The organism is Kitasatospora sp. NPDC096077, assembly GCF_040303245.1.
GTDB lineage: Bacteria > Actinomycetota > Actinomycetes > Streptomycetales > Streptomycetaceae > Kitasatospora.
This window is the reverse complement of sequence record NZ_JBEOSV010000002.1, coordinates 5,397-62,280: the sequence shown is the minus strand read 5'-3', so window position 1 is coordinate 62,280 and position 56,884 is coordinate 5,397. Positions and strand designations below refer to the sequence as shown.

At 72.0% G+C, this 56,884-nt stretch carries 48 protein-coding genes and 2 tRNA genes; 20 read left to right on the top strand and 30 right to left on the bottom strand.

Annotation, left to right across the window (positions count from 1 at the left end; genetic code table 11):
- Positions 1-274: 274 nt before the first annotated feature.
- Positions 275-2,914: a valine--tRNA ligase gene (locus ABTZ03_RS02100; protein ID WP_350510924.1), complete on the bottom strand. Its 2,640-nt coding sequence runs from the start codon at positions 2,912-2,914 to the stop codon at positions 275-277.
- Positions 2,915-3,103: 189 nt separating this feature from the next.
- On the opposite strand from ABTZ03_RS02100, the gene ABTZ03_RS02095 reads away from it, so the two are divergent.
- Positions 3,104-3,958 (top strand): hypothetical protein, encoded by an 855-nt coding sequence (locus ABTZ03_RS02095; protein ID WP_350510923.1) that lies wholly within the window; start codon positions 3,104-3,106, stop codon positions 3,956-3,958.
- 95 nt (positions 3,959-4,053) lie between these two features.
- Entirely contained in the window at positions 4,054-4,860 is an 807-nt protein-coding gene (locus ABTZ03_RS02090; protein WP_350510922.1) for a hypothetical protein, read from the top strand.
- Positions 4,861-4,944: 84 nt separating this feature from the next.
- On the opposite strand, the gene clpX is transcribed toward ABTZ03_RS02090, so the two are convergent.
- The 5 genes from clpX to ABTZ03_RS02065 form a co-directional block, all read right to left on the bottom strand.
- Positions 4,945-6,234, bottom strand: a complete 1,290-nt coding sequence (gene clpX, locus ABTZ03_RS02085) for an ATP-dependent Clp protease ATP-binding subunit ClpX (protein ID WP_030283761.1) — start codon at positions 6,232-6,234, stop codon at positions 4,945-4,947.
- 247 nt (positions 6,235-6,481) lie between these two features.
- On the bottom strand, positions 6,482-7,144 hold the full coding sequence (locus ABTZ03_RS02080) for an ATP-dependent Clp protease proteolytic subunit (protein WP_350510921.1): 663 nt from the start codon (positions 7,142-7,144) through the stop codon (positions 6,482-6,484).
- 56 nt (positions 7,145-7,200) lie between these two features.
- Positions 7,201-7,818 carry an ATP-dependent Clp protease proteolytic subunit gene (locus ABTZ03_RS02075; RefSeq protein WP_350511200.1) on the bottom strand — a complete coding sequence of 206 codons (618 nt, stop codon included), beginning with the start codon at positions 7,816-7,818 and terminating at the stop codon, positions 7,201-7,203.
- A 268-nt stretch (positions 7,819-8,086) separates the two neighbouring features.
- Positions 8,087-9,487 (bottom strand): trigger factor, encoded by a 1,401-nt coding sequence (tig, locus tag ABTZ03_RS02070; RefSeq protein ID WP_350510920.1) that lies wholly within the window; start codon positions 9,485-9,487, stop codon positions 8,087-8,089.
- A gap of 332 nt (positions 9,488-9,819) precedes the next feature.
- Positions 9,820-9,893 (bottom strand) — tRNA-Pro (locus ABTZ03_RS02065).
- Between the two features lie 170 nt (positions 9,894-10,063).
- Here ABTZ03_RS02065 and ABTZ03_RS02060 point away from each other — a divergent pair.
- A tRNA-Gly gene (locus ABTZ03_RS02060) sits at positions 10,064-10,134 on the top strand.
- 83 nt (positions 10,135-10,217) lie between these two features.
- On the opposite strand, the gene ABTZ03_RS02055 is transcribed toward ABTZ03_RS02060, so the two are convergent.
- The gene (locus tag ABTZ03_RS02055; protein WP_350510919.1) at positions 10,218-10,757 is read right to left on the bottom strand and encodes a DUF6197 family protein; all 540 of its coding nucleotides are present in this window, start codon (positions 10,755-10,757) and stop codon (positions 10,218-10,220) included.
- A 189-nt stretch (positions 10,758-10,946) separates the two neighbouring features.
- On the opposite strand from ABTZ03_RS02055, the gene ABTZ03_RS02050 reads away from it, so the two are divergent.
- Positions 10,947-11,741: a DUF6348 family protein gene (locus ABTZ03_RS02050; RefSeq protein ID WP_350510918.1), complete on the top strand. Its 795-nt coding sequence runs from the start codon at positions 10,947-10,949 to the stop codon at positions 11,739-11,741.
- A 163-nt stretch (positions 11,742-11,904) separates the two neighbouring features.
- Here ABTZ03_RS02050 and ABTZ03_RS02045 read toward each other — a convergent pair whose 3' ends face one another.
- The 4 genes from ABTZ03_RS02045 to ABTZ03_RS02030 form a co-directional block, all read right to left on the bottom strand.
- Positions 11,905-12,102, bottom strand: coding sequence for a hypothetical protein (locus ABTZ03_RS02045; RefSeq protein ID WP_350510917.1), 198 nt, complete (start codon positions 12,100-12,102; stop codon positions 11,905-11,907).
- Between the two features lie 506 nt (positions 12,103-12,608).
- Positions 12,609-13,835 (bottom strand): SpoIIE family protein phosphatase, encoded by a 1,227-nt coding sequence (locus ABTZ03_RS02040; protein WP_350510916.1) that lies wholly within the window; start codon positions 13,833-13,835, stop codon positions 12,609-12,611.
- 297 nt (positions 13,836-14,132) lie between these two features.
- Positions 14,133-14,618 carry a ribose-5-phosphate isomerase gene (locus ABTZ03_RS02035; protein WP_350510915.1) on the bottom strand — a complete coding sequence of 162 codons (486 nt, stop codon included), beginning with the start codon at positions 14,616-14,618 and terminating at the stop codon, positions 14,133-14,135.
- A 55-nt stretch (positions 14,619-14,673) separates the two neighbouring features.
- Positions 14,674-15,273 carry a biotin transporter BioY gene (locus ABTZ03_RS02030; protein WP_350510914.1) on the bottom strand — a complete coding sequence of 200 codons (600 nt, stop codon included), beginning with the start codon at positions 15,271-15,273 and terminating at the stop codon, positions 14,674-14,676.
- Between the two features lie 267 nt (positions 15,274-15,540).
- Here ABTZ03_RS02030 and ABTZ03_RS02025 point away from each other — a divergent pair, with 267 nt between their 5' ends.
- A complete protein-coding gene (locus ABTZ03_RS02025; protein WP_502894368.1) occupies positions 15,541-16,956 on the top strand; it encodes an amino acid permease in 1,416 nt (471 codons plus the stop codon).
- Between the two features lie 58 nt (positions 16,957-17,014).
- Here ABTZ03_RS02025 and ABTZ03_RS02020 read toward each other — a convergent pair whose 3' ends face one another.
- Positions 17,015-17,647, bottom strand: a complete 633-nt coding sequence (locus ABTZ03_RS02020; RefSeq protein ID WP_502894367.1) for a mycothiol-dependent nitroreductase Rv2466c family protein — start codon at positions 17,645-17,647, stop codon at positions 17,015-17,017.
- Between the two features lie 219 nt (positions 17,648-17,866).
- On the opposite strand from ABTZ03_RS02020, the gene pepN reads away from it, so the two are divergent.
- Positions 17,867-20,431, top strand: coding sequence for an aminopeptidase N (gene pepN / locus ABTZ03_RS02015; RefSeq protein ID WP_350510913.1), 2,565 nt, complete (start codon positions 17,867-17,869; stop codon positions 20,429-20,431).
- 95 nt (positions 20,432-20,526) lie between these two features.
- On the opposite strand, the gene ABTZ03_RS02010 is transcribed toward pepN, so the two are convergent.
- The gene (locus ABTZ03_RS02010) at positions 20,527-21,840 is read right to left on the bottom strand and encodes a glycoside hydrolase family 18 protein (RefSeq protein ID WP_350510912.1); all 1,314 of its coding nucleotides are present in this window, start codon (positions 21,838-21,840) and stop codon (positions 20,527-20,529) included.
- 166 nt (positions 21,841-22,006) lie between these two features.
- Positions 22,007-24,652, bottom strand: coding sequence for an aconitate hydratase AcnA (gene acnA, locus ABTZ03_RS02005; protein WP_350510911.1), 2,646 nt, complete (start codon positions 24,650-24,652; stop codon positions 22,007-22,009).
- Between the two features lie 285 nt (positions 24,653-24,937).
- Here acnA and ABTZ03_RS02000 point away from each other — a divergent pair, with 285 nt between their 5' ends.
- A complete protein-coding gene (locus tag ABTZ03_RS02000; RefSeq protein ID WP_350510910.1) occupies positions 24,938-25,471 on the top strand; it encodes a superoxide dismutase family protein in 534 nt (177 codons plus the stop codon).
- A 90-nt stretch (positions 25,472-25,561) separates the two neighbouring features.
- Here ABTZ03_RS02000 and argF read toward each other — a convergent pair whose 3' ends face one another.
- From argF to ABTZ03_RS01985, 3 genes are all read right to left on the bottom strand, one after another.
- Positions 25,562-26,563 (bottom strand): ornithine carbamoyltransferase, encoded by a 1,002-nt coding sequence (argF, locus tag ABTZ03_RS01995; RefSeq protein WP_350510909.1) that lies wholly within the window; start codon positions 26,561-26,563, stop codon positions 25,562-25,564.
- A 176-nt stretch (positions 26,564-26,739) separates the two neighbouring features.
- Complete coding sequence (locus ABTZ03_RS01990) at positions 26,740-29,331, bottom strand: polynucleotide kinase-phosphatase (RefSeq protein ID WP_350510908.1); 2,592 nt, start codon at positions 29,329-29,331, stop codon at positions 26,740-26,742.
- Positions 29,328-30,959, bottom strand: coding sequence for a 3' terminal RNA ribose 2'-O-methyltransferase Hen1 (locus ABTZ03_RS01985; protein WP_350510907.1), 1,632 nt, complete (start codon positions 30,957-30,959; stop codon positions 29,328-29,330). The genes ABTZ03_RS01990 and ABTZ03_RS01985 overlap by 4 nt, the downstream gene beginning before the upstream one ends.
- A 141-nt stretch (positions 30,960-31,100) precedes the next feature.
- Here ABTZ03_RS01985 and dapD point away from each other — a divergent pair, with 141 nt between their 5' ends.
- Positions 31,101-32,090, top strand: a complete 990-nt coding sequence (dapD, locus tag ABTZ03_RS01980) for a 2,3,4,5-tetrahydropyridine-2,6-dicarboxylate N-succinyltransferase (protein WP_350510906.1) — start codon at positions 31,101-31,103, stop codon at positions 32,088-32,090.
- Positions 32,091-32,234: 144 nt separating this feature from the next.
- Here the strand turns inward: dapD and helR are convergent, their stop codons facing one another.
- Together helR and ABTZ03_RS01970 are read right to left on the bottom strand one after the other, a co-directional pair.
- Complete coding sequence (gene helR / locus ABTZ03_RS01975) at positions 32,235-34,409, bottom strand: RNA polymerase recycling motor ATPase HelR (RefSeq protein WP_350510905.1); 2,175 nt, start codon at positions 34,407-34,409, stop codon at positions 32,235-32,237.
- A gap of 155 nt (positions 34,410-34,564) precedes the next feature.
- Complete coding sequence (locus ABTZ03_RS01970) at positions 34,565-35,494, bottom strand: NAD-dependent epimerase/dehydratase family protein (protein ID WP_350510904.1); 930 nt, start codon at positions 35,492-35,494, stop codon at positions 34,565-34,567.
- Positions 35,495-35,614: 120 nt separating this feature from the next.
- On the opposite strand from ABTZ03_RS01970, the gene ABTZ03_RS01965 reads away from it, so the two are divergent.
- Positions 35,615-36,586, top strand: coding sequence for a GlxA family transcriptional regulator (locus tag ABTZ03_RS01965; protein WP_350510903.1), 972 nt, complete (start codon positions 35,615-35,617; stop codon positions 36,584-36,586).
- A gap of 370 nt (positions 36,587-36,956) precedes the next feature.
- On the opposite strand, the gene ABTZ03_RS01960 is transcribed toward ABTZ03_RS01965, so the two are convergent.
- Positions 36,957-38,333 carry a hypothetical protein gene (locus ABTZ03_RS01960; RefSeq protein ID WP_350510902.1) on the bottom strand — a complete coding sequence of 459 codons (1,377 nt, stop codon included), beginning with the start codon at positions 38,331-38,333 and terminating at the stop codon, positions 36,957-36,959.
- A 322-nt stretch (positions 38,334-38,655) separates the two neighbouring features.
- Between ABTZ03_RS01960 and ABTZ03_RS01955 the strand changes: the two genes are divergently transcribed.
- The 7 genes from ABTZ03_RS01955 to ABTZ03_RS01925 all read left to right on the top strand — a co-directional run bounded on the left by ABTZ03_RS01955 (position 38,656) and on the right by ABTZ03_RS01925 (position 43,416).
- A complete protein-coding gene (locus tag ABTZ03_RS01955) occupies positions 38,656-39,297 on the top strand; it encodes a Crp/Fnr family transcriptional regulator (protein ID WP_350510901.1) in 642 nt (213 codons plus the stop codon).
- A gap of 113 nt (positions 39,298-39,410) precedes the next feature.
- A complete protein-coding gene (locus ABTZ03_RS01950; RefSeq protein ID WP_350510900.1) occupies positions 39,411-40,202 on the top strand; it encodes a hypothetical protein in 792 nt (263 codons plus the stop codon).
- Positions 40,199-40,495, top strand: a complete 297-nt coding sequence (locus ABTZ03_RS01945; RefSeq protein WP_350510899.1) for a hypothetical protein — start codon at positions 40,199-40,201, stop codon at positions 40,493-40,495. Before ABTZ03_RS01950 ends, ABTZ03_RS01945 begins: the two co-directional genes overlap by 4 nt.
- Positions 40,486-41,220 carry a hypothetical protein gene (locus ABTZ03_RS01940; RefSeq protein WP_350510898.1) on the top strand — a complete coding sequence of 245 codons (735 nt, stop codon included), beginning with the start codon at positions 40,486-40,488 and terminating at the stop codon, positions 41,218-41,220. The genes ABTZ03_RS01945 and ABTZ03_RS01940 overlap by 10 nt, the downstream gene beginning before the upstream one ends.
- Complete coding sequence (locus ABTZ03_RS01935) at positions 41,217-41,525, top strand: helix-turn-helix domain-containing protein (protein WP_350510897.1); 309 nt, start codon at positions 41,217-41,219, stop codon at positions 41,523-41,525. Before ABTZ03_RS01940 ends, ABTZ03_RS01935 begins: the two co-directional genes overlap by 4 nt.
- Complete coding sequence (locus ABTZ03_RS01930) at positions 41,522-42,637, top strand: hypothetical protein (RefSeq protein ID WP_350510896.1); 1,116 nt, start codon at positions 41,522-41,524, stop codon at positions 42,635-42,637. The genes ABTZ03_RS01935 and ABTZ03_RS01930 overlap by 4 nt, the downstream gene beginning before the upstream one ends.
- A 557-nt stretch (positions 42,638-43,194) precedes the next feature.
- Complete coding sequence (locus ABTZ03_RS01925; protein WP_350510895.1) at positions 43,195-43,416, top strand: hypothetical protein; 222 nt, start codon at positions 43,195-43,197, stop codon at positions 43,414-43,416.
- Here the strand turns inward: ABTZ03_RS01925 and ABTZ03_RS01920 are convergent.
- The 6 genes from ABTZ03_RS01920 to ABTZ03_RS01895 form a co-directional block, all read right to left on the bottom strand.
- On the bottom strand, positions 43,353-43,976 hold the full coding sequence (locus ABTZ03_RS01920) for a DUF6099 family protein (protein WP_350510894.1): 624 nt from the start codon (positions 43,974-43,976) through the stop codon (positions 43,353-43,355). The genes ABTZ03_RS01925 and ABTZ03_RS01920 overlap by 64 nt on opposite strands.
- A gap of 166 nt (positions 43,977-44,142) precedes the next feature.
- Positions 44,143-44,505 carry a nucleotide pyrophosphohydrolase gene (locus ABTZ03_RS01915; protein ID WP_350510893.1) on the bottom strand — a complete coding sequence of 121 codons (363 nt, stop codon included), beginning with the start codon at positions 44,503-44,505 and terminating at the stop codon, positions 44,143-44,145.
- Positions 44,506-44,585: 80 nt separating this feature from the next.
- Entirely contained in the window at positions 44,586-45,959 is a 1,374-nt protein-coding gene (locus tag ABTZ03_RS01910) for an AAA family ATPase (protein WP_350510892.1), read from the bottom strand.
- A gap of 178 nt (positions 45,960-46,137) precedes the next feature.
- Positions 46,138-46,980, bottom strand: a complete 843-nt coding sequence (locus ABTZ03_RS01905; protein ID WP_350510891.1) for a putative RNA methyltransferase — start codon at positions 46,978-46,980, stop codon at positions 46,138-46,140.
- Positions 46,981-47,150: 170 nt separating this feature from the next.
- Complete coding sequence (locus ABTZ03_RS01900) at positions 47,151-47,945, bottom strand: ATP-grasp domain-containing protein (RefSeq protein ID WP_350510890.1); 795 nt, start codon at positions 47,943-47,945, stop codon at positions 47,151-47,153.
- Positions 47,942-48,913, bottom strand: a complete 972-nt coding sequence (locus ABTZ03_RS01895; protein WP_350510889.1) for an ATP-grasp domain-containing protein — start codon at positions 48,911-48,913, stop codon at positions 47,942-47,944. Before ABTZ03_RS01895 ends, ABTZ03_RS01900 begins: the two co-directional genes overlap by 4 nt.
- Positions 48,914-49,154: 241 nt before the next feature.
- Between ABTZ03_RS01895 and ABTZ03_RS01890 the strand changes: the two genes are divergently transcribed.
- Positions 49,155-50,000 (top strand): GNAT family N-acetyltransferase, encoded by an 846-nt coding sequence (locus tag ABTZ03_RS01890; RefSeq protein WP_350510888.1) that lies wholly within the window; start codon positions 49,155-49,157, stop codon positions 49,998-50,000.
- Between the two features lie 77 nt (positions 50,001-50,077).
- Here the strand turns inward: ABTZ03_RS01890 and ABTZ03_RS01885 are convergent, their stop codons facing one another.
- Together ABTZ03_RS01885 and ABTZ03_RS01880 are read right to left on the bottom strand one after the other, a co-directional pair.
- A complete protein-coding gene (locus ABTZ03_RS01885; RefSeq protein ID WP_400917790.1) occupies positions 50,078-50,473 on the bottom strand; it encodes a fic family toxin-antitoxin system, toxin component in 396 nt (131 codons plus the stop codon).
- Positions 50,474-50,502: 29 nt separating this feature from the next.
- Entirely contained in the window at positions 50,503-50,739 is a 237-nt protein-coding gene (locus tag ABTZ03_RS01880; protein ID WP_350510886.1) for a toxin-antitoxin system HicB family antitoxin, read from the bottom strand.
- Between the two features lie 341 nt (positions 50,740-51,080).
- Between ABTZ03_RS01880 and ABTZ03_RS01875 the strand changes: the two genes are divergently transcribed.
- Positions 51,081-51,275 (top strand): hypothetical protein, encoded by a 195-nt coding sequence (locus ABTZ03_RS01875; RefSeq protein ID WP_350510885.1) that lies wholly within the window; start codon positions 51,081-51,083, stop codon positions 51,273-51,275.
- A 119-nt stretch (positions 51,276-51,394) separates the two neighbouring features.
- Here ABTZ03_RS01875 and ABTZ03_RS01870 read toward each other — a convergent pair whose 3' ends face one another.
- Positions 51,395-52,690, bottom strand: a complete 1,296-nt coding sequence (locus tag ABTZ03_RS01870) for a class I SAM-dependent RNA methyltransferase (RefSeq protein WP_350511197.1) — start codon at positions 52,688-52,690, stop codon at positions 51,395-51,397.
- 410 nt (positions 52,691-53,100) lie between these two features.
- The gene (locus ABTZ03_RS01865) at positions 53,101-55,176 is read right to left on the bottom strand and encodes an APC family permease (RefSeq protein ID WP_502894375.1); all 2,076 of its coding nucleotides are present in this window, start codon (positions 55,174-55,176) and stop codon (positions 53,101-53,103) included.
- 247 nt (positions 55,177-55,423) lie between these two features.
- Here ABTZ03_RS01865 and ABTZ03_RS01860 point away from each other — a divergent pair, with 247 nt between their 5' ends.
- Positions 55,424-56,092, top strand: a complete 669-nt coding sequence (locus tag ABTZ03_RS01860) for a potassium channel family protein (protein WP_350510883.1) — start codon at positions 55,424-55,426, stop codon at positions 56,090-56,092.
- Positions 56,092-56,763, top strand: a complete 672-nt coding sequence (locus tag ABTZ03_RS01855) for a potassium channel family protein (protein WP_350510882.1) — start codon at positions 56,092-56,094, stop codon at positions 56,761-56,763. Before ABTZ03_RS01860 ends, ABTZ03_RS01855 begins: the two co-directional genes overlap by 1 nt.
- The last annotated feature ends 121 nt before the right edge of the window (positions 56,764-56,884 follow it).

The window sequence follows — 56,884 nt, the reverse complement described above, 5'->3', positions numbered from 1 at the left end:
TCGGAAACTCCGTGCACACCGTACACATCCGACCTGGAAACTTCCGCGAACGCGCGCGGGCAAGACCGGAATCAATTCGCTCGGAATAGGACCTCACCCGGTCCAGGATGAATATTCGCCGGAAGGGAGCAATGTTGCTGCGCTATTAGGCGTAGCGGCTGGCGTATTAGCCGCCGAGAGCGAGCGCCGGGACCGGCGCGCAACGGACCGGAGAACGCCGAGGGGCCGCACCCCGCGCGTCGCGGAGTGCGGCCCCTCACGGGCTGGTGCGGGCTCAGCCCTGCGGCAGCGCCGCGAGCTGGGCGGTGATCCGGGCGATGTCGGCCTCGGCGGCCTCCTGACGACCCCGGATCTTGGCGACCACCTCGTCCGGCGCCTTGGCCAGGAAGGCCTCGTTGCCGAGCTTGGCGGTGGTCTGGGCCTTCTCCTTCTCGGCGGCCGCGAGGTCCTTGGCGAGGCGCTTGCGCTCCGCCGCGACGTCGATGGTGCCGGAGAGGTCCAGCGAGACGGTGGCGCCGGCCACCGGCAGCGAGGCGGTGGCCGCGAAGCCCTCCGCGGGAGCGGTCAGCCACAGCAGCGAGCGGATCGCGTCCTCGTGCGCGACCAGCGCGGTGCCGGCCAGCTCCAGGACGGCCGGGACGCGCTGGCGGTCCTGCAGCCCCTGGTCGATGCGGAACCGGCGGACCTCGGTGACCACCTGCTGGACCGTGGCGACCTCGGCCTCGGCCCCGGCGTCACGGAAGCCGCTGTCCTTCGGCCACTCGGTGACGACCAGCGACTCGGCCCCGGTGAGCCGGGTCCACAGGGTCTCGGTGACGAACGGGACGACCGGGTGCAGCAGCCGCAGGGTGACGTCGAGGACCTCGCCGAGCACCCGGCGGGAGGCGTCCGCCTGCGGGCCGCCCTTGGCCAGGGTGGTCTTGGAGAGCTCGACGTACCAGTCGAAGACCTCGTCCCAGGCGAAGTGGAACAGCGCGTCCGAGAGCTTGGCGAACTCGTAGCCGTCGTACAGCGCGTCCACCTCGGCGACGGTGGCGTTCAGCCGCGACAGGATCCAGCGGTCGGCCGCCGTCAGCTCCTCCGGCGCGGGCAGCGGGCCCTCGACGGTGGCGCCGTTCATCAGCGCGAAGCGGGTCGCGTTCCAGATCTTGTTGCAGAAGTTGCGCGAGCCCTTGACCCAGTCCTCGCCGATCGGCACGTCGGCGCCCGGGTTGGCGCCACGGGCCAGGGTGAAGCGGACGGCGTCGGCGCCGTAGGCGTCCATCCAGTCCAGCGGGTCCACGGCGGTGCCGGAGGACTTGGACATCTTCTTGCCGAACTCGTCGCGCACCAGACCGGTCAGCGCGACGGTCTTGAACGGCGCCTCGCCGTCCATCGCGTACAGGCCGAACATCATCATCCGGGCGACCCAGAAGAAGATGATGTCGTGGCCCGTGACCAGGACGTCGGTCGGGTAGAACTTCTCCAGGTCGGCGGTCTTCTCCGGCCAGCCCAGCGTGGAGAACGGCCACAGGCCGGAGGAGAACCAGGTGTCCAGGACGTCCGGGTCCTGCACCCAGCCCTCGCCGGTCGGCGGCTGCTCGTCCGGTCCGACGCAGACGACCTCGCCGTTCGGGCCGTACCAGACCGGGATCCGGTGGCCCCACCAGAGCTGGCGCGAGATGCACCAGTCGTACATGTTGTCGACCCAGTCGAAGTAGCGGCGCTCCAGCGACTTCGGGTGGATCTCCACCTTGCCGTCGCGGACGGCGTCGCCGGCCGCCTTGGCCAGCGGCTCGACCCTGACCCACCACTGCAGCGACAGCCGCGGCTCGACCACCGTGTGGCAGCGCGAGCAGTGGCCGACGGCGTGCATGTACGGGCGCTTCTCGGCGACGATCCGGCCCTGCTCGCGCAGCGCGCCGACGACGGCCGAGCGGGCCTCCATCCGGTCCAGGCCGAGGAAGGGGCCGTGCACGGTGATCGCGCCGCGCTCGTCCATCACGGTCAGGTTCGGCAGGTCGTGGCGCTGGCCGATGGCGAAGTCGTTCGGGTCGTGCGCGGGCGTCACCTTGACGGCGCCGGTGCCGAACTCCGGGTCGACGTGCTCGTCCGCGACGACCGGGATCTCACGGTCGGTCAGCGGCAGCTTGATGGTCCGGCCGATCAGGTGCCGGTACCGCTCGTCGTCCGGGTGGACGGCCACCGCGGTGTCGCCCAGCATCGTCTCGGCCCGGGTGGTGGCGACGACGATGGAGTCCTCGCCGTCCCCGTAGCGGATCGAGACCAGCTCGCCCGGCGTGTCCTCGTGCTCCACCTCGATGTCGGACAGCGCGGTGAGGCAGCGCGGGCACCAGTTGATGATGCGCTCGGCGCGGTAGATCAGGCCGTCGTCGAACAGCCGCTTGAAGATGGTCTGGACGGCCTGCGACAGGCCCTCGTCCATGGTGAAGCGCTCGCGCGACCAGTCCACGCCGTCGCCGAGCCGGCGCATCTGGCCGAGGATCCGGCCGCCGTAGCTCTTCTTCCAGTCCCAGACCTTCTCGACGAAGGCCTCCCGGCCCAGGTCGTGCCGGGACAGGCCGACCTCGGCGAGCTGCTGCTCGACCTTGTTCTGGGTGGCGATGCCGGCGTGGTCCATGCCGGGCAGCCAGAGCGTCTCGAAGCCCTGCATGCGCTTGCGGCGGGTCAGCGCGTCCATCAGCGTGTGCTGGAAGGCGTGGCCCAGGTGCAGGACGCCGGTGACGTTCGGCGGGGGGATGACGATCGTGTACGCGGGCTTGTCGCTCTTCGCGTCCGCGGTGAAGTAACCACGCTCCACCCAGCGCTCGTACAGCTCGCCCTCTACGTCCGCCGGGGTGTAGGTCGTCGGGAGGGTTGCCGCATCGTCCCCGGCAAAGGTGCTCACGGGGCGCTGGTTCGTCGTGTCGGTCACGACGCACAGTTTACGTACCGCGGGCGCTGGTCACGAACCGCTTTCGGTCCGCGCGCTCGGCCCCTCCGGGCCCTCCCCCGGCGGGCGCCGTGCGGTAGCGTGCCCGGGCACTCGTCCGGGTGACCGGACGTACACGGACATACCCAACCGAAGATCGGCCGCAGGTGCGGCGGGGGAGCACGAGGACACATGTACGGCCAGGGACAGGGACAGCAGTATCCGCAACCGCAGGGCCAGCCCTACGGGGGACAGCCGTACGGCGGGCCCCCGCCGCAGCAGCCGCCCTATGGCGCCCCCCAGCCCCAGTACGGCTACCCGCCCCAGCAGCCCTACGGCCCGCCGCAGCCCCCCTACGGCCAGCCCGGCTACCCGCCGCAGGCGCCGTACGGCCAGCCCGGCTACCCCCCGGCGCCGCCGCGCAAGGGCAAGGGCGGCCTGGTCATCGGCCTGGTCGTCGGCGCCCTGGTGCTCGGCGGCGGCGGCTTCGCCGCCTGGAAGTTCCTCGGCGCGGGCAGCGACTCCGGCGGCCAGTACAAGCTCAGCGCACCGCAGACGCTGCTGGACGGCTACGTCCAGAAGTCGGCGAAGGAGGAGGCCGTCGACATGAGCAAGCCCGACGTCGCCAAGATCGGCTCGGACCTGCACGGCCTGGGTGCCAGCTACAGCAAGGGCGCCGACATCAAGAACATGGACTCGCTGTCGGTCCTCGGCATCTACGGGACCCTCAACGACCCGGCCCAGATCATCGCCGACTCCAAGAAGGAGAGCGGCGGCCTGACCTGGTCCACCCCGATGACCGACTTCCCCGCCAAGGACAGCCACGCCTCCGACGGCAAGCTCAGCTGCGGCGTCGCCAGCCTCATCGGCAAGCCCGGCCCGACGGTCTGCGTGTGGGCGGACAAGTCCACCTACGGCCGGGTCACCTTCAGCCACCTCAGCCTGGGCAGCGCGGGCGGCTCGGCCGGCAGCGACCCGGGCATCACCCCGGACCAGGCCGCCGAGAAGACCCGCGCCGTCCGGGACGCCATGAAGGTCGCCAAGTAGTCCGGGCCCCGCCCGGAACCATCCCCGACAGCAGCAGCACTCCACCGCCGGAGTCCCCGGCGGCGTTCACGCGTGACGTCCAGAAAGGGCCCCGCATGTCCGACCAGAACCCCTACGGGCCCCCGCAGCCGGGCTACCCGGCGACCCCGCCGCCGGCCGGCCCCGGCTACGGCGGCGTCCCGCCGCAGGCCCCGCCGCCCGGGTACCCCGCCCCCGGCGCCCCGGAGGCCGGCGGCTACCCGGGGTACGCGGACGGCATGCCCGGGGCCCACCCCGGCTACGGCTACGCCGGATACGCGCCGGTCCCGCCGCGCAAGTCCCGCAAGACGCTGTGGATCGTGCTCGGCACCATCGGCGCCGTCGTGGTACTGGTCGTCGGCGCCCTGGCGTACCTCGGCTGGAGCATGACCAACGGCGCGGGCACCCAGAAGATCGTCATGCCGACGGCCTTCAAGGACCTCAAGGCCAACAACGACCCGGCGGTGACCGGCAAGCTGCAGGACGAGCTCACGTCCAAGATCGGCCAGGGCGACGGCAACTGGAAGCCCACCGGCGTCGCCGGGGTGTACGAGGACTCGGACTCCAACGTCCAGCTGGTCGCGGTCGGCGTCTACGGCAAGGTGCTGCTGCCGAAGCAGGAGCTGGACCAGATGTTCAGCGGCTTCGCCGGCGCCGGCGGGACGCTCAGCGGCCGGCACTCGGTGGACCCCGGCCCCAAGGGCGGCCAGATGGACTGCGCCACCTCCCAGGACGGCGAGACCAAGCTGGCCCTCTGCGCCTGGGCCGACAAGAGCAGCGTCGTCATGGTGCTGAAGGGCGCCGAGGACGGCACCCAGCCCGACATGGACAAGCTCGCCGCCGACACCCGCGACCTGCGCGCGGCGGCCGAGGTGGCCAAGTAGCCCACGCCGTGGGCGATCCGCGGTGAACGCGAGGGGCCCCGCACCGGAGATCCGGTGCGGGGCCCCTCGCGTACGGCCGTCGGGTCAGGCGCTCTTGTCGCGCCGCTCGCGCTTGATCATGTCGCGCGGGACCAGGGTGGGGATGGCGTGCTTGGAGACCACGTCCCCGGTCACCACCACGCGGGCGACGTCCTGGCGCGAGGGGACCTCGTACATCACGGACATCAGCACCTCCTCCATGATGGCCCGCAGACCGCGCGCGCCGGTGCCGCGCAGGATCGCCTGGTCGGCGATCGCCTCCAGCGCGTCCCGGGAGAACTCCAGCTCCACGCCGTCCAGTTCGAACAGCTTGCGGTACTGCTTGACCAGCGCGTTCTTCGGCTCGGTGAGGATCTGCAGCAGCGCCTCGCGGTCGAGGTTGTGCACGCTGGTGATCACCGGCAGCCGGCCGATGAACTCGGGGATCATGCCGAACTTCACCAGGTCCTCGGGCATCACCTGGCGGAAGTGGTCACTGGCGTCCGACTCGCGCTTGGAACGGATGTTGGCGCCGAAGCCGATGCCCTTGGCACCCGCGCGGCCCTCGATGATCCGCTCCAGGCCGGCGAACGCGCCACCGACGATGAACAGCACGTTGGTGGTGTCGATCTGGATGAACTCCTGGTGCGGGTGCTTGCGGCCCCCCTGCGGCGGCACCGAGGCGGTGGTGCCCTCCAAGATCTTCAGCAGCGCCTGCTGCACGCCCTCGCCGGAGACGTCCCGGGTGATCGACGGGTTCTCGCTCTTGCGCGCGACCTTGTCGATCTCGTCGATGTAGATGATCCCGGTCTCGGCCTTCTTGACGTCGTAGTCGGCCGCCTGGATCAGCTTGAGCAGGATGTTCTCGACGTCCTCGCCGACGTACCCGGCCTCGGTCAGCGCGGTGGCGTCCGCGATCGCGAACGGCACGTTCAGCATCCGGGCCAGGGTCTGCGCCAGCAGCGTCTTGCCGGAACCGGTGGGGCCCAGCAGCAGGATGTTCGACTTGGCGAGCTCGATCGCGTCCTCGCGGCCGTTGCCGCCGCTGCGCCCCGCCTCGCCCGCCTGGACACGCTTGTAGTGGTTGTAGACCGCGACCGACAGCGCCTTCTTGGCGAGGTCCTGACCGACCACGTACTGGTCCAGGAACTCGTAGATCTCACGCGGCTTCGGGAGCTCCTCGAAGCGGACCTCGGAGGTCTCGGCGAGTTCCTCCTCGATGATCTCGTTGCACAGGTCGATGCACTCGTCGCAGATGTACACGCCTGGGCCGGCGATCAGCTTCTTCACCTGCTTCTGCGACTTGCCGCAGAACGAGCACTTGAGCAGGTCGCCACCGTCTCCGATGCGTGCCACGAGGTGCTTCCCCTTCGCCAGGGGCCCCGCAGGGGTTCCGGGGCCTGGTGCTGTGGACCGTCCGCGCCGACGGCGCTCGGTCTCGCTATCCGACGGTACTCTGCCGGGCCCTTGATTCCGTCCTCTTCGCCGGGTCTGCCCTACGCCCTGGGCGAATTGATACCGAACAGATGCCGTGGCAGACCCCGCCGACGGGCCGGGGCGGGGCGCGCAGTGGTTCGCGCGCCCCGCCCCGGGGGTGCCGGCCTCAGGAGGTCAGCGAGGTCTTGCGGGTCGAGATGATCTGGTCGATCAGGCCGTACTCCTTGGCCTCCTCGGCGGTCAGGATCTTGTCGCGCTCGATGTCGTCGCGCACCTGCTCCACCGACTTGTCGGAGTGCTTGGAGAGCATCTCCTCCAGCTGCTCGCGCATCCGGAAGATCTCCTTGGCCTGGATCTCCAGGTCGGACACCTGGCCGCGGCCGGTCTCGGTGTACGGCTGGTGGATCAGGATCCGGGCGTTCGGCAGCGCCATCCGCTTGCCGGGGGTGCCGGCGGCGAGCAGCACGGCCGCGGCGGAGGCCGCCTGGCCCATGCAGACCGTGGTGATGTCCGGCTTGACGTACTGCATGGTGTCGTAGATGGCCGTCAGGGCCGTGAACGAGCCACCGGGCGAGTTGATGTACATCTGGATCTCGCGGTCCGGGTCCATCGACTCCAGGCACAGCAGCTGCGCCATGATGTCGTTCGCCGAGACGTCGTCCACCTGGGAGCCGAGGAAGATGATGCGCTCCTCGAACAGCTTGGCGTACGGGTCGTACTCGCGGATGCCCTGGGTGGTGCGCTCGACGAAGCGCGGGACGATGTAGCGGCCCTCGGCACGCATGTCCTCGACGCGGGCCTGGGCGGCCGACAGGCTGGGGATGTTCATGGGGATTCTGGTCCTCCGGGGCGTTGTGGCTGTGGTCTCGTGGGCCGGGCCGAGGCTCAGGCGCCCGTGCCGCCGCCGCCGGGGACGTCCGCGGCGCTGTGCATGATCGCGTCGATGAGGCCGTACTCCAGGGCCTCCTCCGGGGTGAACCAGCGGTCACGGTCGGAGTCCGAGGTGATCTGCTCGAAGGACTGGCCGCTGTGGAAGGCGATCAGCTCGGACATCCGCTTCTTGGTGCGGAGCAGCTGCTCGGCCTGGATGCGGATGTCGGTGGCGGAACCGCCGAGGCCCGCGGAGGGCTGGTGCATCAGGATGTTGGCGTTCGGCAGCGAGAAGCGCTTGCCCTTGGCACCGGCGGTCAGCAGGAACTGGCCCATCGAGGCGGCCATGCCCATCGCGATGGTGACGACGTCGTTCTTGATGTACTGCATGGTGTCGTAGATCGCCATGCCGGCCGAGATCGAGCCGCCCGGGGAGTTGATGTAGAGGAAGATGTCCTTCTCGGGGTCCGCGGCCAGCAGCAGCAGCTGCGCGGTGATCTTGTTGGCGATGTCGTCGTCGACCTGCTGGCCGAGGAAGATGATCCGCTCGTTGAGCAGCCGGTTGTAGACCTGGTCGCCAAGGCCGCCGAGCACGTCACCAGCGGCGGCGTGCGGCGCCATCGGGCCAGGCATCTGCATCTGCGGGAACGTCACTTAGCCACCTGCTCAGTCGATTTGGACGGTCGCTCCACGGCCGTCACGATGTCGCACAGCTTCCGGGTATCACGTCGTGATTGGTGCTGTCCAAGGACCCTAACGCGCAGGCCCGGCCGCAGAATCCCTCACGCAGAACTGTTCGCTGTGAGCGCAGGGTCGCGGGGTGCGCGATGGGACGACAGCGGGCCCGGACACCGTACGGCGTCCGGGCCCGCTGCAGCACCTCAGGGGGCTACCGGGGCGCTCAGGCCTCGGTGCCCTCCTCGGCCTTGTCCTCGGCGGCCTCGGCGACGGCGGCCTCGACGGCCTCGCCCGTCTCGTCCTCGTCGTCGAAGTTGATCTCGTTGCCCTCGGTGTCGACGACCTTGGCGGCCTCGACCACGGTGGCCAGCGCCTTGCCGCGGGCGACCTCGCCGACCAGCAGCGGAACCTGGCCGCCCTGGACGACCTGCTGGGCGAACTGGTCCGGGGTGAGGCCGGAGCCGGCCGCACGGCGGATGAGGTGCTCGGTGAGCTCCTCCTGGTTAACACCCAGCTCCTCGTTGGCGACGATCTGGTCCAGGACGAACTGGGTCTTGATGCCCTTCTTCGCCTGCTCCTCGATCTCCGCGTCCCACTCCTCGCGGGTCTTGCCCTGGGTCTCCAGGTAGGTGTCGATGTCGAGACCCATCGGCTCCAGCTGGTGGTGCTCGACGTTGTGCTTGCGGGTCTCGATCTCGTCCTTCAGGAGCTTCTCGGGGTACTCGATCTCAACCAGCGTGAGCAGCGCGTCGAGGACCTTCTCCTGGGCCTGGGTGGCCTGGTCGTACTCCTTCATGCGCTCCAGGCGCTTGCGGGAGTCGGCGCGCAGCTCCTCCAGGGTGTCGAACTCGCTGGCCAGCTGGGCGAACTCGTCGTCCAGCTCCGGCAGCTCCTTCTCCTGGACGGCGGTGACGGTGACGGAGACCTCGGAGGTCTTGCCCGCCTGGGTGCCACCCTTGAGCTCGGTCTCGAAGGTCTTCTCCTCGCCGGCCGACAGGCCGACGACGGCGTCGTCGATGCCGTCGATGAGACGGCCGGAGCCGATCTCGTAGCTGACACCGGTGGCGGTGCCGTCCTCCGGCACCTCACCGTCGACCTTGGCGATCAGGTCGACGACCACGATGTCGCCGGCGGCCGCGGCGCGCTCGACGTCCTTGACGGAGGAGAAGCGCTCGCGCAGCTGCTCCAGCGACTTCTCGATGTCCTCGTCGGAGACGGCGATCGGGTCGACGGTCACCTCGATGGAGGAGAACTCCGGGAGGGTGATCTCGGGACGGATGTCCACCTCGGCGGTGAACTTCAGGTCGCCGCCATCGGCGATCTTCTCGACACCCTCGATGTTGGTGATGTCGGGCTGGCCGAGGACCTCGATCTTGCCCTCGTCGACGGCCTGCGTGTAGAAGCGCGGCAGGGCGTCGTTGACGGCCTCCTCCAGCACGGCACCACGGCCGAAGCGCTGGTCGATGACGCGAGCCGGGATCTTGCCCTTGCGGAAGCCCGGAACCGTGACCTGCTGGTTGATCTTCTTGTACGCCGCGTCGAGGCTGGGCTTGAGCTCCTCGAAGGGCACCTCGACGGTGAGTCGAACCCGGGTCGGGTTCAGAGTCTCGACGGCGCTCTTCACGGTTAGGTCTCCTAGGGGCTTGCGGTCAGGTTGTCTCCGCCCGTCCCTCACGTCCGGCCGGAGCCGGTACGGGTGGGGCGGACGAGACGGGCGATGGGCGGTTGGAGCTGCATCTCCCGTGTGGGTGGACGGTGAGCTTGACTCCTCGCCCTCGTGCGGTTGACCTGGGTGGACGCCACAGGGACTACCGCCAGCGCCCCATCCTACCGGTACCACGAAAGGCGGACGCCAGACGCCACCGTACCGCCGTCCCGGGGCCGTCACACAGACGGCACAGAAGGCCGTGACACAGAACAGGGCCCCGCCCCGGTGGGCGAGACCCTGCCGCACTGTCGGGGTGACCGGATTCGAACCGACGGCCTTCCGCTCCCAAAGCGGACGCGCTACCAAACTGCGCCACACCCCGTGGTGCCGAGAGGAAGCGTACACGCCGGGCCTGTACGGCTCGTCGACTTATTCGGGGTCCGACGGGAGCACGTCGGAAGGGGGTGCGCGGGGAATGCGGTGTGCACGGGAGGGACCGGACCAGGTACGCTGTGTCCCGAACTTCCGGCCGGCAACGGTCGGCGGCTTCGCGCGGGTGTAGCTCAATGGTAGAGCCCTAGTCTTCCAAACTAGTCACGCGAGTTCGATTCTCGTCACCCGCTCTTCCGGCCCGGCCCCGGTGCGCCCAGCGCACCGGGGCCGTCGGCGTTCCCGGGCTGCCTGCGTTCCCGGGGCCGGGCGGGCCTCAGAGGCCCAGCCGGGCGGCCCGGGCGGCGGCCCGGTCCAGCAACCGGTGCACGTCGCCCTCCCGGGTGGTGGGGCGGTCGTTGTACTCGTCCGGGGAGCGCGCCGGGCGGCCGGTGGCGTGCAGCACCTCCATCAGCTGGACCCGGCCGGTGCGCACGGTCGCCGGGGTGCCGTAGCCGTACGCCAGCACGGCCGCCTGGGCGCCGAGCAGGCAGACCCGGCCGGCCTGGTCCCACATCGCGCCCTGCAGCCAGCCGTGGGCGCCGATGTAGCGGGAGGCCAGCCGCAGGTGCTCGGCGGCGGTGACCGGGACCGGCCGGGCGGGCCGGCGCAGCGCCCGGTCGAGCAGGGTGGCCCGGGGCTCCGGGTGGCCGGCCTGCCAGGGGCGCAGGGTGCTCCCGTACCGGCAGACGTACGGCCCGGGGGCGGACGCGGGGGCGGGCAGCGAGGCGAGGTAGGCCTCGATCTCGGCGACCAGGCCGGAGCCGTCCCAGTGCGGCGGGTAGGGCGGAGCGGGCGTCAGGGCGGTGCGGGGCATGCGGGCTCTCCAGGCGGGCGGCCTTCAGGTTCCGCTCCCCAAAGTGGGGCATTCAGGACATTCCCGCGACCGGAGGGCAAGGCCGTGCGAACGGTTTCCCGCACGGCGGTCGGGCCGATAGCCTCGGCGGCGTTCGAGCGCAGTTCGAGCGCTGCCCAGGCGCCGCGCTCCCGAGGTGGAGGAGTCCCGGTGCGTCCGCAGGAGCGACTGGCCGTCATACAGCGCTGTGTGGTCCTGGAGATGGCACGGCTGGGCCAGGACTTCCACCCGGACGGCGAGGTGGTGCGCGGGCCGGGCACCACCGCGGTGGCGGTGCGCGAGCACCCCGGGGACGACGGCGGCGCCGGGCACGTGGACCTCGGCTTCGTGCTGCAGCTGGGCCGGGCGGACGGACCGGTGGTGTGGGACTGCGCGGCCGGCCTCGGCAAGACCGAGGAGGAGAAGCTCGCGAACGCGGTGAAGATGTGGGCGACCACCACCGCCTCGGTGCTGGTCGAGCTGGCGGACGGGCGGGGCATCCACGCCGACCGCCCGGACCTGCCCGAACTCCCGGGCTGGCGGGCGGTGCAGGGGCCGGCGGCGGTGTTCGGCTTCGGCAACGAGCACCTGGCGGCCTGGCTCGCCGAGCACCGGGTGCTGCCGGCGCTGGCTCCGGCGCTGCGTCAGGAGCTGGCCGGGCCGGGGCCGGTCGGGGTGAAGCTCTTCCTGGGCGGGAAGGCCGGGGACGACGTCGCCGAGGTCCGGGTGGGCGGCGAGGTGTCGGAGGCGGCCTCCGCGGCGCTGCGCGCGCTGGACTGGCCGCGCGGCGAACGACTGTGCTGGGCGCGGCTGTTCGTGCTGCTGACGGCGGAGCGGGCAGCACCGGTCACGGCCGCGCCGGCGGGTGCCGCGGCACCCGCGCCGGTACGTGCCCCGGCCCCGGCGGCGGCACGCCCCCGGGGTCTGTTCGCCCGCTGGCGGGAGGCCCGGCGAGCCGGCCGGTAGCTGTAGCTGTCATTCGCCCGCTCGCCTCCGGGGCGCTGTGACCCGGTGCCGACGGTCGGCGCTCCGTCACTCCTGCGTCGCTCCCTCGCTTCTCCCTTTCGGCACCGGCGCGCCCCTTCGGCTCGGGACGTGCTTCGGCTCGGGGCGTGCGGGAGCAGTCCGGTCAGCCGCCGGTGATGCTGGAGATGCTGTGCGCCAGGTTGGCCAGCATGGAGTTGATCGAGGTCGCCATCGTGGTCTCGTGCAGCATGAAGCCGAACAGGGCGGCGACGATCGCGTGCGGGATCTTCAGCTGCTTGTTCCGGATGAAGATGATGCACAGGATCGCGAACAGAACCAGCGCGGAGACGGAGAGTGCCACCCGGACTCACTTCCTCGTTTCATACCGTGGTGCCGCCGCCCGGCGGCACCTGCGAAGCCGGACCCCGGCCTGTCCGACGGTCCCGAGGCGGAATCGCGGACCGTCCGGCGCAGCGCCGGCGAGGGGGCCCGCACCGAACCGCTGTCTGCTGTGCCGCACGTGTCGCCCCCAATCCCCCGAATCCTGAACAGTCCCGCCCGGACTCAGTGTGGTCGACCGTGCCGATTGCGTAAAGGTCTGACAGTCAGCCCAATGCCGACATCCTGCGGTGCGGGACGAGTTTCCGCCGACCGGGACGATAGCGGAGCCGTTCTGACGAATCGTCGGCGGGGCGGTGCTGAGCGGCGGGGGAACGCCCGGGGGTGGGGAACGGAAGCCGCTGATCCGGTCCGCCGACGGGTCGTCCGATATGGCCGAAGATCAGCTGCCAGGCTTGACAGGGCCGCCCTCACCTGCCGGGGGCATGTGCCGACCGTCGGTGCCGGATCGGAGTCGGCGGACGACCCTCAGTCGCGCCAGAGCAGCAGGACGGCGCGGTCGTCGTTGATGTCCCGGGCCACCGTCTCGATCAGTGCGGACGCCGCGCCCGCGCCCGAGCCCGGGCCGCCGCCGGGGACCAGCCGGTCGGCCTCCCCCATCAGCCGGTCCATGCCCTCGGTGAGGTCCCGGCCGGGCGCCTCGACCATGCCGTCGGTGCACAGCATCAGCACGTCGCCCCGGTTCAGCCGGCCGCGCACGCCGTCGAACTTGGCGCCGTCGTAGATCCCGAGCAGCGGGCCGTCGGCCTCCTTGACCTCCCAGCGCCCCTCGCCGGCCAGCCGCTGCATCCCCGGCAGGTGCCCGGCCGAGAGCAGTTCGTACTCGCCGGTGTCCAGGTCCAGCACCAGGTGGACGGCGGTGGCGAAGCCCTCCTCCCAGGACTGGCGCAGCAGGTAGCCGTTGGCGGCGGGCAGGAAGTCGTGCGCGGGCAGCGAGCCGACCAGGCCGCCGAAGGCTCCGGAGAGCAGCAGCGCCCGGGAGCCCGCGTCCATGCCCTTGCCGGAGACGTCCGCGAGGACCACCTCCAGCAGCCGCTGGCCGGGGCCGGTGCGGGCGGCCACCACGAAGTCGCCGGAGAAGGACTGCCCGCCGGCCGGGCGCAGCGCCATGTCGGCGTGCCAGCCGGCCGGCAGGTCGGGCACCCGGCTCTGCACCCGCAGCCGCTCGCGCAGGTCGAACAGCATGGTGGAGCCGCCCCACCAGGGGACGCCGACCCGGGCCCGGAACTGGGCCAGCAGCAGGCCGCCCACCCCGGCGGCGCCGACCACCAGGGCCGCGCCGGGGGTCACGCCGTAGACGTAGGCCTCCGGGTTCTCGCTGGCGACCCGCTGGCCGGTGTGGATCACGGACTCGGCGGACAGCCCGAGGGCGGCCAGCGCGTACAGCACCACCAGGGAGCCGGGGCGCAGCAGCAGCGCGCCGGCCAGGATCGGCAGGACCAGGGCGGTGGGCGGGGCCCAGTCGGGGATCCAGATGTTCAGCAGGATCATCAGCGGGACGAGCAGGGCCAGCGCGCAGAGCACCGGCCAGTCGGCGGCGCCGCCGCGGAAGTAGTCGACCCCGGCCGTGCGCAGCCTTCGGCGGACCCGGCGGAGCCTCTTGCGCAGCCGGGCCGTCACGGGCTCGGCGGCCTGGGCGGCGCCGGGCCTCGTCGCAGTCGTCTGGGGCGGTGCGCCCGGCGGTCTGCCAGCCATGGGGCCCGACCCTATCCACGGGTGCGGCCCGGCGTCGACGGCCCGGGGGCGGGCGGCGGCGCGGGCGCGCGGGCCGCTCAGCGCGTTTCGGCCGAACGGCGCGGTGGCGGGCATGCCGTCAGGAGGCGTGCGCCGGTTGGACGTACGGAGCCTGCGGGCCGCGCGTGCGCCCCGCGTACGGGGTTGTGCGTACGCCGGGTCCTGTGGCCGATCCCACAGACGCGGACGGGGCGGGAACGACGACGGCCGGCCGCACGGGAGGATGCGGCCGGCCGTCGGGGCGGGTGGGTGGCGGGATCAGCCCTGGGGGTGGTGGGCCGGGATCGGCGGGAGCTCGCCGGTGGTCTCGTACTCGCTCAGCATCTCGATCCGGCGGGTGTGCCGGGCCTCGCCGCTGTAGGGGGTGGCGAGGAAGACCTCGACGAACTTGGTGGCCTCCTCGACGGTGTGCATCCGGCCGCCGATGGAGATCACGTTGGCGTCGTTGTGCTGACGGCCGAGCTCGGCGGTCTGCACGCTCCAGGCCAGCGCCGCGCGGACGCCCTTGACCTTGTTGGCGGCGATCGCCTCGCCGTTGCCCGAGCCGCCGATCACGATGCCCAGGGCGTCCTGGTCGGCGGCGGTGCGCTCGGCGGCGCGCAGGCAGAACGGCGGGTAGTCGTCCTCGGCGTCGTAGATGTGCGGCCCGCAGTCGACCGGCTCGTGGCCGGCCCCCTTGAGCCACTCCACCAGGTGGTTCTTCAGTTCGTAGCCGGCATGGTCGGAGCCCAGGTACACGCGCATGCCCATGAGTGTGGCATGCGGGTGCGCCCGGGCCCGACAACGGGGGCCGGGTGGGTCAGCGTCGGCCGAGCAGCTTCCAGGCGAGCGGCAGGGCGCCGGCCGCGAAGGCGGCCTTGAGCGCGTCGCCCACCAGGTACGGGTAGAGGCCCAGCTCGGCGGCGCGGGCCAGCGGGACGTGCAGGGTCAGGGCCAGGTACGGGACGCCGACGGCGTAGATGGCGAGGCTGCCGAGGACCATGGTGACGGCCGTGTTCACCGGGGTGCGGTCGGCGCCGCGGCGGGCCAGCGCGCCGGTCAGGGCGGCGGCGAGGACGAAGCCGAGCACGTAGCCGAAGGAGGGCATGGCCCAGCCGGAGGTGCCCTCGGCGAACCAGGGCAGGCCGGCCATGCCGGCCAGCAGGTAGAGCGCCATCGAGGCGACGCCGCGGCGGGCGCCGAGCGCGGTGCCGACCAGCAGGGCGGCGAAGGTCTGGCCGGTGACCGGCACCGGCGAGCCGGGGACGTTCACCGACAGCTGGGCGGCCACACCGGTCAGCGCGGCGCCGCCGACCACCAGGGCCAGGTCGCGGGCCTGGGCGCCGAGGCGGGTGGAGGCGGTGGGCAGCAGGTCGGCGAGGACGGCGCGGCGCGCTATCGGGGTGGTGGCAGTGGCCATCGGGGGCTCCTCCGTGAGGGTCCAGGTGAGTGAACACCTGTGAACCTACGCGGTGATCCACTCCCACACCGGCACGGTTTCGGACAAAGCCCCGCCCTCGGACGTTGTCGGAACCGTCCGCACGCGACGATGTGCTGTCATGGGGTCACGTACGGCGACCGGCCGGTCCGCATGGTGGGCCCGGACCGGACATTCTTGGCATGGACAGCGGCGTCGCCGGATATTGGACAGCTCATGCCGCATTCCGCAAAGTCTGGATCCACCCCTATGGCCCCCACCTCCGCGCCCCCGGCGCCCGGGAACGGCGACGCCGCTCCCCCGCCGCCCGGCGGCCAGCAGCTCAGCCACGGGCTCAAGCAGCGCCACCTGTCGATGATCGCCCTCGGCGGCGTGATCGGCGCGGGCCTCTTCGTGGGCTCCGGCGCCGGCATCGCGGCCGCCGGGCCGGCGATCATCCTCGCCTTCACCCTCTCCGGCCTGCTGGTCATGCTGATCATGCGGATGCTCGGGGAGATGTCCGCCGCCCGCCCGGCCTCCGGCTCCTTCTCGGTGCACGCCGAGAAGGAGGTCGGCCCCTGGGCCGGGATCACGGCCGGCTGGATGTACTGGGTGATGCTCTGCTGCGGCGTCGCCGCCGAGGCCACCGCCGCCGGGAAGATCGTCAACGGCTGGATCCCCGGAGTCTCCTCCTGGGTCTGGGTCGCCCTGTTCATGGTCTTCTTCTGCGTCAGCAACCTCACCGCGGTGAAGAACTTCGGCGAGTTCGAGTTCTGGTTCGCCACCATCAAGGTCGCCGCGATCATCACCTTCCTGGTCCTCGGCGGGCTCGGCATCGCCGGCGTGATCGGCCCCGGCTCCCCCGGCACGGACAACCTCACCGGCCAGGGCGGCTTCCTGCCCACCGGCGTCAGCGGGCTGATCGTCGGCCTGCTCGCCTCGGTCTTCGCCTACGGCGGCCTGGAGACGGTGACCATCGCAGCGGCCGAGTCCGACGACCCCAGGAAGAACGTCGCCAACGCGGTGCGCACCGCGGTGTGGCGGATCGCGATCTTCTACATCGGCTCGATGGCCCTGGTGGTCACCCTGGTCTCCTGGAAGGACCCGGCGGTCGTCGCCGACGGCCCGTACGTCACCGTGCTGCGCCACCTCGGGGTCCCCGGGGCCGGGACGATCATGGAGGTGGTGGTGCTGATCGCGCTGCTGTCCGCGATGAACGCCAACATCTACGGCGCCTCCCGGATGGCGTACTCGCTGGTCGGCCGCGGCCAGGGCCCCAAGGCGCTGGCCAAGGTCAGCGGCGGGGTGCCGCGGCGGGCCGTGCTGGCCTCCTGCCTGTTCGGCTTCGGCGCCGTGCTGGCCGCCAAGTTCTGGCCGGACACCGTGTTCACCTGGCTGATGAACACCACCGGCGTCGCGATCCTGGTGGTCTGGCTGTTCATCTGCATCGTCCAGCTGCGGATGCGCCGCCGGCTGGAGCGCGAGGCACCCGAGCTGCTCACCGTGAAGATGTGGGGCTACCCGTACCTGACCTGGATCGCGATGGCCGCCGTGGCGGGCATCCTCGCCCTGATGACCACCACCGAGGGCAACCGCCAGCAGCTGTACGCGGCCGGGGTGCTGGTCGCGCTGCTCAGCGTCGCCGGACTGGTCAAGCAGCGCCGGGACGCGGCCGCGCGCCCCTGACGCACGGCGAAGGGCCCGGTACCTCGGTACCGGGCCCTTCGCCGTGTCCGCGGGAGCCTCACTCGAAGGACGGACCCGCCGTCCGGGTGCGCTTGATCTCGTAGAAGCCCGGGGTGGAGGCCACCAGCAGGGTGCCGTCCCACAGCCGGGCCGCCGCCTCGCCCTTGGGGGCCGGGGTGACCACCGGGCCGAAGAAGGCGACCCGCTCGCCGTCCGCGCCCTCGACCGCGATCACCGGGGTGCCGACGTCCTCGCCGACCAGGGTGATGCCCTCCTTGTGGGAAGCGCGCAGGGCCTCGTCGTACACGTCGGTGTCCGCCGCGTCCGCCAGCTCGGCGGGCAGGCCCGCGGCCACCAGGGCTGCCTGGATCGTCTCCCGGTTCTGCGGCAGGCCCTGGTTGTGGAAGCGCAGGCCCAGCTCGGTGTAGAGGCGGCCCAGCACCCCGTCGCCGTGCTGCTGGGCGGCCGCGATGCACACCCGGACCGCGCCCCAGGCGTTGTCCAGCAGCTCGCGGTAGTTCTGCGGCAGGTCGCGGTGCTCGTTGAGCACCGACAGGCTCATCACGTGCCAGTTCACGTCGACCGGGCGCAGCTGCTGGACCTCGATCAGCCAGCGGGACGTCATCCACGCCCAGGGGCAGGCCGGGTCGAACCAGAAGTCGGCGGTCTTGCGCTCAGCGGCAGTCGTCACTGGGTCTCGTCCTTCGTGAGTGTTCCGAGGCGGCGCGCCCCACGAGGAATCCCAACACCCGCCGGGCGCCGCTGATTCCGGCCCCCGCCCACGGGCTGTGCAATGGTACCGATCGGGGCGGGCGTGAAAGGATGCCCCCGCGTGCGCGATGCACACCGCGCACGGACCCGCACCACCCACGCAAGCACCACCGTGCGAGCCGGACAAAGGAGTACCGCCGTGCCGGGCAAGAACCTCAGCCGCGAGGAAGCGCAGCAGCGAGCCGGCATCCTGGCCGTCGACGGCTACCGGATCCGGCTGGACCTCACCTCGGCCCCCGACCCGTCGGCCGCCACCTTCCGCTCCACCACCACCATCGCCTTCCGCTGCTCCGAGCCCGGCGCCGCCACCTTCCTCGACCTGCTGGCCCCGGCCGTCCGCTCGATCACCCTCAACGGCCGCGCCCTCGACCCGGCCACCGCCTACGACGGCGCCCGGGTGCACGTCGACGGCCTGGCCGCCGAGAACGTCCTCACCGTCGAGGCGGACTGCGCCTACAGCCGCACCGGCGAGGGCATGCACCGCTTCGTCGACCCGGCCGACGGCGAGACCTACCTCTACACCCACTACGAGCCGGCCGACGCCCGCCGGGTGTTCGCGAACTTCGAACAGCCCGACCTGAAGGCCCCGTTCACCTTCACGGTGACCGCCCCGGCCGTCTGGGACGTGCGCTCCAACGCCGCCCACGAGAGCACCACCGTCGAAGGCGACGCCCGCACCTGGGAGTTCGCGCCGACCAAGCCGATCTCCACCTACCTCACCGCGGTGGTGGCCGGCCCGTACCACGTGGTCACCGACCACTACAGCCGCGAGCTCGCCGACGGCAGCACCCTGGACATCCCGCTCGCCGCGCTGTGCCGCCGCTCGCTCGCCCCGCACTTCGACGCGGAGGAGATCCTCGGCGTCACCAAGCTCGGACTGGACTTCTTCCACGAGGAGTTCGACTTCCCGTACCCCTTCGGCAAGTACGACCAGTCCTTCGTCCCCGAGTACAACATCGGCGCGATGGAGAACCCCGGCTGCGTGACCTTCAAGGAGGAGTTCGTCTTCCGCTCGAAGGTCACCGACGCCGCCTACGAGTCCCGCGCGAACGTCGTGCTGCACGAGATGGCGCACATGTGGTTCGGCGACCTGGTCACCCCGCGCTGGTGGGACGACCTGTGGCTGAAGGAGTCCTTCGCCGACTTCATGGGCTCCTACGCCCTGATCGGCGCCCGCACCCGGTACTCCTCCGCCTGGGTCACCTTCGCCAACCAGCGCAAGGCCTGGGCCTACCGGCAGGACCAGTTCCCCACCACCCACCCGATCACCGCCGACATCCGCGACCTGGAGGACGCCAAGCTCAACTTCGACGGCATCACCTACGCCAAGGGCGCCTCCGTCCTCAAGCAGCTGGTCGCGTACGTCGGTTCGGAGGCCTTCTTCGAGGGCGCCCGCCGCTACTTCCAGCGGCACGCCTACGGCAACACCGAACTGGGCGACCTGCTCGGCGTGCTGGAGGAGACCAGCGGCCGCGACCTGAAGAGCTGGGCCGCCGCCTGGCTGCAGACCGCCGGCGTCGACGCGCTCACCCCGCAGGTCACCACCGACGCCGAGGGCCGGATCACCGAACTGGCCGTCCTCCAGGACGGCGACGTGCTGCGCCCGCACCGGATCGCGGTCGGCCTCTACGACCGGGACCCGGACGGCGCCCTGGTGCGCACCGAGCGGATCGAGCTGGACGTCACCGGCGCCCGCACCGTCGTCGCCGAGGCCGCCGGCCGCCCCCGCCCGGCCCTGGTGCTGCTCAACGACGAGGACCTCACCTACTGCAAGATCCGCTTCGACGACGGCTCGCTGGAGACCCTGCGCACCGGCCTCGGCGACATCCGCGACGAACTGGCCCGGGCGCTCGCCTGGTCCGCGGTCTGGAACCTCACCCGGGACGGCCTGATGCCGGCCCGCGACTACGTCGCCCTGGTGCTGCGCTTCGCCGGCCAGGAGGGCAACATCGGCGTGCTGCAGTCGCTGCACGCCCAGGCCAAGACCGCCGTCGACCTGTACGCCGCCCCCGAGTGGCGCGCCGAGGGCGCCCGGCAGCTCGCCGACGGCGCCCTGCGCGAACTGCGCGACGCCGTCCCCGGCAGCGACCACCAGCTCGCCTGGGCCCGCTTCCTGGCCCAGACCGCGGGCGGCGCCGAGCACCTCGGCCTGGTCCGCGGCCTGCTCGCGGGCAGCGCCCGGATCGACGGCCTGGAGGTCGACCAGGAACTGCGCTGGTCGCTGTGGCTGGCACTGGCCGCCGCCGGACAGGCCGGCGACGAGGAGCTGGCCGGGGAACTGGCCGCCGACAACACCGCGGGCGGCAAGCGCCAGTACACCCAGTGCCTGGCCGCCCGGCCCACCGCGGAGGCCAAGGCCGCCGCCTGGTCCGCCGTGGTCGACTCGGACGAGCTGCCGAGCGCCCTGGTCGAGGCCAACAGCGCGGGCTTCGCCGTCCCCGCCCAGCGCGACCTGACCGCCCTCTACGCGGCGCCGTACTTCAAGCTGCTGGAGAAGGTCTGGGCCGAGCGGACCATCGAGATCGCGATGCGGATCGTCGGCGGCTTCTTCCCGATCGCCCAGACCGACGCGCAGACCCTGGCCGAGGCGGACGCCTGGCTGGACGGCCACCCGCAGGCCGCGCCGGCGCTGCGCCGCCTGGTGCTGGAGCGCCGCGACGACCTGGCCCGCGCGCTGCGCGCGCAGGCCTGCGACCGGGCCTGAGGCCGTGGAGCCGTAAAGCCGTAAAGCCGTAAAGCCGTAGAGCCGGAGGGGCCCGCCGACCGCGTGTCGGCGGGCCCCTCCGTCGTTCCCGGGGGTCAGTCCCGGCGCAGACCGCGGTCCAGGGCGGCGATCGCGCTGCCCCGGGCGTCGTCGCCGTCCAGCGACCAGACCATCACCCCGGCCAGGTCGTTCCAGCGTGCGTAACGGGCCTTCTCGGTGAGCACCTCGGCGGTGTCGTAGCTGTAGAAGGTGGAGCCGTCGTACTTCCAGGACGCGCCGTGGTCGCGGTCCAGGTACACCTTGCCGGGCAGCGCGTTGAGCTCCTGGTAGGAGTGGTCGGGGGCGGCCGCCCCGGCCCCCTGGTACAGGCCGCCGCGCTGGCCGGGGGCGACGCCGGTCCAGCCGTGGCCGTACAGCGGGGCGCCGAGGACGAGCTGCTCGGCGGGCAGGCCGCGCTCCTGGTAGTGGGTGACGGCGCCGTCCGCGCTGCGGCCGCGGGCGTCCGGGTCGGCCGGGTCGGCGTAGAGGTTGGCCTGGTGGTTGGTGGGGCCCTTGCCCTCCCAGGGGCCGTGCAGGTCGTAGGTCATCAGGTTCAGCCAGTCCACCGAGCGGCTCAGTTCGGGCAGTTCGAGCCGGTCGGCGACGGTCTCGTTGGCGGCGACGGCGGCGGTGAGCAGGGGGTGCCCGCCCTTGCGGCCGCCGAGCGCGTCGAGCTGGGTGCGGAACTCCCGCATCAGCAGGGTGTAGTTGCGTCCGTCCTCGGGGCGGACCACGTTGCCGGCGTCACCGCCGCCGCCCGGGTACTCCCAGTCGATGTCGATGCCGTCGAAGACCCCGGCGGCCGCGCCCGGGCCGCCCTCCGGGGAGCCGGCCAGGACCGGCAGGTTCCCCTTGAGGTAGAGGTCGATGCAGGAGGAGACGAACTTCTTCCGGGAGGCGTCGGTGGCGGCGGCGTCCGAGAAGTACTTGGACCAGCTCCAGCCGCCCAGCGAGATGACCGTACGCAGCTGGGGGTTCTTCGCCTTGAGCTTGCGCAGCTGGTTGAAGTGGCCCTTGAGCCGCTGGTCCGGGGTGTCGGCGACGCCGTCGACGGACTCGGCGGCGGAGAAGGGTCGCTGGTAGTCGTCGCGGGCGTCGCCCTGCCCGGCGTCGTTGCCCTCGAAGCAGGTGCCGTCGGCGGAGACGTTGCCGAAGGCGTAGTTGACGACGGTGAGCTTGGCGGCCTGACCGGAGTCCTGGACCCGCTTGGCGGAGCTGTCGGCGCCCCACTGGGTGAAGTAGCCGACCCGCTGGCCCTTCAGCTTCGGGCCGTGCCCGTGGTGGCCGTCGGCGGCGGAGGCGGTGGCGGGGGCCGCTATCAGGGCGGCGGCAGTGGCGGCGGCGAGCAGGGCTGAGGCGCGAGTGGGCATACCGGAGCCGTTCTCTGAGGCATCGTCAAATGGTCTGGACCAGATTGCACAGAGGTTTAGTCCATCGACGGCCGCCCGCACAAGGGGGCGGGGCGGAACGGCGCAGCATGCAGAAGGGGCCGGACCGCGCGGTGCGGTCCGGCCCCCTCGGGCGCTAGCTCGGAGCTCAGCCGATCAGCGAGCGCAGCACGTACTGCAGGATGCCGCCGTTGCGGTAGTAGTCCGCCTCACCGGGGGTGTCGATGCGGACGACCGCGTCGAACTCCTTGTCACCTGCCTTGACCTTGACGGTCTTCGGGGTGCGGCCCTCGTTGAGCTCGGTCACGCCGGTGAAGGAGAAGGTCTCCTCGCCGGTCAGGCCGAGGGACTCGGCGTTCTCGCCCTCCGGGAACTGCAGCGGCAGGACGCCCATGCCGATCAGGTTCGAGCGGTGGATGCGCTCGTAGGACTCGGCGATGACGGCCTTGACGCCGAGCAGCGCGGTGCCCTTGGCGGCCCAGTCGCGGGACGAGCCGGAGCCGTACTCCTTGCCCGCCAGGACGACCAGCGGGACGCCGGCGGCCTGGTAGTTCTGCGAGGCGTCGTAGATGAACGACACCGGGGCGTCGGCCTGGGTGAAGTCGCGGGTGTAGCCGCCCTCGGTGCCCGGCGCGATCTGGTTGCGCAGACGGATGTTGGCGAAGGTGCCGCGGATCATGACCTCGTGGTTGCCACGGCGCGAGCCGTAGGAGTTGAAGTCACGCTTCTCGACGCCGTTGGCGGTCAGGTACTGCGCCGCCGGGGTGCCCGGCTTGATGTTGCCGGCCGGGGAGATGTGGTCGGTGGTGACCGAGTCGCCCAGCTTGGCCAGGACGCGGGCGCCGGCGATGTCGGTCACCGGGCTCGGGGTCTTGGCCATGCCCTCGAAGTACGGGGGCTTGCGGACGTAGGTGGACTCGGTGTCCCACTCGAAGGTGTTGCCGGTCGGGACCGGGAGCGACTGCCAGCGGTGGTCACCGGCGAAGACGTCCTGGTAGCCCTTGTCGAACATGGCCTCGTCGATGGAGCCGGCGACGGTGTCGGCGACCTCCTGCTCGGTCGGCCAGATGTCGGCGAGGAAGACGTCGTTGCCGTCGGCGTCCTGGCCCAGGGCGTCCCGGGTGATGTCGATGTTCATGTTGCCCGCGAGGGCGTAGGCGACCACCAGCGGCGGGGAGGCCAGGTAGTTCATCTTGACGTCGGGGTTGATCCGGCCCTCGAAGTTGCGGTTGCCGGAGAGCACCGAGACGACCGCGAGGTCGGCCTCGTTGACGGCGGCCGAGACCTCCTCGGGCAGCGGGCCCGAGTTGCCGATGCAGGTGACGCAGCCGTAGCCGACCAGGTTGAAGCCCAGCTTCTCCATGTACGGGAGCAGGCCGGCCTTCTCGTAGTAGTCCATGACGACCTTGGAGCCGGGCGCCAGGGTGGTCTTGACCCAGGGCTTGACGTGCAGGCCCTTCTCCACGGCCTTCTTCGCCAGCAGGGCGGCGCCCAGCATGACGGAGGGGTTGGAGGTGTTGGTGCAGGAGGTGATCGAGGCGATCACGACCGCGCCGTTGTCGATCTCGTAGGTCGAGCCGTCGGGGGCGGTGACGGCGGTCGGCTTCGAGGCCTCGGCGGAGTAGGTCGGCAGCGCCTCGGCGAACCGCTCGGCGGCCTCGGCCAGGATCACGCGGTCCTGCGGGCGCTTCGGGCCGGAGATCGACGGGACGACGGTGGAGACGTCCAGCTCCAGGTACTCCGAGTAGACCGGCTCGTGCGCCGGGTTGTGCCAGAGGCCCTGCTCCTTGGCGTAGGCCTCGACCAGGGCGAGCTGCTGCTCGTCACGGCCGGTCAGGCGCAGGTAATTGATGGTCTCGGCGTCGATCGGGAAGATCGCGCAGGTCGAACCGAACTCCGGCGACATGTTGCCGATGGTGGCGCGGTTGGCCAGCGGGATGGAGCCGATGCCGTCGCCGTAGAACTCGACGAACTTGCCGACCACACCGTGCTTGCGCAGCATCTCGGTGATGGTGAGCACCAGGTCGGTGGCGGTGGTGCCGGCCGGCAGCTCGCCGGTCAGCTTGAAGCCGACGACGCGCGGGATCAGCATGGAGACCGGCTGGCCGAGCATGGCGGCCTCGGCCTCGATGCCGCCGACGCCCCAGCCCAGCACGCCCAGGCCGTTGACCATGGTGGTGTGCGAGTCGGTGCCGACGCAGGTGTCCGGGTAGGCCTGGCCGCCGCGGACCATGACGGTGCGGGCCAGGTGCTCGATGTTCACCTGGTGGACGATGCCGGTGCCCGGCGGGACGACCTTGAACTCGTCGAAGGCGGTCTGGCCCCAGCGCAGGAACTGGTAGCGCTCCTTGTTGCGGCCGTACTCGATCTCGACGTTCTGGGTGAACGCGTCCTTGGTGCCGAACTTGTCGGCGATGACGGAGTGGTCGATGACCAGCTCGGCCGGGGCCAGCGGGTTGATCTTGGCCGGGTCGCCGCCCAGCTCCTTGACCGCCTCGCGCATGGTGGCCAGGTCGACCACGCACGGCACGCCGGTGAAGTCCTGCATGATCACGCGGGCCGGCGTGAACTGGATCTCCTGGCTCGGCTGGGCGTTCTCGTCCCAGCCGCCGAGGGCGCGGATGTGGTCGGCGGTGATGTTCGCGCCGTCCTCCGTGCGGAGCAGGTTCTCCAGCAGCACCTTGAGGCTGTAGGGCAGCCGCTCGGAACCCTCGACGGCGGAGAGCTTGAAGATCTCGTACGACTCGTCGCCCACCTGCAGCGAGCTGCGGGCGTCGAAGCTGTTCGCGGACACGACTGACTCCTTCTGGGTGCTTCGTGCGGTATCCGGCCGCCACGCGGTGGTAAGGTCAGCCTTAGTTAGGCCTGCCTAACCCGCATCGCCGGTGAGCGCCTCTCGGCAAGTATCTTGATGTCGAGATATATCGTAAGGGGCAGTTATCTCGATGTCGAGATAAACCATAGTGCATGCCGCCGCCATCACCACCGCAGGCATGCCCCGGCGGGCGACCAGTGTCCGGTGGCGGGTGCGGGCGTTGAGCAGGGTGACCGTCACCCTGACCGTGGAAGGCCCGAACCGATGCCCGCTCCGCTCGCCACCGCCCTGCTGCCGCTGGCCCTGCTCGTCCCCGCCGCCTCGCCGGTCTCCGTCCTGGAGGCGCACTTCGACCCGGCGACGGCCTTCGTCCCGCCGGCCGCGATCAGCTACGCCGAGGACCTGGTGCCGTACGGCTCGCACGCCCGGGTCGTCACCGACCGCTCGGAGCCCGGGCGGACGGTGCTCACCCTGACGGTGGCCGGGCTCGCCCCCGACCACGAGTTCCCGGTGCACCTGCACACCGGCGACTGCGGGGCCGACCCGGCCGCCTCCGGGCCGCACTACCAGGACGTGGTCGACCCGGTGCAGCCGTCCACCGACCCGGCGTACGCCAACGACCGCAACGAACTGCGGCTGGTGCTGCGCACCGACGCGGACGGCGGCGGCACCGCCCGGGCCGCGGTGGACTGGCAGCCGCGGCCCGGGGAGGCGCGCTCACTGGTGGTGCACGCGGGCACCCCGGCCGCGCCGCACGCGGCGGGCGACCGGGTGGCCTGCATCAAACTGGCGCACTGACCGGCCGGGGGCCGGGGCTGGGCCGGGCCGACCGGCCGGACAGGCCGGGCCGGTCGGACTGGTCGGACTGGTCGGACAGGCCGGGTCGGCTCAGGAGCCGAGGGTGGCGACCAGGACCGCCTTGATGGTGTGCAGGCGGTTCTCGGCCTGGTCGAACACGATGGAGTGCGCCGACTCGAACAGCTCGTCGGTGCACTCCAGCTCGGTCATGCCGGTCGCCTCGTGCATCTGCCGCCCGACCACCGTGCCGAGGTCGTGGAAGGCCGGCAGGCAGTGCAGGAACTTCACGTTCGGGTTGCCGGTGGTCCGGACGGTTTCCATCGACACCTGGTACGGCTTGAGCAGCTCGATCCGCTCGGCCCACACCTCCTTGGGCTCGCCCATCGAGACCCAGACGTCGGTGTAGAGGAAGTCGGCGGCGGCCACGCCCTCGGCCACGTCCTCGGTCAGGGTGATCCGGGCGCCGGTCCGCTCGGCCAGCGCCTGCGCCGCCTTGCGCACCTCGTCGGCCGGCCAGAGCTCGCGCGGGGCGACGATCCGGATGTCCATGCCGAGCAGGGCGCCGGTGACCAGCAGCGAGTTGCCCATGTTGGAGCGGGCGTCGCCGAGGTAGGCGAGGGCGACCTCGGTGAGCGGCTTGGCGGTGTGCTCGGTGACGGTGAGCACGTCGGCCAGCATCTGGGTGGGGTGCCACTCGTCGGTCAGGCCGTTCCAGACCGGGACGCCGGCGTACTGGGCCAGCTCCTCGACGATCTCCTGGCCGTGGCCGCGGTACTCGATGCCGTCGAACATCCGGCCGAGCACCCGGGCGGTGTCCTTCACCGACTCCTTGTGGCCCATCTGCGAGCCGGACGGGTCCAGGTAGGTGGTGCTGGCGCCCTGGTCGTGCGCGGCGACCTCGAAGGCGCAGCGGGTGCGGGTGGAGGTCTTCTCGAAGATCAGCGCGATGTTCTTGCCGCGCAGCCGGGGCTGCTCGGTGCCCGCATACTTGGCCGCCTTGAGTCCGGCGGCGAGGTCCACCAGGAAGCGGAACTCCTGGGGCGTGAAGTCGAGCTCCTTGAGGAAGTGCCTGTTCCGGAGGTTGAAGGCCATACCGGGCTCCTGGGGTGACGGGAGTTGCGGGAAAGCGGCAAGTGTATACGACTAACGGAATTTCTATACAGAGCGAGGTCGAAGGAGGGGAGTCCCGGGCGGAACTCCCCTCCTTCGCCGCCTTCCGCAAGTCTCCGCCGGTCTCCGCCGGTCTCCGCCGCCGTCCGCCGCGCCTCCTACAGTCGCGGGTCGACCGGCTCGGACTCCAGCGCCAGCACCGCGAACACCGGCTCGTGCACCCGCCACAACGGCTCCCCCGCCGCCAGCCGGTCCAGCGCCTCCAGGCCCAGCGCGTACTCGCGCAGCGCCAGCGAGCGCTTGTGGCCCAGCGAGCGCATCCGCAGCCGCTCCAGGTGCTCGGTGTAGTCCGGGCCGTAGACGATCCGCAGGTACTCCCGGCCGCGGACCTTCACCCCCGGCTGCACCAGACCGCCCGGCCGGCCCTCGCCGCGGACCGTCCGCACCACCGAGGCCAGCGGCTTGACCACCATGCCCTCACCGCCCGCCGCCGTCAGGTCCTCCCACCAGGCGGTGGCGGCGGCCACCGAGGCCTCGTCCTCGACGTCCACCAGCATCCGACGGGTGCGGTGCAGCACCGGGGCCGTCGGATCGTCGGCCGCCACCAGACGGTCGATCCACGCCAGGTGCGCGTCGTGCGGGCGCACCGCGAGGTTCGCCCCCTCGGCGGCCAGCAGCTGGAACGGCGCCAGCCGGATGCCCGACAGGCCCTCGGTCGGCCAGCAGTAGCGCCGGTACGCCTCGGTGAAGGCCCGGGCGTCGGCCGCCCGGCGACGCTGGCGGGAGGCCAGCTCCCCCAGCTCCAGCCCGCGCGCGGCCGCCTGCTCCAGCGCCGACAGCACCTCGGGCAGGGCGGCCCCGGCCGCCGCGCCGACCGCGGCGTACTGGCGGCGCAACAGCTCCACCGCCTTCAGCGACCACGGCATCAGCTCGGCGTCCAGCAGCAGCCAGTCGGTGCCCAACTCGTCGAACAGGCCCGCCCGTTCGGCCGCCGAACGGACCCGGCCGAGGACCGCCGCGGTCAGCTCCTCGTCGTCCAGGAAGGCCCGGCCGGTCCGGGTCCAGATCGCGCCCGGCCCGGCCACCCCGAACCGCCGCTCCAGCGCGGCACCGTCCCGGGCGACCAGCAGCACCGCGCGCGAACCCATGTGCTTCTCCTCGCACACCAGCTGCCGGACGCCGTCCGCGCGGTAGGCGAGGAAGGCCTCCTCCGGGTGTTCCAGGTAGCCCTCCCGGCGGGAGGTCGGGCTCGGCGCCATGGTCGGCGGCAGGTAGGCGAGCAGCCGCGGGTCCAGCGCGAAGCGGCTCATCACCTCCAGGGCCGCCGCGGCGTTCTCCTCCCGGACCGCGACCCGGCCGTGCAGAGCGGTCTCCACCACCCGCCGCCCGGCCACGTCGGCGAGGTCCAGCGGACGGCCCTCCCGGGCGCCCGGCGCGTCGCTGAGCAGCGGACGCACCGGGGCGTACCACTCCCGCTCGGCCTCGACGCCCACCAGCTCGCGCTCCGGGTAGCGCAGCGCGGTCAGGCTGCCGCCGAACACGCAGCCGGTGTCCAGGCAGATGGTGTTGTTGAGGAAGCTCGCGGTCGGCACCGGGGTGTGGCCGTAGACCACCAGGGCCCGGCCGCGGTACTCCTCCGCCCACGGGTAGCGCACCGGCAGGCCGTACTCGTCGGTCTCGCCGGTGGTCTCCCCGTACAGCGCGTGCGAGCGCACCCGGCCGGAGGCACGGCCGTGGTACCGCTCCGGCAGACCGGCGTGGCAGACCACCAGGGCGCCGCCGTCCAGCAGGTAGTGGCTCACCAGGCCACGCATGAAGGCCCGCACCTCGGCCTTGAACTCCTCGGACTCACCGGCCAGTTGGTCCAGCGACTCGCGCAGGCCGTGCGAGACGGTGACCTTCTTGCCGTCCATCGCCCGGCCGAGCTTGTTCTCGTGGTTGCCCGGCACGCAGAGCGCGTGGCCGGCCGCCACCATGCCCATCACCAGGCGCAGCACGCCCGGGGTGTCCGGGCCGCGGTCGACCAGGTCGCCGACGAACACCGCGGTGCGGCCCGCGGGGTGGACGGCGTCCACCGGGCGGCCCTCGGCGTCCCGGGCGAGGACGTAGCCGAGCCGGGTCAGCAGGGTCTCCAGCTCGGAACGGCAGCCGTGGATGTCGCCGACGACGTCGAACGGGCCGGTGAGGTGGCGCAGGTCGTTGTACCGCTTCTCCAGCTCGATCCCGGCGGCCGCCACCTCCGCCTCGCCGCGCAGGACGTGCACCTTGCGGAAGCCCTCCCGCTCCAGGCCGCGCAGCGAACGCCGCAGCTCGCGGTGCTGGCGCGGGACGACGTGCGCGGGCAGCCGGCGGTCCGGGCGGGAGCGGTTGCGCTCGGCGCACACCCCGGGCGGGACGTCCAGCACGATCGCGATCGGCAGCACGTCGTGCGCGCGGGCGATCGCGACCAGCTGGCGGCGGGCCTCCGGCTGGACGTTGGTGGCGTCCACGACCGTCAGGCGGCCGGCCGCCAGCCGCTTGCCGACGATGTAGTGCAGGACGTCGAAGGCCTCGGCAGAGGCGGACTGGTCGTTCTCGTCGTCGGCCACCAGGCCGCGGCAGAAGTCGGAGGAGACCACCTGGGTGGGGAGGAAGTGGCGGCGGGCGAAGGTGGACTTGCCGGCGCCGCTGGTACCGATCAGGACGACGAGGGAGACGTCGGTGACCGGGAGACGGCGGGGGGCGGTGCTGCCGGTTTCTTCGTCGGTCATCGGGGGTCGCCTCCTTCGGTGACGGTGGTGGTTTCGGTGGTGGTGTCGGTGGTGGTGTCGGTGGCGTCGTCGCCCTCGACACGGAACAGGGCGAGCTGGGTCGGCGGGCCGACCTCCGGGTCCTGCGGGCCGACCGGGCGCAGCTCCACCGTGTAGCCGTACGCCGCCGCGACCTTCTCCGCCCAGGCGGCGAACTCGGCCCGGGACCACTCGAAGCGGTGGTCGGCGTGCCGCGCCCGGCCCGCCGGCAGGCTCTCCCAGCGGACGTTGTACTCGACGTTGGGCGTGGTGACGACGACCGCCCGCGGACGGGCCGCGCCGAACACCGCGTACTCCAGGGCGGGCAGCCGCGGCAGGTCCAGGTGCTCGATCACCTCGCACAGCACCGCCGCGTCGTAGCCCTTCAGCCGGGCGTCGGTGTACGTCAGCGCGCCCTGCGCCAGCGTCACCCGCGCCGCCTGCCGCTCGGGCAGGCGCTCCAGCCGCAGCTTGCGCTTCGCGACCTGGAGCGCCCGGGCGGACACGTCCACGCCGAGGATGCCGGTGAACCGGGCGTCCTTCAGCAGCTCGCCGATCAACTCGCCCTGGCCGCAGCCGAGATCGGCGACCCGGGCGGCGCCGGTGTCGCGCAGGGCGGTGAGGATCGCGGTGCGGCGCTGCTCGGCGAGGGAGGGCGGGCGGGGCTGCTCGACCTGCTCGGGGGCGCTGCGGGTCTCGGGCGTTTCGGGGGTGTCGGGGGTGTCGGGGGTGTCGTCGTCCGGGCGGTCGTCGACCGCGTTGTCGACCTCCTCGACCTCGCGGTCGTCCGCCTCGGCCAGCCGGGCCAGCTCCAGGCGCTCCATCGCGACCCGGGTCAGCGACCAGCGCCGGGACAGGTAGCGCCGGGTGATCAGGGCGCGCTCCGGGTGGGCGGCCAGCCAGCCCTCACCGGCGGCGAGCAGCTTGTCCACCTCGTCCGGGGCCACCCAGTAGTGCTTGGCGCCGTCCAGCACCGGCAGCAGCACGTACAGCTGCTGGAGCGCGTCGGCGAGGCGCATCGTGTCGGAGGACAGCACGAGCCGCACGTAGCGGGACTCGCCCCACTCCGGGAAGGCCTCGTCCAACGGGACCGCCGTCGCCTCCACCCGCCAGCCCAGCGGCTCGAACAGCCGGGCCGTCATCGCCGGGCCGCCGCTCCCGGGTACGCCGTCGGCGGGCGTGCCGCTCGCGGCTACGCCGTTCGCGGGTACCGCGGGCAGCTCGATCCGCAGCGGGCGGACCTGCCCCGGCAGTTCCGGGCGGAGCGGGCAGTCGCCCTTCATCGCCGAGCGGAACACCGTGCGCAGCGCCACCGCGAGCAGCGAGGACGCGGCGTACGGGCGGTCGTTGACGTACTGGGAGAGCGCGAAGTCGGGCGAGCCGCCGCGCCCTCTGCCGTTGCCCCGGCCCTTGCGGACCAGGTCGATCGGGTCGATGTCCAGCAGCAGCGCCGCCGTGCAGACCTCGTCGTCCGCCCGTGGGTAGAAGACATGGGCCTCACCGTGCGACGTCGTGAAGCGCTGGACCTTGCCGGGATGCTTGTGCAGCAGGAACCCGAGATCCGTCGCCGGGCTCTCGGCGCTGCCGGTAGTGGAAATCGACATGAACACCCGGCCGAGTATTGCCCAGCGGACGGCGTCCGAGCACCGGGTTTTCCCGCCCCGCGAGCCGCTGGCCTGCGGCTCCGGCGGGCACGTCCGGACCCTGGGCGTGTTCGGCAGCGGAGCCCCGCATTGGTTAACGTGCACGGTGTGACTGCTGAATCCACCTCCCTCCCGAACGGCGCCGTGGCCACCGGTCTGGCCACCATCGCCGCCGACGGCACCGTCCTCGACACCTGGTACCCCGCCCCCGCGCTGGCCGCCGAGCCCGGCCCGGCCGGCACCGTGCGCCTGACCGCCGAGCAGGCCGAGGCCGAGCTCGGCGCCGGCGCGGCCGCCGCCCTGCGCACCGACGCCCGCCGCGGCGTCGAGGTGGTCGCCGTACGCACCACCATCGCCTCGCTGGACGAGAAGCCGCTCGACACCCACGACGTGTACCTGCGCCTGCACCTGCTCAGCCACCGCCTGGTCCAGCCGCACGGCCAGAACCTGGACGGCATCTTCGGTCTGCTCGCCAACGTCGCGTGGACCAGCATCGGCCCCGTCCCGGTGGACGGCGTCGAGCAGGCCCGCCTCGCCGTCCGCGCCGAGGGCGGCCAGCTCGCCGTGTACGGGATCGACAAGTTCCCGCGGATGACCGACTACGTCGCCCCGAGCGGCGTGCGCATCGCCCACGCCGACCGCGTCCGGCTCGGCGCGCACCTGGCGGCCGGCACCACCGTGATGCACGAGGGCTTCGTCAACTTCAACGCCGGCACCCTCGGCACCTCGATGGTCGAGGGCCGGATCAGCGCGGGCGTCGTGGTCGGCGACCACAGCGACATCGGCGGCGGCGCCTCGATCATGGGCACCCTGTCCGGCGGCGGCAAGCAGGTCGTCTCGGTCGGCGAGCGCTGCCTGCTCGGCGCCAACGCGGGCATCGGCATCTCGCTCGGCAACGACTGCGTGGTCGAGGCCGGCCTGTACGTCACCGCCGGCACCCGGGTCACCGCCCCGAACGGCGAGGTGGCCAAGGCCGTCGAGCTGTCCGGCCAGGACAACCTGCTGTTCCGCCGCAACTCGCAGACCGGCGCGGTCGAGGTCATCGCCCGCTCCGGCTCCTGGGGCGGCCTGAACGCGGACCTGCACGCCCACAACTGACCTGCGGGCCACGGCCCTTGGGGGCCGCAGGCCGCTGGGCACAGCGGATCGGAGGGGCCCGGCGCCGGATGCGCCGGGCCCCTCCGGCCTGCCCCGTCACTCGCCCGGCGCCCGCCCGTACCGCCCGCCCCGCCCGTACCGCCGTCAGCGGCTGCGCAGGACCACCAGCTGCCGGGTCGCCCTGGTCATCGCGACGTAGCGGTCGACCGCGCCCTCGACGCCGTCGCCGAAGGCCTCCGGGTCGACCAGGACGACCAGGTCGAACTCCAGCCCCTTGGCCAGCTCCGGGGTCAGCGAACGGACCCGCGCCCGCTCCCGGAAGCCCGGATCGCCGATGACGCAGGCCGTGCCCTCGTCGTGCTCCGCGAGCCAACCGTCCAGGAGCGCCGCCAGCTCCGCCACCGACCCGTGCCGGACCGGGACGCCGCTGCTGCGCACCGAGGTCGGCACGTTGGCGTCCGGCAGCGCGGCCCGGATGGCGGGCTCGGCCTCCGCCATCACCTCCTCCGGCGTGCGGTAGTTGATGCTCAGCGAGGCCATCGTGGTGCGGTCGAGGCCGACCCGTTCGAGCCGCTCCTGCCAGGACTCGGTGAAGCCGTGCCGGGCCTGGGCGCGGTCCCCGACGATGGTGAAGCTCCGGGACGGGCAGCGCTGCAGCAGCATCTGCCACTGGGCGTCGGTCAGTTCCTGGGCCTCGTCCACCACGATGTGGGCGAACGGGCCGTCCAACGGCTCCGCGCCGGTGTCGAACAGCGCGTCCTCGTCGACCAGGGTGTCCTGGAGGTCCCGGCCGCGCAGCATCGTCACCACGCCCTCGCCGTCGTCGTCGGCCTGGATCAGGTCACCGATCACCTCCGCCATCCGCTCGCGCTCGGCCGCCACCGAGACCCGGTGGCGCTGCCGGCGCAGCGTCGCCTCACGGTCCCCCAGCCGCTGCCGGGCGGCGTCCAGCAGCGGCAGGTCGGAGACCGTCCAGGCCTGCGGGGCGTGCTTGCGCTGGAGCGTGCGGACCTCCTCCGGGGCCAGCTGGGGCGCGCACATCCGCAGGTAGGCGGGCACCGCCCAGAGGTCGCCGACCAGGTCGGTCGCGTCCAGCAGCGGCCAGGCCCGGTTGAGCGTCTCCACCAGCTCCCGGTCCTGCCGCAGCGACCGTTCGAACTGCTCGGGCGTGACCTCCTCGTCCTCGTCCTGCTCCAGCTTGTCCAGCAGGATCGTGACCAGCTCGTCCCAGATCTGCTCGCGGGCCTCGTTGTGCGGGGTGCCCGGGTCCGGGGCGTCGAAGGCCTCGGACCACTCCTCGGCGCTCAGCCAGAGGTCCGCCCAGTGGGTGCTGACCTGCAGCCCCTCGGTCGGCGGCTCCTCGTAGAAGCGGACGGCCCGGTCGATCGCCCGCACCAGCCCCACCGAGGACTTCAGCCGCGCCACCTCCGGGTCGGCCTCCTCCGCCGCGCCCGCGCCCTCGGGCACCAGGTCCCGCAGGGTGCAGGTGCGCACCCCCTCCTCGCCCAGGCTGGGCAGCACGTCGGCGACGTAGTTCAGGTACGGCTGGTGCGGGCCGACGAACAGCACGCCACCGCTCCTGCCGCCGGCCCGGTGGCCGAGCCGGGGGTCGGAGTACAGCAGGTAGGCGGAGCGGTGCAGGGCGACCACGGTCTTGCCGGTGCCGGGACCGCCGTCGACCACCAGGGCGCCGCGCGAACCGGCCCGGATGATCGCGTCCTGGTCGGACTGGATGGTGGCGAGCACGTCCCGCATCCGGGCCGACCGGCTGCCGCCCAGACCGGCGATGAACGCCGACTGGTCGTCCAGCGCGACGTGCCCCGCCAGGCCCTCGGCGGTGAACACCTCGTCCCAGTAGTCGGTGATCCGGCCGCGGGTCCAGCGGTACCGGCGGCGGCTCGTCAGACCCAGCGGGTCGGCGTGGGTGGCCGCGAAGAACGGCTCGGCAGCGGGCGAACGCCAGTCGACCAGCAGCCGGCGACCCTCACTGTCGGTGAGCCCGAGCCGGCCGACGTACAGCGGCTCGGCGTCGTCCGCGGCCACGATCCGCCCCAGGCACAGGTCCAACCCGTAACGGCGCAGCGCGCGCAGCCGGCCGCTCAGCCGGTACACCTCGATGTCCCGGTCCATCGCCGCCTGCCCCGCCCCACCCGGGGCACGGCGTACGGCGTCGAGCTGGTCGGAGAGCTCGGCGATCGCCCGCTCCAGGCTCTCCGCGATGGCCGCGAAGTGCCGCTCGTCGGCCGCGACGAGGGCGGGGGCGGCCTTCGCGGACAGGCGCTCGGGGAGGTCGAAAGCGCTGGTGGTCAGGGGGTTCATGGCATCAGCTCCGATCTGAGGCCTGCGATTGTGCGCCACCAGGGGGGCCTTGCCGCAAGACCCCCCACCCGCTATAGATTGATAGTGGCGGGAGGAGTGTTTTCCCCTCCCCTCCCCGCCTTCCGCCCCTCGCGGGCCTCCCGGAGCTCCGGCCCTCAGCCGGCAGTACCCAGGCGCTCCGCGGCCATCTCGTCCAGTACCGCGCGGATCGGCGTGGACGTCAGATTCAGGACCGCCGACGTGTTCGCCGCGTCGAGGAGGTTGGGGCGGTCGTACAGGTACAGCATCTCCGGGAATTCGGCCATGACGGAATCCTTCCGGCCGATCTCCTCCAGTTCGGCCCCGGTCATGTGGGCCAGCTCGGGAGCAGGCACACCGGCCGCCAGCGCCAGGGACGCGGCCAGCTCACGGACCGGGGCCTGAGAGGTGGACGGCGTGTGCCAGGCCCGGCCCCACGACTCCTCGCTCCGGGCCGCCGCGATCAGCGTGCGCGCGGCGTCACCGGTGTAGGTCCAGCTGTGCGGGGCGTCGAGTCGCCCCGGGTAGGCGACGGGCGCGCCGCTCAACACCTGCGCCCCCACCATGATGGTGAACGGCGAGTAGGCGCCGGCACCGAGGTAGTCGCTCGCCCGGACCTCCGTCACCCGCACCCGGCCGGCCTCGTACGCGGCGAGCGCGTCGTGCCACATCTGCGCCCTGACGCGGCCCTTGACACTGCTGGGTGCCATCGGAAGGTCCTCCGTGACGGGTCCGTCGACCGGCCCGTAACCATAGGTGTTGCCGAGCATCACATAGTCCGACCCACCGCGTTCCGCGGCCACCAGCAACGAGGCGGCCAGCGGCGGGAATTGGGACGGCCACCGGTCGTAGGCCGGCATGGCGCAGTTGAACAGGACCGCCGCCCCGCGGGCCAGCTCGACCAGCCGGCCGGTGTCGGTGGCATCCACGGCCACTCGCTCGATCCGCTCGTGCAAGGGCCCACCGCCCCGGCGGGTGACCAGCCGGACCTGCTCACCGGTGTCCGCCAACAGCCGCGCCGCAGCAGCGCCGGTGGCTCCGGCTCCCACGATGACGTACAAGGACACGCTCGTACTCCCTGGTTGATGGTTCACGAGAAGGGGCAGGCCGCCCCGACTGCTCCACCTTCCGCCGCGGGCGGCTCGTACAGTAGTGGCCCGAATGCCAAACATCCGGAGGTTCGGGCCATGCACCGCGTCGCCGTCGTCGCCGTCCCCCCTGCCACCACCTTCGACCTGTCCATCCCCGAGTTGGTCCTCGGCGAGACGGTCGTCGACGGCCGCCCCGGCTACCGGGTCCGCGTCTGCACCGCACGCCCCGGTTTCGTCGCCACCGGCGGCAGTCTGGAGGTCACCGTTCCCCACGGGCTGGAGGCCGTCAACGACGCCGACACCGTCATCGTGACCGGGACCGGGGCCCGCGAGGACGTCGACCCGCACGTCCTCACGGCCCTGCGCCGCGCGGCGACCGCGGGCAAACGCGTCGCCTCCATCTGCACCGGAGCATTCGTCCTCGCCCAAGCCGGACTGCTCGACGGGCGCAGCGCCACCACCTACTGGGCCAAGACCGCGGAGTTCTCCACGCGCTTCCCGTCGGTCCGGCTGCAACCCGACGTCCTGTACGTCGAGGACGGCAATGTGCTGACCTCCGCCGGGCTGTCCGCCGGCATCGACCTGTGCCTGCACCTGGTGCGTACCGACTACGGTGCCGCGACGGCCAACGCGGTCGCCAGGTTGGTGGTGGCGGCGCCGGTGCGGCCCGGCGGGCAGACGCAGTTCATCGCGACACCGCTGCCACCCGAGACGGGAACCTCGCTGGCCGCGACCCGGGCCTGGGCGCTCGACCGCCTGCACGAACCGCTCACTCGCACCGACCTCGCCACCCACGCGGCGAGCAGCGTCCGCACCCTGACCCGCAGGTTCCACGAGGAGACCGGACTGAGCCCGCTGCAGTGGCTGCTCCACCAGCGCGTGATCCGGGCCCAGGAACTCCTGGAGACGACCGACCTGCCGATGGACCAGGTCGCCCGGCTCAGCGGCCTCGCCACCCCCGACTCCCTGCGTCACCACGTGTCCCGACGCACCGGCCTGACTCCCACCGCCTACCGCACCGCCTTCACCCACGCCCCCCGCCGAGAAGGCGCCCCGAGCCCAGGCTGAGCCCCCATCCCAACCGCGTCCGACGACGGGGCCGGACCACGCCGAGGGCCCGGACCGCACGGAGCGGTCCGGGCCTTCGATCAGGGCGGGGGATACGAGATTCGAACTCGTGAGAGGTTGCCCCCAACACGCTTTCCAATTCTCACGAGCGGTGTCCGCCGGGGTTCACACCCGTCCTGATCTGCGCCGGAGGGAGCCTCGCCATAGCGTCCGGATCCTGCTGGACGGGCATGAATGAGACCAGAACTGAGACCGCCAGCTGCTGGCCGGTCCAGCAAGAAGCCGTCCCGGTTAAGCTCCGCCTGAATCGTGCCGCGGTCGATTGCCCTCCGTCTCACATTGGAAGCAGTCGTCGCGATTCAGTGCTGGTCTATCCCTGGACCACACGTATCGCGAGGGCAGTCCCGTCCGACCGGAAGGAGGTCGCGCCCCAGTCACTGACGTCGTCCGGCGTGGGCCATTCCATGCGGCGTTCGTACGCCTGTCGGCGGTACTCCTCGACATTGCCGTTCGCAAGAAGGGCGTACAGATCCGTGGCCATACCGGAGAAGGCCTCGACGCGACGGCCGTTGATGCGGAAGACCTGGTCGGTACCGACGTAACGCTCGTCCGCGAAGGTGGCTTCTGCATCGTGGACACTTGCCGTACCGGCGAACGCCGTCTCGCTGAAGTGTTTGCCTCCTTGCTCTGCTATCAGGTATTGGCCCACTGTCCCTCCACCGCCAGCCAGTGAGAGCTGGCCGGCAGCGTGGGCCCGGGCGACGACCCGGCCGAACCAGGCGAGTTCCTTCTCTGGGACACAGAAGGCATTGTGCCGGGAGGTGCCGTGCTTCGTCGGGACAGTCACGGAGTTCACGTACGGCAGAGCGCGACGGCCGATGGCAACGTCAGCGCTGCCGGCACCGAATGCTGGCCGCGTGGGGAGTACGACACCTCCCTCGGCCTGAAGCATGTGGACGGTGACTCCGGCCTTGGCCAGGAACTCGGTCGACGTCAGGAGCGCTGGGGTGTCATCCCACCGGCCCAGGTGAAGGCGTGCCACCCGCTCGCTGCTCCGGGCCAGTTGCTTGAACGTCGTGCGGGAGCTCGTGGATGTCTTGGCCGTCACAGCCTGGTGGTTGCCGTTCACATTCACCACGAAGACCCGTGATCCCTCGCCAGGCCGCCACACCTCCAGCAGGAAGTCCGGCCGCGGCCTCGCGCCCAGCGTCGCCGCCGGCTTGATCCGGGCGAAGCCGGGAAGCAGGGCGATATCGGCGTCAAGGATGCTGACAAGGTGGTCCGGAAACCGCTTGCTGATCACCCGCTCGGCGACCGCGAGCCCGAAGGCCTTGCCCAGCTCCCGTGCCTGCATGGCCCGGTAAGAGAGCTCGGGCGCTTTCCCCTCACGTGTGAGGCGCATACTGCCGTGCCAGTCTCCGGCGAAGGCACGGCAGTACTTCAGACCCTGCCAGTGCTCGGCCAGGCCTCTTCCGCGTCCCTGTCGTGCCAGGGTCGTAGCGCGTGCGAACGTCGCCAGCAGGTCCCACGGGGTTATCTGCAGCGGGAGGCCCTCAGGAAAGCGGACTTGATCGAGGTTCGGCTTGCGGGGGCCGTGGATGTCCTTCTTGATCCCTTTCTTCGCCCGCTCGCGATCGATGGCGGCAGCGGCCTTGCCCATTCCCTCAACGAGTGCGGACGACGAATTCACCTGCACGGCCAGCGACTCGTTGAGACGTTCGATGACTTCGAAGGCTGTGGAGTCCATGACTCTGGACAGTAGGAATCGTGGCCAGAATCGACAAGAGGGCCTACTTGCATGGTGGTCCATTCAGGCCAAGACGGTACTGAAGGCCGGGCATTCCACCTGCGGCGGGCGCCCGATGTGCGCCCCGTGCACACGCACCACATCGGATGCTCCTCGCACGCTCTGTCCGCTCGAATCCGCGTCTGATTTCCTGACCGGGCAAGCAGTTGTGTCGACCATGAGGTGGGATATGGAGCGTACGGCCCAAGGGACAGCAGGGTGCTGCACGGATGGTACCGGCCGGCGCCGTCCTACTCTCTTCCTCGGTAGCCTGCCGGGGACGGTGCGGGAGGAACTGCTTAGTATCGGTTCCCCGCAGCGGTATTCGCCGGGGCAGGAGATCCTGCTGGAAGGGGCACGAGAAGATTACCTGGTGCTCCTGAAGTCCGGTCGAGTGAAGGTCACTGGCAGGCTCGGCAGCGGGCAAGAGGTTCTGATCGCCATTCGCGTCGGCGGGGACGTGGTCGGGGAGATGGCTGTGATCGACGATGTGCCAAGGTCGGCCACGGTGACGGCAAGTGACGATGTTGAGGCGTATGTCATCCAAGGCTGGGCGATGCGGCGCTTCCTCGAAGAGCGCCCCGAGGTCACCCTTGAGATCGCGCGGCTCAGCACCCGCCGCCTGCGCAAAGCGAATTCCTGGCGCATCGCGTTCGCCGACTCCTCGGTTCGAGTGCGGCTGGCCTGGATGCTCGCCGAACTCGCCCAAGAGCACGGCATCGCTGTCCGCTCGTACGTTCTAATCTGCCTCGATCTCACGCAGACCGAACTCGGAGCCTTCATTGGAGCGAAGCAGAGCGCGGTGCACAAGACATTGGCGAGTTTCCGTGACGAGGGGATCATCACGACCGGCAGTCGCCGGATGGAGGTGATGAAGCTGGACCGCCTCCGGGAGATTGGAGGTCTGCCGACGATCGGCCGCTGAAAAGACCTAGCAACTCGCATTTTTACGCCTTGTTTCGCGAATCCGGACCACCTGGCACACAGTTGGCGTCAAGCGCAACCAACTACCCACTCTCATCGAGCAGGTGATGGTTCATGACGTCGCACCCGACGGTCCGGACCTGGGACACGCCCAGGCCGGACGACAACCGCCGCCTCTGCCTGGCAGCGGACATCGAGCAGTACAGCCGCTTCGACACCCCGGACCAGTGGGCCGCGCAGGCCCGACTCGCCCGAGCGATGCGGACGGCCGCCGAACGCAGCGGGCTGGACCACGGCAGGTGGTCCAGCCAGCCGCAGGGCGACCTGGAGTTTGCGGTCCTCCCGCCCGGTACCCCCGAGGAGTTGGTCCTGGGCGAGTTCGTTACGCACTTGGCAGCCGAGCTCGGCGGCTACAACGCAACCCGCCGGCCCCCGGGGCGGATGCGGCTTCGGCTGGCCATCGACATTGGAGTGGCAGCCAAGGCGGCCCTGGGCTTCTCCGGCCCCGCCCCGATCGCGGTGGCCCGCTACCTGAACGCTCCCGAGGTGAAGCAGGCGCTGGCGACCGCCATGTCGGCGAGCCTGGTCGTGGTGGTCTCCGACCAGTTGTACCAGGACGTGGTGCGCTCGCGGAGCCACGGACTCGACCCGGAGCAGTACCGCCGCATCCACGTGCAGCAGAAGGAGTTCGCCGGGTATGGCTGGGTCAGGCTGCCGGGGGCGGACCCACAGGACGAGCGGAAGCCCTGCCCGGGTGCGCCGGCGGGCGAGCCGTGGCACTTGGCGCGAGCCGAGGAGAGGGCACAGCCGAGCTTCGTGCAGCACGGCGTCCACGGCACCGCCGTCCAAGGCGTGATCCACGGCTCCGTCGTCTATGAGCCAGTGCCGGGCAGGGCCGGCCGATGAGCGACGACCCGGTCGCCGGAGACTGCACCGTCTGCGGGAAGGTGCCGGGCGGCAACTGCCAGCAGGGCACCCAGGGCCTCTCGGTCCAGGGCCAGACCGGAGACGTGCACTACTACGCCGCAGCGTGCGGCCACCACTCCGTCGCGGGTGTGCGGCGGCGCACAGCCGGCTTTTCGCCGGTGCCGTACGAGATGTTGCGTGAGGAACTGCACCGGATCACTCGGGCCTGCTCGCGCCTCGTGGACGACCTGCGTGCCACCCCCGACTCTTCGGAAGGTTCACCATGGGACTGATCACCCACAGCCGGGTGTTCGACGTGCTGGAGCACCGGTTCCGGCCCGCCGAACTGCCCTTCCTGGTCACAACGGCCGAGGGCTTGACCCGGCTCTCCACGCTGGCGGCCCGACGGGCACTGTACGGCAGGTCGACGGACTCCCGGCTTCGCGAGGAAATCTGGCGCGAGACCGTCCGTGCGGCGCAGCGTGACACCGGCACGGCCGGACCTGACCGGCTGTTGGCGCTCTGGATGGCGCTGCCTGCGATGCGGCGCACCCTCCACCGGATCGCGCTCTGGTGGACGATCGATGGGCGGGAGCTTGAATCCGAGGCGCTGCTCGCCCTGTTGGCAACACTCGCGAACGTGGACCCGCAGGCCCAGGAGGTCGGTCCAGCCCTGCTGCGTCCCGCCGTCAACCGGGTCTGGGCGTTCGCCCAGGCCAGCTTCCGGGAGCGGCCGGTGTCGGACATTGCGGCGCTTGCCGCCGCGCACCTGGCCATGGAGTCGCCGGTCAGCGATTGGCAGAACGGCTGGGAGCTGTGCGTGTCGCCGCCTGCCAGGCCTGATGGCCTGTCGGCAACGGTGCGGTTCAGTGTCGCACCCGAGCGACTGGAGAGCTTTCGGCTGGGTGAGTTGGCAGGCCACCTGGGCCTCGGGGAGATCGTGCACCGGGCGCGGCGCCCGAGCGAGGGCAGCCGGATCGGAACGCTGTCGCTGCATCCGGTTGGAGGTCGGCGATGACCCCGCGCTCCGGCAGCTGGCTGTCGTTCGGAGAGGCGTTCGACCTACCGCTGGCCGTCGACCTGCGAACCGCCGCTCGCGCGCTCGGGCTCTGCCCCGCCACCGCCTACAAGCTCATCCACGAGGGTGGTTTCCCCTGTCTGGTCCTGCGCCTCGGGTGGCAGTACCGGATCCCCACTGCCAGCCTGCTTCGGACGCTCGGGATCGAGGAGCGCCCTGTCTACCCGGCTGATCTGCGAGCCGGGGTTGATCTCGCGGAACAGCGCCGCTATGCAACGGAGTTCGAAACGGAGGACTACGCATGAGCGTCGTGACCGTCGCTGACTCGGAGGCCAAAGGGGCGCCGATGACGACTTGCTTCGTCATCGCGCCCATCGGCAACGAGCACGCCCCGGACGGGAGCCCGGAGCTGCTGGCGTTCGAGGAGAACCTGGAGATCTTCGAGAAGGTGATCCTGCCCGCTTGCGCCAGGCATGGCATCGTCCCAGTCCGGGCGGACGGGATCGCCGACTCGGGCGAGATCACCGAGCAGATCTGCCGTCACGTGCTGCAGGACGACATCGTGATCGCCGACGTCACCGGCGGAAATGCCAACGTCACGTATGAGCTTGGGATCCGGCACTTGACTGGAAAACCCATCATCCACATCGGCGAGCACGGGCAGTTGCCGTTCGACCTCTCGCAAATCCGGACGATCATGTTCAAGCGCAGCCGGAGCGGGTTGATCAAGGCCAGGCGGGACCTGGAGAGCGCACTGGAGGGCGCCCTGCACAACGGGTTCGAACCGCTGACCCCGGCCCGGATCCTGTTCGGGCTGCCAGCGGTGGCATCGCTTCCGGTTGTGAGCGAGACGGAACCGGACGACCCGGATGCCCCCGGGCTGTTTGACCGCTTCGCTCGGGTGGAGGAGCAGATGGAGGCGATGACCGAGACCTCGGAGGCGATCGCCGGGTTCATGACGGTCATCGGCGAAGCCGCCGTGCAGGTCGGACCCGTGATGGAGCGGGCCTCCCAGCCAGGGGCGCCGATGAGCGCGTGGCTGCCGGCGATGACCGAGCTGGGGACGGCGATGACTGAGCCGGCCTCCGGTCTCCGGGAGGCATGCACCCGTTTCGCCGGGCAGATGGTGGAGATGGACGCGGCAGCCCAAACGGCGTTCGACGTCATTGCGGCGATGCCGCCCGAGCAGCGCACCGGTTCGCCGACCGGGTTCCTGGGGCAGATGATCAGCATCGCCGAGTCCACCCATGAGGTGGTCGGCGTCCTCGGTGAGGTCGAGGCCTACATGCGATGGCTGGCGAAGATGAGCCGAGAGCTGCGGGCGCCCGCCCGGGACATCTCGGCCGCGGCCAAGCAGGTGAGTGCCGCGATGACCCGGATCGCCGACTGGGAGCGGCGGGCCCGCACGCTGATCTGACCGTGCGGCGGGTGGCGCCACTTGCTCCACCATGGCCCAGCGGCTGAACCGGGTGTACACGGTCTCGGTGGGCACTGCCACTGAAAACGCAGAAGGCCCGGACCAGTGAACCGGTCCGGGCCTTTGCACAGGCGGAGGATACGAGATTCGAACTCGTGAGGGGTTGCCCCCAACACGCTTTCCAAGCGTGTTGAACAGCGCCCGAGCTCATGGACGCTTCGTGCTCGTGGGCCGGCACTCCTCTCGATGGTGCTTTTCTGGGCCCCGGCGCCGCGGTCGCGCGGCGCCGGGGCCCAACTTCTTGATTCAGTCGCTTCCTTGGGCCCCTCCCCCTCCCCCCTCCCCCGTCCGCCCACCCTCCTCCTGCCCACCTCCGCTCCACCCCGGTGGATCCGGTCCCTAGCCGAGGGCGTGCCGCAGCGGCAACCTCGGATCACCCGGGAGGCTTACCGCGTACCGGAGTTGGACCGCATCGGGTGGTGCGCGGTGACCGGCCGCCGGAACGGTTCGTTGGTCGCTGCGGCACACCGCACCACCGATCCGAAGAGGTCCCCGTCATGTCCGAACCCTCCGCCACGCCGCAGTTCCCGAGCGGCCCGGCCGGGCCCGCGACCCCCAAGACCCTGCTTGAGCAGATGCAGGAACTGCTCGCCTCGGTGACCGCGGACCTCGCCGCGCTGCAGTCCGACACCCGGGACATCACCCCGGCCCACGCCTACCCGGCCGACACGGACACCTCCGACACCTCCGACGCCTCGGCCACGCCGGTCACCCGGTAGTCGCTCGGGCCGTCCTCGCCCGGCGGGCCGAGCCGGACCACCAGTAACGGCGCACTCCGACCGTCCGGTTCCGGCTCCGCGCCACCGAGCACCGTACGCTCCGCTCCGCCACCCCTATCAGCCGCCTCGATCAAGCGCGCGGTCACGTCCTTGCACTCCGACACCGCGTCGACCCCGTCGATGCACGCCCAGTAGAGGCTCTCGCTGTCGGCCCCGCAGGCCAGCACCACGAGCGTCTCCCCGACCTCCCGCAGCAGGTCGTCCAGTGCCTCCAACGCCACTGCCGGTTCGCCGAGTTCGGTGATCCGGCCGACCCGGCCGCCGTGCACCAGGGCGTTCGTGGCGACGGACCTGCCCAGGCAGATCGCGGCATGCGCGCCCGCCTCAGAGAGCTGCCGGCCGAGCCCCGGGAGGTCGTCGTCCTCCTCCGACTCCGTCAGCAGGGCGCCCACCGCCTCGGTGAGCAGCGCCGCCCGCCGTGCCTCGGCCAACACATCCGGCACGTGCCTGGCCTCGACCAGGGCGTGCCGGGCCGTCTTGATCAGTCGCAGCGCCTCCATGGCCCCGTTCCTTCCGCTCGTCGTCGCCGTCGACCAGCTCCGCCGCCGGGGCGGTGAGTGGTCACGGGGAGAGCGTGCGGGGAGGGCGGGGTGGGGCGCATCCACCATTCGGAAAGCTGTGGACAACCCGGGGGTTGTGGATAACTTCCGTCCCTCACACGGGTGGTCAGCCCACGCCCGGGTTGACGTCGGCCTCCTCGTCCGGCACCGGGAAGCGGTGTTCGTTGCGCTCGATCTTGGCCGCGAGCGCTTCCAGGGGGTCGACCCCGACCGCCGTGCAGAACTGCACCAGGTACGCGAGCACGTCCGCGACCTCGTCGCGGACCCGGTGGGCCCGCTCCGGGTCGGACATCACCGCGGCCGCCTGCTCGGGCGTGAGCCACTGGAAGATCTCCAGCAGCTCCCCGGCCTCGACGCTCAGCGCCGCCGCCAGGTTCTTCGGCGTGTGGAACGGCTCCCAGCGCCGGGCCGCCGCGAACTCCACCAGCCGTTGCCGCAGCCCCTCCAGGCTCGGCTCCCCGGGCGTCACCACCGGCTCCACCGGCACCGACCCGGGCCCCGAATCCGACACCGACCCCAACCCCGACACCGACCTCGTTACTCGCTCGTTCACGCCCCCAGGTCTACCGCATCACCGCCCCCGGCCGAAGCCGAGCCCTCCTCCCCCCGCCCGCACTGGACCGGCACCCGGCTCGCCTCCGCCCTCAGCACCGTCAGCCCCGTCCCCGGATCCCGCCGACACTCCACCAGCGCCACCTCCCCCGACCGCCCCTCGCCCGCCCCGAACGCCTCCCGGGCCGCCGCCGGCCCTTGCAACGCGGCCACCACCCGCAGCTGGTTGCGCCCGGCCATGTCCCGCGCCAGCCGCAGCAGCGAGGCGGCCTGCTCGGTGGCCAGCCCCGCCCCGAGGTCCTCGGCGAGCACGGTGAGCTGCCGGTGTGCCCACGGCACCTCGGCGGCCACGTCGAGGTCGAGCACCCCGGCACCGGTCAGCAGCACCGCCGCGAAGGCGAGGTGGCGCAGCATCCCGTCGGAGGCCTGGTCGGCCCCGGTGCGGCCGAGCACGCCCTCGTCGAAGACGGCCAGCACCCGCCGCGCCGCCCCGCGCTCACCCTCGCGTTCGGCGAGGGTGAGCCCGAGCAGCGGGTGCGGCGCGGCCGTCTGGACGGCCCGCAGCAGTTGCCCGTAGCGGCGCGGGCACTCGTGGGCGAGCCGGTGGATGACGGCCGAGATGTTGGCGGCGTTGCTGCGCAGCCGGGCCTGCGGGTCGGCTGCGGCCCAGCCGCGCATCAGGGCGGGGACCGGGTGCAGCGGGAAGACCTCGCGCAGCGCGGTGAGGAGGTCCTCGGTGGCGGCGAGGACGAGTCGTTCGCCGGTGGACGAGCCGGCCACCCGCAGCGGCAGCTGCGCGGCGATCATGGTGCCGCTGGGGAACGGCGCCCGGATGTCGCCCTGACGGGTGTCGTTGTGCCAGCAGACGTTGACGCGCCCGTTCCGGACGTCCTGTTCACCGGTGTCCACCAGGGTGCGTCCGTCGAGGCTGAGTGACTCCCGGGCGATCCGGACCGCTCCGTCGGTGCGGATGACCAGGTCGAGCCGGATCCGGCCGCGCGGCGAGCGGACGGTGCAGCCCAGGATGACGGCGTCCCGTCCGTGCGGGACACAGCCGGCCAGGCCGCCGCGCACGGGGGTGGCGAGCGGGCCGGTGCGGGCCGGCAGTCCGTCCAGGGAGCCGGCGATCTCCTCGCCGAGGGCGAGCCGGGCGAGTACGGCCAGCGCATCCAGGGCGTTGGACTTGCCGACCCCGGCCGGCCCGTGCAGCACGGTGAGCGGCGCGAGCGGCAGGACGGCCCGCCGGTAGGACTTGAAGGAGGTGAGCCGCAGCTCCTCGACGGTGGGGCGTGGCACGGGCGGCCGGTCGGGCCCCGGGGCGCTCGGGCGCAGTTGGGCCGGCCCGACGGGCGCGGCGACGTCGCGGTTCACCCGTCGGACGTTAGCCGCAGCCGGGCGGGGCGAAACGTCTCTGCGCGCCAGATTCATCCCAACGTGGCGAACCTGCCGCACACCGCTGACCGGGCCCGCCCCGGCGGATCCCGCCGCTCCCGCCGCACTCCCGGCAGCGGCCGCACGGGTAGCCGCCGGACGAACCGGAGCGGAGGGCCTACACCGACCGCCGGTACCCGGCCACCATCACCGAAGCGGTCACCTCGACCGGTTCCGGCAGCTCCGCGAGGGCGGCGGCGAGCCGGTCGGGGTCGGTGTGCCAGGCGCTCGGCCCCATGCCGACGACGGTGCGGACGTCCTGCGCGGAGAGCCGCAGGGTGAACTCGACCGACTGCTGGTCGACCGGCGTCAGGTAGGGGCCGAGCTTCTCGTCGATCCGCCGCTGCTTGTCCTCGTCGACCGACAACAGGCCGAGAGCGGAGACGAGTTCGCACAGGTGGCGGGCGGTGGGCGAGACCAGCAGCAGGGTGCCGCCGGGGCGCAGCACGCGGCGGATCTCGGGGCCGTTGCGCGGGGCGAAGACGTTGAGCATCAGGTCGGTGGAGGCGTCGCGCAGCGGCAGTGGGCGCCAGGCGTCGCAGACCACGGCGCCGATCCGGGGGTGGGCCTTGGCGGCGCGGCGCAGCGCGTACTTGGAGATGTCGAGGGCGGCGCCGACCCGGCCTGGCAGGGCCTCCAGGACGTGGGCCAGGTAGTGGCCGGTGCCGGCGCCGAGGTCGGCGACCAGGCCCTCCGGGTCGGCGCCGGCCGCAGCGGCGGCCTCGGCGAGGGCGTCGGCGATCGGCCGGTAGTGGCCGGCGGCGAGGAAGTCGGCCCGGGCGGCGACCATCTCGGCGGTGTCCCCGGTGCCGGTGTGGGCGTCGCCGGCGAGGAGGCTGACATAGCCCTGCTTGGCGAGGTCGAAGCTGTGCCCGGCGGGGCAGCGCAGGCTGCGCTCGTGCCGGGTGAGGTCCTGCGCGCAGTGGGGGCAGGCCAGGTAGGGCTCGATGTCCTGCAGCAACGTTCCGTCTTCTCTCGCCGTTCGGCCCCGACCGGTCGGGGGCGTCAGCCAGCCTAACCACCCACGCCGGCGACGGCCGCCCGCGCTGCGCCGGCACCGACCGGCCGCCCACCGTCGCGCAGACGCCGCCGGTACGCCGCCGTAGCGCACGCCGACGCGCCGCGAGCACGCTAGCGAGACCCGGCGGCCCGCTCCCCCGCCACCCGCAGGGCGAGCCCGGCGACGGCCTCGGGCGCGCCGGGCCGCCCGCGGATGCCGGGGAAGGCGTTGACGTCCACGATCACCGGCTCGGCGGCCCCGTCCAGCAGGTCGACCCCGTACACCTGCAGCCCGAACACCTCGCCGACCCGCAGCGCCAGCGCGGCCTGTCCGGCGGACGGCTCCCATTCCTCCGCGGCCACCGACTCCTCGCCCTCCGGGGAGAGTTCGGAGCGCCGCCGGGCGGCGAACAGCTGCCCGTCGACCACCCACAGCTTCTGGTCCCAGCCGTTCCCCCGGACGTACGGCTGGATGACGACCTCCTCCGCCGGCCAGCGTCCGACCAGCTCCCGCAGCCGGTCCGGACCGTCGACCAGCGCGACCAGGTCGTGGCGCCGGCTGTGTCGGCTCTTCACCACGAACGGGTCGGCGGGGCAGGCGAGTCGGGCCAGCACCCCGGCCGCGAGCGTCGGCGCGAACGGCAGCCCGGCGCCGCGGGCGAGCTCCGCCATCCGCACCCGGTCCTGACACCGTCCGGTCGCCGCCGCCGAGTTGACCACGACCGCCCCGCGCCGCTCCAACTCCCGTGCCAGCGCCAGCGCTTGCGGTGTCCGCGCCTTGAGCAGGTAGACGTCGGCGAGGGCCCCCGCTCCGACGGCGCCGTCCGGCCCGACGTGCTCCATCCGGCATCCCCGCCGCGCCAGCGCCCCGGCGGCGGCCGCGAGCACCGGATGCCCCGGGTCGCGGGCGATCAGTCCGACCCTCATCCCAGCCCACCCTCCGCCAGGCCGAGCCGGCCACCGTCGCCGCCGCCCGCCGACACCAGCGCGGGCACCGACCCCGAAGGCACCGAGGACACCGCAGGCACCACCGACACCGAGGACACCGCCGACACCGAAGGCACCGAAGGCACCGACACCGCCGTCCCGCTGCGCGCGAGCCGCAGCACCGCCCGGGCGACCCGGGCCACCGCGTCCGGCACCTGCCGGAAGCTCGGGAAGTCGTTGACGTCCACCACCACCGGCCCGTCCGGCCCGAGCAGCACGTCGACCCCGTACAGGTCCAGCCCGAACACCTCGCCCACCTGCGCCGCGATCCGCGCGACGCTCCCCGGCAGCGGCACCGGCCGCTCGCGCACGGCGTGCCCGGGGTGCAGCGGGGAGGACCGTTCCGTCGCGAAGAGTTCGCCGTCGACGCAGTACACCTTGAGGTCCGTGCCGCCGTTGGGGACGTACGGCTGCGCGATCAGCAGCCCCTCCCGGGCGAGTTCGGGCCCGAGCGCGGTCAGGTCGTCGGGCCCGGCGACCAGCCGCACGCCCCGCCCGGAGCTGCCGTCCGCCGGTTTGACGACCAGCGGGTACTCGGCGGCCGGGATGTCGGCGAGGCGCTCCCAGCGGGCGGCGGCGTAGGTGACCGGGACGGGCAGGCCGCGGGTGCGGGCGATGACGGCGGCGAGCGCCTTGTCCCGGACGCCCCGGATCGAGCGGACGTCGTTGACGGTGGTGAGGCCCACCGCCGCGGCCGCCTCCAGCAGGGTGAGCCCGGGGCCGCCGGAGACGGTCTTGAGCACCCAGGCGTCGTGGCTGCCGGCCCGGACCGCCTCGGAGATCGCCAGCAGCGAGTCGCCGGGACGCAGCACGTCCACCCGGTGCCCCCACGCGGTGAGTTGACGCACGACGTCCAGCGGCATGCCGTCCCGCCGGTAGTGCTCCTCCACCAGAAAGCAGAGCCTCATGGGCCTGACTTCCCCCCTTGCCTCGCCGAGTACGGACGTCCGCCGTCCCCCTCGGCAGAGCTGTGAAGGCCTCAGCATGCCCGGCGCATACGCACAAGATCGCCGCGAGCGGGTCATCGTTCGGCAACAATCGTTCGGCAACGACCCTTCGGCGGCCACCACCAGACGAAGGCCGTTCGCCGGAGGCGGTTCCGCCGGAATTCGGTGGCGCCCCACCCGCACCCCTGCTTGGATGCACGCCGTGACTTCAGCTGATCATGCTCCGGACCCCGCCCTGCTCCAGGCGATCGAGTGCTACTACGACGCCGTGCCGCGCAGCGCCGCCGTCGCCGAGGACTTCGGCCCGCTGACCCTGTTCGTCCGCAAGGGCGGCACCGGCTGGCACTACTACGCCCGCCCCACCCCCTGCCACGACGGCCCGGCCGCCACCGCCGAGGACGTCCGCCGGGTGCTGGAGCGGCAGCGGGAGTTGGGCCTGCCGGAGGCCTTCGAGTGGGTCGCCGAGCAGAACCCGGAGCTGCGCGCGGCGGTGGAGGAGGCCGGGCTGGCGGTGCACGAGCACCCGCTGCTGGTGCTCGGCCCGGAGGACGGGGCGGCCCCGGCGCCGGCCCTCCCGGAGCGGGTGACGGTGCGGGTGCTGGGCGCGGACGCCCCCGAGCTGGCCGCCGCGGTCGCCGTCCCGCACCTGGCCTTCGGCGACCCGGGCACCGCCATCGGCGCCGCCGGAGCGGCCGAACTGGCCACGGCCGCCGCCAGGTTGACGGACGAGGGCGCGGTGGCGCGGATCGCCGGGCGGATCACCGACGGTGTCTCCGCGCTGGCCGCCGTCCTGGACGGCGACGAGGTGCTGTGCGCGGGCCAGCACAACCCGGTGGGCCCGGTCACCGAGGTGGTCGGGGTCGGGACGCTCCCGTCCGCCCGTCGGCGCGGGCTGGGCCTGGCGGTGACCGCGGCCCTGGTGGCGCACGCCCGCGCGAACGGCGTACGGACGGTGTTCCTGTCCGCCGCGGACGAGGACGTGGCCCGGATCTACCGCCGGGCCGGCTTCCGCCCGTTCGCGACGGCCCTCATCGCCGAACCCGCGTAGGACTCACGGGGCCGCGCGGGGACCCGCACGACCCGCCCGGCCCAGGCCCCGACCCCGGACGGGGACGGGGACAGCGCTCAGTCGTCGTCCCCGTCCTCGTCCTCCGCCCCCGTGACGCCCTCCCCCTCCGCCTCGTCGACCACCCAGGCCGCCAGCCGTTCGGCGACCCCGGACACCCCGAGCCGCCCCTCCCGGATGGCCCGGGAGAGGCTGCGCACCTCGCGGGCGGTGGTGGCGACGGTGCAGCCGCTGGCGACGAGGTAGGCGTAGGCGACGGCGGTCGCGAAGAGCTCGTTGGTCTTCTCCAGCGCGGGCACCCGGATCAGCTGGTGCATCAGCGCCGCCGCGCGGTCCGGCGGTTCGGGGTAGACGGAGATGTCGAAGATCTCGGCCTGGTGCCGGGTGACCGCCGCGAGCAGCGAGCCGTAGTCGGTGACCTGCGGGTCACCGGGCGTGTACTGCTCGGCGGTCATGAGCAGCCACGAGAGGTCGACCTCCAGCTTCAACGGCGCACGTCCTGGAGCTCGCCCGACTCCCCGAACTCGGCGAGGAAGGCCGTCTCGTACTCCTTCATGAACTGTGCGGCGGCGTCGATGAAGGCCTGTCCCGACTCACCCATGTCCTGCTGGACCAGGCGTTCGATGTACTGGTTCATGCTGATCCCCTGCTGCTCCGCCCGTTCCCGGGCCATCTCCGCGGTCGTGGCGTCCACTCGGACGTTCAGCTGCTTCTTGCCCATGCCGTTCAAGCTAGCGCCGAAGTGCTAGCACAACAAGGGCGCACGCACACCGCCCGCACACCTGCCGCACGCCCCCGCGCAACCTGTCCGTCACCGAACCGCGGCCCGGACCGCCGCCCCACCCCGGAATCCGGACGGGAACCGAACGGGAAACCGGACGCGAGGCCGGACGGAGCACCGGACGGGAAGCCGAACCGGAAGCCCCCGGCCCCACACCGGTACCCGACCGGACCTACCCTGAACCTGACCGGACCCGACTTGAACAGTCCTGCACCATCCGGGACTCTGAACTCTCCCGAGCGTTCCCCGAGCGGCACCGACCGGTTTTCTGGAGGCCGGCAATGACAGCCATGTTCGACCAGGAGCTGCGCGAGCAGCTCGCCCAGGCCCGGCGGGACCTCGCGACGGCCCGGGCCGAAGGGGACGCCGACGGCGTCCAGGCGTACGAGGGCCGGGTCGCCTCACTCATCAGGCTCGCCGCCCAGCACGGCATCGACCTCCCGCACACCGCCGACGAGGAGGAGCACAACGAGTAGCGGCCCGCCGAGCGGCCCCGCGAACGCCGAGGAGGCGGCACCCGTGTGCCACGGGTGCCGCCTCCTCTCCGTCTCCTCGCCGTCTCCGGGGTCGTCCCCCGGTCAACGCGACTCCGGGATCACTTCCCGGCCGGCTCCAGGATCGCCACGCACTCGAAGTGGTGCGTCATCGGAAACAGGTCGAAGGCCCGCAGCGAGACCGGCCGGTAGCCGCCCTCGCGGAAGAACGCCAGGTCCCGGGCGAGCGCCGCCGGGTCGCAGGCCACGTACGCGATCCGACGCGCCTCCAGGCCGACCAGGTGCGCGACGGTCTCGCGCCCGGCGCCCGCCCGCGGCGGGTCCAGCACGATCAGGTCGGTGGCGGTGATGCCGGTGCGCGGCAGCAGCGTCTCGACCCGGTCGCACTCGATCTGCACGTTGTCCAGCGCGGCCAGGTTGTGCCGGGCGTCGACCACGGCCTGCTTGGACGACTCGATGCCGAGCACCGCACCGTCCTCGCCGACCCGGTCGGCCAGCGCGCCGGCGAACAGGCCGACCCCGCAGTACAGGTCGAGCGCGTTCTCGCCCCACTGCGGGTCCAGGCCGTCCAGCACCGCGTCGACCAGGGTGTCCGGCGCCTCCGGGTGGATCTGCCAGAAGCCGCCGTTGCTGACCCGCCAGGTCCGCCCGGCCGCCCGCTCGCGCACGAACGAGCGCCCGTGCACCTTGTGCAGGTCGCCCTGCGCGTCGACCCGGGCGATCGACACCGGCTTGTCCAGCTCGACCAGCGGCAGCTGGGCGCCGTCCCGCGGGGTCAGCACCACCTGACGGTCCGAGGAGCCGCTGGCGGCGAACGCCTCGACGCTCGCCACCCCCGGCCAGTCCCGGGACTCGATGCCCAGCTCGGTGACGCCCTCGGCGGCGATCAGGCAGCGGTCGATCACCTGCACCTCGTGCGAGCGGTACTTGCGCAGGCCGACCTTGCCGGACTCCGCGTCCACCGCGTACTGCACCCGGGTGCGCCAGGCCGGCACCTGCCCGGGCTGCAGCTTGCCGCCGACCGGCTCGACGCTGCCGTCCCAGCCCGCCTCGGCCGGGGTCAGCCCGGCCAGCTTCGCGAGCTGCTCGGTCAGCACCGACGCCTTGAGCTTGCGCTGCCCGCCCGGGGTGACGTGCTGCCAGTCGCAGCCGCCGCACTTGCCCGGTCCGGAGAACGGGCAGGGCGCCTCGATCCGCTCCTTGGCGGGTTCCAGCACCTCCACCGCGTCCGCGCGCAGGAACCGCGAGGTGGTGGTGCCCTCGGTCACCAGGGCGACCACCTTCTCACCGGGCAGCGCGTGCCGGACGAACAGCACCCGACCCTCGTGCCGGGCCACGCAGTGCCCGCCGCCGTGCGCGACCGGGCCGACCTCGACCTCGTAGCGCAGGCCCACCAGCGGATCCCCGGAGGGCGTCTCCGGCCGCGACGGACGCGCCGGACGCGCCCCCGCGCCGCGCAGCGCCTTCGGCGGCCGCACCGCCTGCTTGCGCGGCGCCTTCCCGGCAGCCCCCGCGGCACCCTTCTCGCCCCGAGCACCCTTCTCGCCCTGGGCGCCCTTCTGGGCGCGGACCGGCTTCTCGGCCCGCGCCGGCTTCTCGGCCCGGACCGGCTGCTCGACGGACGGCTCGCCCGGCACGACCGGCGCCGTGCGCGCCGTCAGTCCGTCACGGTCGGTGGCCTCCGGGCGCTGCGGCTTGCCCCAGCGCGGCCGGGCCACCTTTCCGGGCTGGGAGCCGCCCCGACGGGCGCCCTTGCCCTTGCCGGAGGCGCCGGAGGAGCCCGAGGAGCGGGGCGGAGTGTTGCGCGTCACTGGGAGGATTCCTTGCTGCGGTCGGAGGTGGCACCGGCGTTCTCACCGGCACGGACGGAATCCTTCGACTTTACGGCCTTCGGCGCCCGCGGCTCGCCACGGCGGACGGAGCCGGGCGGCGACCAGGCCTTCAGCGGCCTGCGCCGCTCCGAGGACTCCAGCTGCCAGGGCACCGAGGTGACCATCACCCCGGGCTTGAACAGCAGCCGCCCCTTGAGCCGCAGCGCGCTCTGGTTGTGCAGCAGGTGCTCGTACCAGTGCCCGACCACGTACTCCGGGATGTAGACCGCGACCACGTCGCGCGGGCTGCTGCGCCGCAGGTTCTTCACGTAGTCGAGGATCGGGCCGGTGATCTCCCGGTACGGCGAGTCCAGCACCTTGAGCGGCACCTCGATGCCGCGCTCGTCCCACTCCCGCCGCAGCGCCGCGGTGTCGGCCGGGTCGACGTTGACGGTGACGGCCTCCAGGGTGTGGGCGTGCGCCAGCCGGGCGTAGGCGAGGGCGCGCAGCGCCGGCTTGTGCAGCTTGGAGACCAGCACGATGGCGTGCACCCGGGTCGGCGGCACCGCGTCGTCCGGCTCCTCCGCGGCGGTGAGCTCCTCGGACACCCGGTCGTAGTGGCGGCGGATCCCCTTCATCATCACGAACAGCACGACCATCGCGGCGATCGCGATCCAGGCGTGGCCGATCTTGGTGACCAGGACGACGATCAGCACGGCCATGGTCATCACCAGGCCGAAGCCGTTGATGGCCCGGCTGCGCTGCATGTGGCGCCGCTCGGCCGGGTCGGTCTCGGTGCGCAGCAGCCGGGTCCAGTGCCGGATCATGCCGGACTGGCTCATGTTGAAGGAGACGAAGACGCCGACGATGTAGAGCTGGATCAGCCGGGTCGGGTCCGCGTCGAAGGCGATGATCAGCAGGATCGCGGCGATGGCCAGCAGGATGATGCCGTTGGAGAAGGCCAGCCGGTCACCGCGGGTGTGCAGCTGGCGCGGCAGGTAGCGGTCCTGGGCGAGGATCGAGCCGAGCACCGGGAAGCCGTTGAAGGCGGTGTTGGCGGCCAGCACCAGGATCAGTCCGGTGACGGCGGCGACGAAGTAGAAGCCGGGCGTGAAGTTGTTGAAGACGGCCTCGCTGATCTGTGCCAGCGCGGTCTTCTGGTGGTAGCCGGAGCCGGCGCCGACCAGCTGCTCGGACGGGTTCTCGGCCATCTGCACGCCGGTCAGCCGGGCCAGCCAGATGATGCCCATGAACATCACCACGGCGACGCTCGCCATCATCAGCAGCGTGGTGGCCGCGTTCTTGCTCTTCGGCTTGCGGAAGGCCGGGACGCCGTTGGAGATCGCCTCCACGCCGGTGAGCGCGGCGCAGCCGGAGGAGAAGGACTTCAGCAGCAGGAACACCATCGCGAAGCCGGCCAGCGATTCGTTGCCCGGGGTGGCGGCGAGGTGGAAGCCGGAGCTCTCGGCGGGCATGGACTGGCCGAGCACGAAGTGCCGCAGGAAGCCGTAGCCGACCATGCCCATCACGCCGATCATGAAGGCGTAGGTGGGGACGGCGAAGGCGGTACCGGACTCGCGCACCCCGCGCAGGTTCATGCCCATCAGCAGGACCACCACGACGACCGACACGATCGTCTCGTGCCCGCGCAGCGCCGGGACGGCGGAGACCACGTTGGCGACGCCCGAGGTGGTGGACACCGCGACGGTCAGCACGTAGTCGACCATCAGGGCCGCGGCGACCACCAGCCCGGCGGCCGGGCCGTGGTTGACGGTCGCCACCTCGTAGTCCCCGCCGCCGCTGGGGTAGGCGTGCACGTTCTGCCGGTACGAGGCGACGACGGCGAGCATCACGATCGCCACCACGACGCCGATCTGCCAGGAGAAGTGGATCGCCGAGGCGCCCGCGACGGAGAGCGTGAGCAGGATCTCCTCGGGGGCGTACGCGACCGAGGAGAGCGCGTCCGAGGCGAAGACGGGCAGCGCGATCCGCTTGGGGAGGAGCGTCTCCCCGAGTTTGTCGCTGCGCAGGGCGCGCCCGATCAAGAGGCGTTTCGGAAGGTCAGTCGGCATAGGCACGTTAAGGAATCGTAGGGGTTTCCCGGCGGGGCTTGCGCCGTTTATCCCCCCCTTCGTCGCGACTGCGTTCGGTGGACCGGCTAGCGTGTCGGATACGAGTCGGTGGGCAACACTCTGGTTGTCGAGCACAGTCCGGCCGACGCCCCACGAGGACCCTCGCCCCGGCGCACCCGGGCGGGAAACGGAGATGAACGGTGTTTGCGCAGGTCAAGAACCCTTCGGGACGGGTGAGGTAGCGCCGGTGCACATCGTCATCATGGGCTGCGGCCGCGTGGGCTCCGCCCTCGCGAGAACGCTGGAGAAACAGGGTCACTCGGTGGCCGTGGTGGACCAGGACCCGACCGCCTTCCGTCGGCTCGGCGCCGGGTTCAACGGGCGCCGGGTGACCGGGGTCGGCTTCGACCAGGACACCCTGCGCGAGGCGGGCATCGAGGAGGCCGGGGCCTTCGCCGCCGTCTCCAGCGGCGACAACTCCAACATCATCGCCGCCCGGGTCGCCCGGGAGACCTTCGGCGTGGAGAACGTCGCGGCCCGGATCTACGACCCGCGCCGAGCCGAGGTGTACCAGCGCCTGGGCATCCCGACCGTGGCGACGGTCCGCTGGACCGCCGACCAGATGCTGCGCCGGCTGCTGCCGAGCGGCGCCGAGCCGCTGTGGAACGACCCGAGCGGCAGCGTCCAGCTGGCCGAGGTGGCGTACCACCCGGCCTGGGTCGGTCAGCGGATCAGCAGCCTGGAGGAGGTCTCCGGCGCCCGGGTGTCGTTCGTCACCCGGCTCGGCGAAGGGGTGCTCCCCTCGCCGCAGATGGTGGTGCAGGAAGGCGACCTGGTGCACGTGATGCTGCGCCGGGCCGACCTGACGGCCGTGGAGGCCGCGTTCGCGCAGGGGCCGAAGGAGGAGGGTCACTGATGCGGGTCGCCATTGCCGGGGCCGGTGCCGTGGGCCGCTCGATCGCGGGCGAGCTGCTGGAGAACGGTCACGAGGTCCTGCTGATCGACAAGAACCCCAACTCCATCTCGGTGGAGCGGGTGCCCATGGCGGAGTGGCTGCTGGCCGACGCCTGCGAGATCACCTCGCTGGACGAGGCGGCGCTGCAGCGCTGCCACGTGGTGATCGCCGCGACCGGTGACGACAAGGTCAACCTGGTCGTCTCGCTGCTCGCCAAGACCGAGTACGCGGTGCCGCGGGTGGTCGCCCGGGTGAACAACCCGAAGAACGAGTGGCTCTTCAACGAGTCCTGGGGCGTGGACGTCGCCGTCTCCACCCCGCGGCTGATGTCCGCGCTGGTCGAGGAGGCGGTCAGCGTCGGCGACCTGGTCCGCCTGATGCGCTTCAGCCAGGGCAACGCCAACCTGGTCGAGCTGACCCTGGCCGGCGAGGCCGAGCTGGTCGGCACCCGGGTCGGCGACGTCACCTGGCCGCAGGACACCGCGCTGGTCAGCATCATCCGCGGCGGCCGGGTGCTGGTGCCGAGCAAGGACGACACCCTGGACGGCGGCGACGAGCTGCTGTTCGTGGCCGCGCAGGAGCGCGAGGAGGAGCTGGAGGAGCTGCTGTCCGCCACCTCCGGCGCCCAGTAGGACGGCCCAGTAGGACCGCACGCGCGTACGGCCGAGGGGGGCCGAAAGGCGGCCGGGGGGGGGGGCGGGGGGGGTGGGGGAGGGAGGGGGGGCGGTGAGCGGGGGGAGGCCCGTGGTGCAC

Bases quoted from the DNA above. Each gene is read 5' to 3' on its own strand.
- ABTZ03_RS02035 (WP_350510915.1), bottom strand. From the start codon at position 14,618: ATGCGCGTGTACCTGGGCTCCGACCATGCCGGCTACGAACTGAAGAAC.
- ABTZ03_RS02025 (WP_502894368.1), top strand. From the start codon at position 15,541: ATGGCCCCCACCTCCGCGCCCCCGGCGCCCGGGAACGGCGACGCCGCT.
- ABTZ03_RS01925 (WP_350510895.1), top strand. From the start codon at position 43,195: ATGTCCGAACCCTCCGCCACGCCGCAGTTCCCGAGCGGCCCGGCCGGG.
- ABTZ03_RS01950 (WP_350510900.1), top strand. From the start codon at position 39,411: ATGACGTCGCACCCGACGGTCCGGACCTGGGACACGCCCAGGCCGGAC.
- ABTZ03_RS01940 (WP_350510898.1), top strand. From the start codon at position 40,486: ATGGGACTGATCACCCACAGCCGGGTGTTCGACGTGCTGGAGCACCGG.
- ABTZ03_RS01895 (WP_350510889.1), bottom strand. From the start codon at position 48,913: ATGAGGCTCTGCTTTCTGGTGGAGGAGCACTACCGGCGGGACGGCATG.
- ABTZ03_RS02055 (WP_350510919.1), bottom strand. From the start codon at position 10,757: ATGCCCCGCACCGCCCTGACGCCCGCTCCGCCCTACCCGCCGCACTGG.
- ABTZ03_RS02090 (WP_350510922.1), top strand. From the start codon at position 4,054: ATGTCCGACCAGAACCCCTACGGGCCCCCGCAGCCGGGCTACCCGGCG.
- ABTZ03_RS01990 (WP_350510908.1), bottom strand. From the start codon at position 29,331: ATGACCGACGAAGAAACCGGCAGCACCGCCCCCCGCCGTCTCCCGGTC.
- ABTZ03_RS01875 (WP_350510885.1), top strand. From the start codon at position 51,081: ATGACAGCCATGTTCGACCAGGAGCTGCGCGAGCAGCTCGCCCAGGCC.
- ABTZ03_RS01880 (WP_350510886.1), bottom strand. From the start codon at position 50,739: ATGGGCAAGAAGCAGCTGAACGTCCGAGTGGACGCCACGACCGCGGAG.
- ABTZ03_RS01960 (WP_350510902.1), bottom strand. From the start codon at position 38,333: ATGGACTCCACAGCCTTCGAAGTCATCGAACGTCTCAACGAGTCGCTG.
- ABTZ03_RS02080 (WP_350510921.1), bottom strand. From the start codon at position 7,144: ATGAACATCCCCAGCCTGTCGGCCGCCCAGGCCCGCGTCGAGGACATG.
- ABTZ03_RS02010 (WP_350510912.1), bottom strand. From the start codon at position 21,840: ATGCCCACTCGCGCCTCAGCCCTGCTCGCCGCCGCCACTGCCGCCGCC.
- ABTZ03_RS01935 (WP_350510897.1), top strand. From the start codon at position 41,217: ATGACCCCGCGCTCCGGCAGCTGGCTGTCGTTCGGAGAGGCGTTCGAC.
- ABTZ03_RS02095 (WP_350510923.1), top strand. From the start codon at position 3,104: ATGTACGGCCAGGGACAGGGACAGCAGTATCCGCAACCGCAGGGCCAG.
- ABTZ03_RS01920 (WP_350510894.1), bottom strand. From the start codon at position 43,976: ATGGAGGCGCTGCGACTGATCAAGACGGCCCGGCACGCCCTGGTCGAG.
- ABTZ03_RS01965 (WP_350510903.1), top strand. From the start codon at position 35,615: ATGCACCGCGTCGCCGTCGTCGCCGTCCCCCCTGCCACCACCTTCGAC.
- ABTZ03_RS01855 (WP_350510882.1), top strand. From the start codon at position 56,092: ATGCGGGTCGCCATTGCCGGGGCCGGTGCCGTGGGCCGCTCGATCGCG.
- ABTZ03_RS02040 (WP_350510916.1), bottom strand. From the start codon at position 13,835: ATGGCTGGCAGACCGCCGGGCGCACCGCCCCAGACGACTGCGACGAGG.
- ABTZ03_RS01885 (WP_400917790.1), bottom strand. From the start codon at position 50,473: ATGACCGCCGAGCAGTACACGCCCGGTGACCCGCAGGTCACCGACTAC.
- ABTZ03_RS01930 (WP_350510896.1), top strand. From the start codon at position 41,522: ATGAGCGTCGTGACCGTCGCTGACTCGGAGGCCAAAGGGGCGCCGATG.
- argF (WP_350510909.1), bottom strand. From the start codon at position 26,563: ATGGCCTTCAACCTCCGGAACAGGCACTTCCTCAAGGAGCTCGACTTC.
- ABTZ03_RS01865 (WP_502894375.1), bottom strand. From the start codon at position 55,176: ATGCCGACTGACCTTCCGAAACGCCTCTTGATCGGGCGCGCCCTGCGC.
- ABTZ03_RS02030 (WP_350510914.1), bottom strand. From the start codon at position 15,273: ATGGCCACTGCCACCACCCCGATAGCGCGCCGCGCCGTCCTCGCCGAC.
- ABTZ03_RS02000 (WP_350510910.1), top strand. From the start codon at position 24,938: ATGCCCGCTCCGCTCGCCACCGCCCTGCTGCCGCTGGCCCTGCTCGTC.
- helR (WP_350510905.1), bottom strand. From the start codon at position 34,409: ATGAACCCCCTGACCACCAGCGCTTTCGACCTCCCCGAGCGCCTGTCC.
- ABTZ03_RS01900 (WP_350510890.1), bottom strand. From the start codon at position 47,945: ATGAGGGTCGGACTGATCGCCCGCGACCCGGGGCATCCGGTGCTCGCG.
- ABTZ03_RS02075 (WP_350511200.1), bottom strand. From the start codon at position 7,818: ATGCCTGGCCCGATGGCGCCGCACGCCGCCGCTGGTGACGTGCTCGGC.
- ABTZ03_RS01945 (WP_350510899.1), top strand. From the start codon at position 40,199: ATGAGCGACGACCCGGTCGCCGGAGACTGCACCGTCTGCGGGAAGGTG.